Below are 57,418 nucleotides of genomic sequence, written 5' to 3'. Positions count from 1 at the left end.
GGCGAGGGCATCCGGGCCGTGGGGGTGGACCGCGTCATGGCGGAGGCCGACGTCGCCCGGGGCACCTTCTACCGGCATTTCGCCGGCAAGGACGACCTGGTGCGCGCCTACCTCGAGGCGACGGATCAGGAGATCCGGGACCGGATCACCGCGGCGCAGGCAGGCATCGGTTCGCCTTCCGACTTCCTCTCCGCCGTGGCGCACGGCATAGGTGAGGAAGTGTGCGGCGCCGGGTTCCGGGGCTGTCCGTTCATCAATGCCACGGCTGAGTACCCGGACCCCGAAAGCCCCGCCCACCAGGCGGTGCTGCGACACCGCGCCTGGTTCCTCCAGGTACTGCAGGACGCCTTCCAGCGGCTCGGTGCAGCCGATCCCGCACGTTCGGCCGACGCCATGATGGCCATGCGGGACGGTGCGATGGTGGCCGGCTACCTAGGCGACGCCCGGGCCGCGGGCGCCGTCCTGGAGCACGGGGTCGCCGTGCTCATGGCCGCGGCCTGAGTCCGGCTCCTGCGCACGGCCCCCGGCCCCCTCCCGTAAGTGCCGGGAGGAGGCCGCGGGCGGGGGTGGGTCAGCGCGCGGTCGCGGCCTTCTCGACGAGACGCGTCACGGCCTTGGGATCGGTCAGGTGGACCGCGTGCGGGCCGTCTACCTCGATGGTGCGGGCGTGCGCGCGCGACGCCATGAAGCGCTCGGCGGCGGGGGGTATCGTCCGGTCGCCGCGGGCGACGAGGTACCAGGAGGGGATGGTCCTCCAGGCCGGAGTCACGGCCGAGGGCTCGCTGACGGCCTGCGCGGTGACGGGGCGCTGCGTCGCGGCGAGCGCGGCGGCCTTGCTCTTGCTGACGCGGTTGCTGAGGAAGACGTCGCGGAACTTGTCGGGCTTGATGTAGAGGTCGACGCCGGTGCCGCCGTCGGCCTGGGTGAAGGGGACCGCGTTCAGCGCCGTGGGCAGGGGGGCGTCGGGGTCGTCGCTGAGGTGGCTTCCGGGGAACTTGCCCACCAGGTTCGTGATGCTCTCACCCTTGTCGGGGGCGAAGGCGGCGACGTAGACGAGTGCCTTGACGTTGGGGTTGCCGGTGGCGGCATTGGTGATGACCGCGCCGCCGTAGGAGTGGCCCACCAGGACGACCGGGCCGTTGATCGTCTTGAGGTAGTCCGCCAGGTAGGCGGCGTCGCTGCCCAGACCGCGCAGCGGCGTGGCGGGGGCGGTGACCGGGTAGCCGTCGGCCTGCAGGCGCTTGACGACGCCGCTCCAGCCGGCGGAGTCCGCCCAGGCACCGTGGACGAGGACGACGGTCGGCTTGGGCTTCGGCTTGCCTGCCGGCTCGGCGTGATGGTCCGAGGTGGCCGAGGCGGTCGTGGCCAGTCCGGCGGCCAGGGCGAGGCCGACCGCGCTGACGACGGCGAGACGGACGGGGCGAACGGGACGACGGTGGGACATCGCTACTCCTTCAGTGGTGCGGGCGAGGGACGTGAATAGATAGAACGTTCTATCCACACAACCTAGTGTGCGACTTCCTCCGCGGGCAATCAGGAGACGAGAGTGGTGGGTCACATCACGGAGCGTGCGCGGGCCGCTCGGGAGGCCGAGAACGCCGCGACTGCCGAACCGACCCTGAACACGGAGCAGTTCGCCACCCTCGATGCCCTCACCGTCACAGGGGAACGGGAGACGGCCTCCGCGATGGCCGCGACCAACTGGTTCACGGCATCACGCCGCCGGCGCGGCACATCACAGGGCCAGGAACCGAACTGTTGCGGACCGACGTCCCTCGCACCATGACTTCTGACGAGCAGCAAGGGCACGCGAGCCACCACGGGCGCACCTCGCCGTCGGCCGTGACGGTGGATCCGCCGAAGGTCAACGACTACACCAGCTTCGCCGAGGCGTACACGAGTGAGAACGAGACCAACCTGATCAATGCCTACTACGAGCGTCCCGCGATGCTGGCCCTCGCCGGGGAGGTGGCCGGCCGGCGGATCCTCGACGCCGGCTGCGGCGCCGGGGCCCTGTCCGCGGCGCTGCGTGACCGTGGCGCCCTCGTGAGCGGCTTCGATGCGAGTTCCGGGATGCTGGAGCTGGCCCGGCGCCGGCTCGGCGAGGCGGCGGACCTGCAGGTGGCCGACCTGGGCCGCCCCCTTCCCTACGCCGACGACACGTTCAACGATGTCGTCGCGTCCCTGGTGCTGCACTACCTGGAGGACTGGGGGCCGGCGCTGGCCGAACTGCGCCGCGTACTCAAGCCCGGCGGCCGGCTGATCGCGTCCGTCGACCATCCCTTCGCCATCGCCACCATGCACCGCGAGGCCGGCCGCGCAGCCGAGCACGGCTATTTCGACACCACCGCCTGGACCGACGAGTGGACCTTGGGCGGCCGGACCGCCCTGATGAGGCTTTGGCACAGGCCGCTGCATGCGATGACCGATGCGTTCACCGCGGCAGGCTTCCGGATCACGGCCATCAGCGAGCCGGATCCCGACCCCGCCGCCCGTGAGCTGTTCCCCGAGGCCATCGCGGCCCAACCGCGCTTCCTCTGCTTCCTGTTCTTCGTCCTGCAAGCGGACTAGGCGTTTCCCTCGGATTGTCTGATCGTTGGTGGATGTCTGTCGTTGACTGATGCCCAGTTGGGGCAGATCGAGCCGCTGCCGCCGGACCGGGCATCGAGGCGGGAGCGCGGTGACGTGATCACTGGCAGGTGATCGACGTGATCCCGTTCAAGTACCACCCCGGACATGATCCTGGCCGACAAGGCGTATTCGTCTCGGGCGACCCGCAGTCACCACCGATGGTGTGGGATGCGTCCCTGATCCCGCGGCCGGCCGACCAGGCCGCGAACCGCAAGCGGCTCGGCGCGGCAAGGTAGATGGTGGCGGTCTTGTCGTAGCGGGTGGCCAGGTCCCGAGGATTCACGGCCCGACGTCACAGGGCGGCCGGCTGTCCGGTCTCACCGTATGCAGGCCGACCCGGGGCCGGAAGTCCGTGCCGGCACCCGGGCCGCCTGCACCCCGGCACGGGGAACCCGCGCTCCGGGCTCCGCGCGAGGCAGAGGCCACGAGCCCGGCAGAACGACCGACGCCCGCCCCACGGCGGTGGGGCGGGCGTCCGGTCCTGGGGTCCGCGCGGGGGGACCGTCGACCACCGGCGAACGCTCGGTCGGCCCGGTCGGTCGAATCCTGACGCCGGATCTTCGCACGTCAGCGCCACGCCGTCACTTCTCCGCACGCTGGTGGCCGGACCGAACGGCGCGGGGCCCCGGGGAACGCCCCCGGGGTCCCGCTGCGTACTGCGGCCCTTTCAGCGGGTCAGGCAGGCGTGAGGCCCGGGTTGCCGGCCTCGGTGACGAAGGAGGCGGCCGTGGTGATGGGGGCGCCGGGTGTGGTCACCGCGGACACGGTCTTGAAGTCGGCGCGCGCCGCGTCCTTGCCGAGGGTGACCACGGCGTAGCCGCGGCGGCCGTTGTAGAACTTCAGGTGCGGGTTGGCCTGCAGGTAGGTGGCCCAGTTGGACGGCTTGTCGGAGCCGTCCTTGCCGCTGGTCATCGAGCTGGTGACGATCTCGGTGCCGAGGGTCTTCGAGGCCGGGTCGTCGAAGTCCTTCTTGATGTCGAAGCCGTAGTGGACGTGGACGTCACCGGTGAGGACGACGAGGTTGTCCCGGCCGGCGGACTCCCAGCCGTCGAGGAGACGCTGCCGGGAGGCGGGGTAGCCGTCCCAGGAGTCCATGGAGACCTTGAAGTCCGGTGTCGTGCGGTCCTTGCGCTGGGCGAAGGTGACCTGCTGGGGGACGACGTTCCAGGTCGCCTTCGAGGTGCGCCAGCCGTCGACGAGCCAGCGCTCCTGGGTGGTGCCGGTCATCGTGCGGGCCGGGTCCTGCGACTCCGGTCCCGGGACCTGCCAGCCGTCGCCGTACGCCTGGTCGGAGCGGTACTGGCGGGTGTCGAGGATGTCGAACTGGGCGAGCCGCCCGAACTGCAGGCGCCGGTAGAGCTGGGCGTCGGGGCCGTGCGGGAGCTGGCGGCGCCGCAGCGGCTGGTTCTCCCAGTACGCGCGGTAGGCGGAGGCCCGCCGCAGCAGGAACTCCTCCGGGGGCACGTCGTTCTCGGGGGTGCCGTCCGCGTAGTTGTTCTCGGTCTCGTGGTCGTCCCAGGTGACGACGAAGGCGTGGGCCGCGTGGGCCGCCATCAGGTCGGGGTCGGACTTGTAGAGGGCGTACCGGAGCCGGTAGTCGTCCAGCGTGAGGGTCTCGCGGTTGAAGATCCCGGGCAGGACGCGGTCGGTGTAGGCGCGGGCGCCCCCGGTCGCGGTGACCGCGTACTCGTAGAGGTAGTCGCCGAGGTGGAAGACCGCGTCGAGGTCCTCGTCGGCCAGGTGGCGGTAGGCGGTGAAGTAGCCGTCGTGGTACGCCTGGCAGGACACCGCAGCGAGGCGCAGCTCGGTGAGCCGGGCGCCCTTCGACGGGGCGGTGCGGGTACGGCCCACCGGGCTGACCCACTGGCCCACGCGGAACCGGTAGTAGAGGACGCGGTCGGCGTCCAGGCCGCCCACCTCGACGTGCACGGCGTGGTTGTACTCCGGGTGCGCGTCGACGGTGCCGCGCTTGGTGACGCGGGTGAAGCGCTCGTCGTGGGCGAGTTCCCAGCGGACCTTGAAGCGCTTCTGGGGCAGGCCGCTGCCGGTCTCGTAGGGGCGGGGGGCGAGCCGGGTCCACAGCAGCACCGAATCGGGCATCGGGTCGCCCGAGGCCACGCCCAGCGTGAAGGGATTCTCGGTGATCTGCACGGCGCTCGCCTCGGCTGCCGCGGCGGTGCCGCCGAGCGGGATGTTCGCGGCGAAGGCCAGCGTCGCCGCCGCCCCGGTGACGGTCAGGAAGCGGCGTCTGTCCAAGCGGCGTACGGCGTCACGCAGTTCGGCGGAGTGTCCGGACGGAGAAGGTGATGCGGAAGGCTGCATGTGGGTGCGCAATCCCTGGCGTGCGGAGTTCGGCCGTGAGGCCCGGTTGGTGGTGCCAGGGCATTGCAGTTGTGCAGGACGGCGTGCAGTTGCCGGATGGTTGGCGCGTACATGGCCGGAGGGTGACCGTTGGTCCTCCCCGTCACCCCGGAGCCCGCCCTTCACGGTTCCCGCACGGAACGGCCATTCCCGGAGGGTTGCCCGACGCGGCGCACCCCCCCGGACCCCCGGGATCGGGGCGGCGTCGGAGCCCTCAGGGGTGGCCGCGTTCACCGGGAGCCTTCGTCCACCGGGAACGTCACAACGGCGGAAGGCGGGGGCGCGGGCCAGCCACTTGGCGGGGGAAATCCCGACACCCGCCGGATGGCGTGCGACCGGTGACCTCACAAGTCTGGGGCGCATGACCCACCCAGCACTCGTCGCGGCCGAGGACTCGCCGCCGCTCGACAAGAAGGTCCCGGCGGCCCCCTCCCCGTTCCGCCCCGCGGGGGCTGGGCGGTTGATCGGCGTCGACCTCGCGCGAGGTCTGGCCATCCTGGGGATGTTCGCCGCGCACGTGGGTCCGGACCCCTCGGTGGGCGGCCCGCTCGGCTGGGCGATGGAGCTGGCCCGGGGCCGGTCCTCGGCGCTGTTCGCCCTCCTGGCCGGGTTCGCCCTGGTCCTGCTCACGGGCCGGCCGGAGCCGCGTACCGGCCGCGCGGGACGGCAGGCCATCGGCCGCGTGCTGATCCGGGCCGGCCTGCTGATCGTCCTCGGGTACCTGCTGACGGACCTGGGCACGTCCATCGACGTGATCCTGTCCTACTACGGGCTCGCCTTCCTCCTCGTCCTGCCCCTGTACCGGTTGCGGGCCCGCACGCTGGCGCTGATCGCGGCGGTCACCGCGCTCGTACTGCCACAGGTCCTGTACGTACTGCGGGTCGCCATCGACAACGGCGGCTGGAGCGACACGGTGATCGCACACGATCCGCTGGCCCGGCTGACCGGCTCGGACGGATTCCTGGAGCTGCTGGTCACCGGCGACTACCCGGTGCTGACGTGGGTGTCCTTCCTCATCGCCGGAATGGCCGTGGCCCGGCTCGACCTGCGGCGGCCCGGCGTGCACGCGAAGGTCGCCGTGTGCGGGGCGGCACTGGCCGTGCTCGGCTACGGCGGCTCCTGGCTGGCCCTGCACCTGGCTCCGGGCGCGCGGGCCGCGATCAGTGCGGCCACGGACGGCGCTCCCACGGCCTCGGCCTGGTGGTCGGACGCGCTGTCCCAGGCGTACGGGGACCAGGTCGTCGACACGCCGTCCTGGTTGCTGGTGGCCGCGCCGCACAGCCAGACGACGTTCTCGATCCTCGGCAACACCGGGGTCGCGCTCCTGGTGCTGGCCACCTGCCTGGCGGTGGTCGAACGGTCGGCACGCGTGCGGTGGGCGGCCACGCCCGTGATCGCCGTGGGTTCGATCTCGCTGACCGCGTACGTCGGCCACATCGTCGCCATCAAGGCCCTGGGCGTCGACGACCTGCCGGACTCCGCCGCCCTACCGGTCCTGCTCTCCTTCGCCGCGGCCGCGATGGTCCTGGCCTTGGCCTGGACCCGGATCTTCCGGCGAGGGCCTCTGGAGGTCCTCGTGCACGCGGCCACCACCCCGGCCCGGCTGATCACCTGAGCGTCAGCGGGGCCACGACGGGTGTGCGGGGGCGGTCCGGCGCCGTCCTCGCACACCGCCGCCGGGGTCAGGGGGTGCCGAGCGTCTGCCGCGGGCGGGCGACCTCGCCATGCTGAGCAGCGACGGCGGCGAGCGTGTCCCGGTTGCCCGGCCCCGCCTCAGGACCGCCTGGCGGCGGGGTGCGCCGGGCACCCGGCAGCTGGTGGACGGCGGCGGCCTTCCGGGCGGGGTTACCGCCCCACTCCTCACGGGAGGGGACTTCCTCGCCCTTCATGAGGAAGGAGTCGGCGGCCAGCACGGCCCCGTCGCCCACGGTGGTGCCGTAGTGGACGAATGCCCCGACCCCGAGGGTCACACCGGCGCCCAGCCTGGCGTGGTCGGACTTGAAGGCGCCGTCCTCCTGGGAGTGGCACTGGATGACCGTGCCGGTGTTGAGGGTGCAGTGGTCGCCGATGGTGACCAGGCCCCGTTCGATCAGGGAGCAGCCGTCGTCGAAGACCCTCCGGCCGATCCTGACGCCGAGGAGCCGCCAGACGAGGTTCTTGAACGGGGTGCCGTTGAAGAGCTGCATGTACCGGTGGGTGGTCAGCTTCCAGAAGCGCTCGTGGCGCCAGAAGGACGGCTCGTAGATCGAGCAGTACAGGGGCTTCAGCGGCCGTACGCGGGTGACGACCCGCTCGACCAGCGCGTAGTAGGCGACGGTGAACATCAGGGTGATCAGGCCGGCCAGGGCGACCGGCGCCACGCCGTGGACGTGGTACAGGTCGACGGCGGTCATCGCCACCAGGGCGGCGACGTGGAAGTGGAACCACTGCATCAGCACGTACAGGAGCGCGGTGAGGGCATTGTGCCTGTTCTTGCCTGCCAGGCGGCGCCGCCGCTCCTCACCGGTGGCGAGGTGGTCGAGCCGCTGGTCACGTTGCACGGTGCGCGGGATCTCGAAGCTCGGCGAGCCGAGCAGGCCGACGCCTTCCCGCGTGGGGCCGTCGATGGGGACCATGACCTTCGTGGCGAGCAGGCAGTTGTCACCGGCGCGCCCGTGCGCGGGGTAGACGATGTTGTTGCCGAGGAAGCTGCCCGCGCCGATCGCCGCCGGGGAGAGGCGGAAGGACGTGCTGGAGAAGTCGGCGTTGATGACGGACAGGCCGTCCGCGACCATCGTGCCGTTGCCCACCTCGCACAGGTAGGGCGTGTCGTGCTTGACCAGCGAGCCGAAGTTCGAACCCGTCTGCTCGACCCGGCGCAGGCCGTACCCGAGGCAGCGCAGGTAGTGGACGATGGCGGAGCTGTCACCGAAGAGCAGCACGAAGAACCTGATGTTGGTCATCCGCGCGAGGGCCCGCTGGACACCGTGGTGGAAGCCGTACAGGGGGTAGGTCCTTCCCGGTTCGATCGTCCGGCGGAGCAGGCGAGGCAGGGCGTTCACCGCCACCAGGGAAGCCAGGAGACCGCCGAAGAAGGCCACGAGCGAGGCGGTCAGTGCGTCGATGTGGAACGCGGGACTGGAGAAGGCGTGCTCAGGGGCCGACACCACGTCCAGCTGCGGCAGGGCGGCGAACAGCGGGGCGAGACCGCCCACCGCCACCGGCAGGTACACCCCGAGCAACAGCACCAATTGTGCGGCTGTGTAGAGGGCCTTGCGCCAAGTGCCGCACGCGAGCGGCTGGACGACCCGGAAATCGGTGCCGCTCGGCTGGGCGGGGGAACCGTGCCAGGAAGCGCCGGCGGGAACGGCCTGGCCGCTGTGGAGCGCGGAGGCGTGGGCGAGCCGGGCACCGTCGCCCATCGAGGTGTCGATGTCCAGGACGGCCTGCTCGCCGACCGTCACGTTCCGGCCGAGCGTCACCGGACCGGTCTCGATCATTCCGGCACGGGCGCGGTAGCAGGAGAAGAGCGCGTCCTTGCGGATGACGGTCCCCTGCCCGACGGTGAGCAGGTCCGTGCACACCGGCACATGGTGCGAGAGGACCACGCTGTCGCGTCCGACACGCGCTCCCAGCGCCCTCAGGTAGAGCACGTACAGCGGGGTGCCGGCGAACAGGCGCATGGGGCTGGTGCGGATCAGGGCCTTCACGCACCAGAACCGCAGGTAGGTGAGGCTCCACACCGGGAAGCGCCGTGGCCTGAAGCGCCCCATCAGGATCCACTTGGCGGCGACGGGCAGGGCGCAGAGACCGGCGAACCCCGCGCCGGCGGACAGCGCGGACCGCAGGTACACACCGGCGAATCCCGAGCCGTCCCGGATCCACTCGTACCCGCGGGTGACCGCGAGGGCGGATACGAAGGACATGCCGAGGAACACGAGCAGCTGGAGCGCCCCGCAGAGCACGTACCGCGCGGTGCCCGTCGCGGCGGGTGCTGCCGCCGCACCGGGTACCTCGGCGCCTGGTCCGGCCGGAGGCTCTTCGGGCCTTTCCACCCGCGGCTCCAGGGCGGCGGCGAGGCCGCGGATGGTGGGATTCCGGTAGACGTCCTTCATCGAGACGGTGGGTAGGTCGTCGCGCTTGCGTACGCGGGCGCAGAAATGAGCCATCAGCAGAGAATCCGCACCCAGGTCGGTGAAGAAATGACCGTCTGCCGGTACCTGCTCGGTTCGCAGGACACCCGCGAGAACTTCGGCAAGAAGTGTCTCGACGCGATTCTCCGCCCTGGATCCCGAAGCGCCGGCCACGCCCTGCGAGCCGGCCGAAGCCGCAGTGGACTGCTCAAAGCTGTTGCAGGTCACGGTCGTTCCTCCTGCCCGTCGGGACAGGAGGAGCTCGCGGATCGTGGCTCGTCATTCCAGTGCATGGTCGTTCACCCACAGTCGGTGCCGCGATATCGGGTCGATGGCAGAGGCGATGACGGAAGTCACCCCTTTTGCCTTCCGGAACGCCTCGCATTCCATTCGGCCCTACCGTTCGGATTCCGTCACGTCACTCCAGTTCGGGGCTTGACATGAAAAGAGGGACTGGATGTGCACGCACCGGTCGGCGGAGCGCCGCGAGCGCCACACCCGTCGTCGCGGAGACGGCCCGGTCAGTTCGCCTGGTCGATGACGTCGCGGAGGTACTGCACGGCGAGCTTCTCGGCGTGAGGGTGACGTTCGATCGCCACTCCGGCCTCCCCGAGCCACCGTGCGTAGAGCGTGACGCCGGCGAGGAGGGCCCGGCCGGCGTCGTGCCGGTCGTCACCGCACAGGGTCGCCCGGAGGTCACGCGCCTCGTCCGGCGCGATGGATTCGAGGTGGCGCACACCGCGGGGGGCTGCACCCACCCGGAGGGCCGCCAGGGGGCCCAGTACGGCCTCGCGCAGGTAGCCGAGGAGGCCGATGACCTCGAACAGTTCACCGCGGCCGAGTTTCGTCGCGCCGTAGTGCACCCAGGTCCAGAACCGGTCCTCGATCCATTGGAGGTCGAACGACGGGGTGGCCGGCGGATGCTCCGCGAGTGAGGTGGCAAGGCGGCCGTCGCGGTCCCACAGGATGTCCGGGTCCTCGGTGCGGTCGGCGAAGTCGGAGCCCCGCACGAACTTGAAGTCGACGTGGAGGAGGGGCGGCCCGACGAGCGTGATGATCAGGCGGGGTTCGCCGACGTGCTCCCCGGTGAATCCGGCCACGAGGGCGGCCCAGCAACCGATCAGCGTGAGACGCTCCGCCATGACCGAGTCGAACGCCTCGTCGTCGATGACCACGATCAGGTCGACATCGGAGTAGATGTCGGGGTGTCCACCGGCGATCGACCCCGCGATGGCAACACCACTGACGCGGTCGTCCCGTTGGATCCGCGGAAGCACGTCGTCGAGGAACCGGCCGTGCAGGGAGGGGACGTCCATGGCAATCCTTCCGATCGGGGCAAAGTCTTGCAACGTAGCAGGCTGTTGGACCGGATCTCCAAGGGAATAACGGCACGGACACCCCGGTGGCGGATCTCCACTCCCCCACGCCGGCACGAGCACGATCGGGCACACTGTCACCACTGTTTCCGCCATCGCCCTCCCCCGCGGCAGGCGAGGGATACGGCGCGCGTTCACCCCGGCTGTCACCTGCATCAGCCGTTGCCCAGAGGCCACTTCCCCCGAATACGGTGCAGACGGATGCACTGAGCACCCACCGCGCGGAACGCATCGTTGCCCCGAGTTTCACAAGGTGGAGGCACCACTCTTCACAGTGAATTCATACATGCATATGATCACGTCGCCCAGGTGACGCCAACCCGCTGCGGTGTGACGCCCCTGGACGGCTGGGGGCGATCGTCCCCTGCCCGGACCCCAACCAGGGAAACCCTTGAAGCGACACCACAGACGCTGGAGCGTGCCGGTCATCGCCGGCGCTTCGGTACTCGCCCTCACGAGCCCGATCACGGCTCAGGCAGCCGCCCCTTCCGACGCTCCCACTCCATCACCCGCATCCGCATCCGCATCCGCATCCGCCGCGGACCATGTGCCCGCGGGCGACCACACCGTCACACTGATCACCGGCGACGTCGTGACCACCGGTCAGGCCGCCCGGGGCGGCGGACAGTCCGGGGGCACCGTCACCGTCCGCGGTGCCGACGGGCTGCCGGCGCGGACCCGCATCACGACGTCGGGCGACGACCTCTACGTCTACCCCGAGTCCGCCCTGCCCTTCCTGGCCCAGGGCACGCTGGACCGGCAGCTGTTCAACGTCACGGACCTGATCGCGGACGGATACGACGACGCGCACCGCGCCCGGCTGCCGCTGATCGTCTCCTACACGCAGCCCGGCGCCGCACGCCGCTCGTCCGCCGTCCCCGAGGGCGCGGCCCGGGTGCGGAACCTGGACAGCATCCAGGGCGCCGCGCTGACCGCGGACCGCTCCCGCGCGGACGACTTCTGGAAGTCCGTGGCCGGGGCGGCGGCGAACGACGGCGCCCGGGCCCAGAACGCCCAGCCGTCCTTCGGCGGCGGCATCTCGCACATCTGGCTCGACGCCCCCATCCACGCCGACCTCGCCGACAGCACCACGCAGATCGGCGCCCCGCAGGTCTGGCAGGGCGGTGACACCGGGCAGGGCGTGGACGTCGCCGTCCTCGACACCGGCGTCGACGCCGGCCACCCGGACCTGGCGGACCGCATCGCGACCCGCCAGAGCTTCGTACCGGACGAGAACACCGACGACCACGCCGGACACGGCACCCACGTCGCGTCCATCATCGCCGGAACCGGTGCGGCCTCCGGCGGCAAGGAGAAGGGCGTCGCCCCGGGCGCCCGCCTGAGCATCGGCAAGGTGCTGGACAACCACGGCAGCGGACAGATCTCCTACGCCCTGGCCGGCATGGAGTGGGCGGCCGTCGACCGGCGCGCCAAGATCATCAACATGAGCCTCGGCACCAGCCAGGTGTCCGACGGAACCGACCCGATGAGCCAGGCCATCGACCGGCTCAGCGCCCAGACCGGCGCGCTGTTCGTGGTCGCCGCAGGCAACTTCGGTGAGGATCCGAACACCATCGTCGCACCGGGGGCGGCCACCTCGGCGCTGACCGTGGGCGCGGTCGACTCCACCGACTCGCTCGCGTCGTTCTCCAGCAGGGGCCCCCGTATCGACGGCGCGCTGAAGCCGGAGATCACCGCCCCCGGCGTCGACATCCTGGCGGCCAACTCCCAGTTCGACGGGAACGACCAGGGCTCCTACCAGTCCATGAGCGGCACGTCGATGGCCACACCGCACGTCGCGGGCGCCGCCGCCCTGCTGGCCGCGGCCCATCCGGACCTCACCGGGAGCCAGTTGAAGGACCTGCTGGCCAGCAGTTCCCGGCAGACCCCGACGTACGACGCCTTCGAGGCCGGCAGCGGCCGGCTGGACGTCGCCGCGGCGGCGCGGGCCGGGGTCTTCGCCTCGGCGACCGCCTTCGCGGCCCAGTACAAGGGCGGCGCCCTCCAGCGCCCGGTGACGTACACCAACGTCACCGACGCGCCGGTCGCGCTCTCGCTGTCCGTCGACGCGGCGCACGCCCCGTCCGGGATGTTCCGCCTGTCGGCCTCCCAGGTGGTCGTCCCCGCGCACGGCTCCACCCAGGTCACGGTGACGATCGACGGCTCGGCGGGCACCGCCAAGGAGCACTACTCGGGCCAGGTGCTCGCGACGGACACGGCCGGCAGGGCCGTGGCGCACACCGCCGTCTCCCTCGGCTTCGCGACGATGCACAAGCTGACGCTGACGTTCAAGGACTCCGAGGGCAATCCCACCTCCGGCGACGTCATGCTGATCAAGGCAGGGAGCAAGGACCCCGTCCCGGTGGGTGTCGGCCCCTCGGGCACCGTGGAGATCTTCGTGCCCGACGACGTGTACTCGGCCCTGTCCTACCAGGAGGTCCAGGGCGTCCACGGTCCCCATTCCAGGGGCCTGGCGCTGCTCGGCGACCCCGACGTGCTGGTGGACCGGGACACCACCGTCACGTTCGACGCCTCCAAGGTCAAGCGCATCGACATGACCACCCCGCAGCGCAGCGACGTGACGTTCCAGAAGCTGGGCTACAACCGCGTCATGAACGGCGTGAGGTCGGGTCTGTCGGCCGAGAGCGTCTACTACGACAGCATCTGGGCGCAGCCGACCACCCACAAGGTCACCCACGGGGACTTCCAGCTGACCGCCCGTTGGCGCGCCGAGAAGCCGGCGCTGGCGGTCTCCACCCGCACGACCGAGTTCACCGGCATCCTGCGCCAGGAGGGCATCACGCCGCTGGCCAGGGGCACCTACAAGCTGCCGCTGGTCTTCGCCGGCCAGGGGTCGAGCGAGGACTACGCCCACCTCGACGCGCGCGGCAAGGCCGTGGTGGTCCGCCACAGCGACGACGTCAGCGACCTCGACCAGGCGGCCAACGCGATCGCCGCGGGCGCCGAGCTCATGCTGGTCGTGGAGAACGGCTACGGCCGCCCGGTGCGCTCCTACGCACCGCTCGGTCAGCGGCCCGTCGCACTCGACGTCGGCCTGCTCGGCACCGAGGAGGGCGAGAAGCTCATCCGGCAGGCCAAGGACGGCGGGGCCAGGATCACCGTCGACTCCGAGACCGCGAGCCCGTACGTCTACGACCTCGCGCACGCCTGGCAGAACGAGATCCCGTCGAAGATGACGGTCAAGGGCGACACGAAGAACCTCGCCCGGATCGACGTCACCTTCGCGAGCCCGAAGCCGGAGGTTCCCGGCGCCGAGTTCCGCTTCGAGTGGCTGGACGGCGTCGACTGGTCCTCCGGGCCCATCATGCCGGAGCCCGCGAACGGCCAGCGGACCGACTGGGTGTCCACCGACGGTGTCCGCTGGCACCAGGAGGCGTTCGCCGAGTCCATCGGGTTCGAGGAGGGAGCGAAGACCGCCTACCGGGCCGGCAGCAGGCAGTCCGAGGAGTGGTTCAAGCCGATCCAGCGCCCCTTCCTGAACGACGCCTTCTTCAACAACCTGCCGCCCACCCGCAACGGCAGCCTCCTGTACATCGACATCCCGGCCTGGGGCAGCGGCAACCACGTCGGGTGGAACCAGGACCCGGCCGTGACCCAGCAGCAGACGCTGTACCAGGGCAACACCCAGCTGGGCCAGGGGAACTTCACGAACGTCTGGGGAGACGCCCCCAGCCGCGGCAAGCTGCCGTACAAGCTGGTCGTCACCGGTGAGCGGGACGTGACCTACACCCCGTACTCCTCCCGTACGCGCACCGAGTGGGACTTCACGTCGGCGCAGCCGACCGATGCCGCCACCGTGGTGCTGCCGCTGGTGCAGCTCGACTACCGGATCGGCACCGACGCGGCAGGCCGCGCCGGGCGGCACGACACCCTGTCCGTCACCGCCGCCCACCTGCCGGGCGCCAGCCTCGCCGGCAAGCTCGGCGCGGTCGGCGTGGAGCTGTCCTACGACGACGGCCGGACCTGGCACAAGGCCGCCTGCGGCAGCGACGGGCGGCTCCGCCTGGACGCCCCGAACAGGGCGCCCTTCGTGTCGCTGCGGGCGAGCGCGAAGGACTCGGCGGGCAACTCGGTGCGCCAGACGGTGATCCGGGCCTTCGGCCTGCGCTGAGGTGCGGCCGTTCACCGCACCCGCCACGGGTGCGGCCGGTCCGTCCGCGGTGGTTCGACCACCGCGGACGGACCGCGCACACGCTCGCGGACGACACGACCTAGCGGACCGCCGCGGGTGGCTCGCCCGACAGCAGGGCCGTGCCGAGCGGGGTGAGGCTGTGGAGGACGGCGATGCCGATCCGGGTCGTGCGCACCAGCCCTGCGTCGCGCAGGACGCCGGCGTGCTGGCTGGCAGTCGCGAGCGAGACCCCGAGCCGCTCGGCGAGCGCGGTGGTCGTCGCCGGATCGCGCAGGGCCTGGAGAACGGCTGCCCGGGTCCGCCCCAGCAGCTGTCCGAGGGCGGCCCCGGGCGGGGCGCCCGGGTCGGTGGGGGGCTCCTGCAGGTGCATCGGGTAGGCCAGCACGGTCGGTTCGCCGGGCTGGTACCTGATCATGGGGCCGGTCGCGAACCAGGACGGCATGAGCAACAGGCCCCGGCCGCAGAGCGGGATGTCATACGTGTTCCGGGACGGCAGGTGGAGCACCGGCGGTTGCCAGCGCCAGGTGGGGCCGAGCGTGGTCAGCAGGGCGTCGACGCCGCCGCGTAGCAGCATCTCGGCCCGCAGGGCGCGGTCCCCCGCGCCGTCGGTGCGGACCCGCGGCCACAGCGGGGCGATCGAGGAGGCGAAGTAGCTCCGCAGGTCGGCCGTGAGGACGCGCCGTGCGGCGGCCGATCCGGCCGCGAGTTCGAGCGACCAGCGGCTGGGCGGCTCCTGCGCGCCGCCCCGGCCGCCAGGGGCCCGTGGGAGCCGCAGGTCCTCGGCGATGCGGGCGGCGGGGGTGCGCCCGGCCAGGTCGACGGCCGTGGCGAGGTCCCCCGCGGCGGGCTGGAGCAAGAAGTCGGGCACGTGGCCGTCTCGGGGCACCAGGTCGAGCAGGACCCCGGCGCGGTCGGCGAAGCTGCCGTTCACCTGGCGGCGCCACCGCCCGGCGGCAGGGTGCGCCCGGCCCGCTCCGGCGGTCGCGGTGCGCACGCCGCGCACGCTGAGGACCGCCTCCCACAGGGCGTTGGGCGCCGGGGCGAGCGTGATCCGGCACAGGTCGGCGGCGTCGAAGTGTAAGCGGATCACGCCGACCGATTATCGGCCAGTCGGAGCCTTTCGCCTAGACGTGAAAGGCGATGCGGCCGCCGTACTGCCCCGGGCAGGCTCTCGGACGTCCCCGCGTCGCGGGGGCGTCCACCACGCACCCGGAGGTAGCCACGATGCCCGGCTCCACCCGACTTCCGCGGCTCGGCGCCGCGGCCTTGCTGGCCGGCCTCGCGGCCCTGCCCGCCGCCCCTGCCACCGCGCACGAACTGCCGCGCACCTACGTCGTCTCCGAGGCTCGCGGGGTGCTGCCGGAGGGGATCGCGATCGACCGCGACGGCACGATGTACGTGTCCTCCGACGGCACCGGCGCGCTGTACCGGGGCGACGTACGCGCCGCGCACCTGCGGTCATTCCGCGCTGACGGCCTGGCGAACCGCCCGAGCACGCTGGGGGTGCACACCGACGGCCGGGGGCGGGTGTACTCCGTCGGGGGAGGCGAACTGACCGTCCACGACCATCGGGGCCGACTGCTCGCCACGCGCACCGCGCAGGGCGGTCCGCTCGGCGCGCCGGACCTGAACGACCTGGTGATCACCGACGACGCCGTATACGTCACGGACTGGGCCAACCCCGTGGTGTACCGGGCCGCCCTCCGCCATGGCAGGCTCGGGCCCCTGGAACCGTGGCTGGACATCCGCTCCGCCTTCCCGCAGTTCCCCGCGCGGTACTGGCTGCTCAACGGCATCGTCGCGGACCGGTCGGGCAGCACACTGCTGGTGGCGTCCAACGGGACCGAGGCGGTGTGGCGGGTGGACGTCGCCACCGGTGAGGTCGTCCAGCTCGATCTGGGCGGCGTGTCCTTCGGGGCCGATGGGATGCTGCTACGAGGGCGGACGCTCTACGCCGTGCTCAATTACGGCGCCCCGAACGGCGTCTACATCGCCGAACTTGACCAGGGTCTGCACGCAGGCACGGTGACGCACCGCATCACCGGCGAGCCTTTCGACCTGCCCACCACCCTGGCCCGCCACGGCTGCCGGCTCTACGTCGTCAACAGCCAGAACGACGACCCGCCGGGACAGCCCCCGTACACCGTGAGCGCGGTCGACGACCCGGTGTGCGCGGAGGCTGCCCCGTAGCCGCGCCTCGCGTGACGGTACGGGCCGGGTGCGGTCTTCCCTCAGCGGCGGAGGCGGCCCGTCCACCAAGGGATGGGCCGTCGATCAGATCTGCCGGACGCGGAGAAGAAGGAGTTCACCAGCAGGCCACGGGCCTGCGGCGTCTCGTGACAAGCCTGTCAGCCCCTGAACTCATGCAGTTGATCACTCGCTGCGGCACAGCCTGATGAGCGGCAGCGTCCCTGTACGGAGCGAGCGCTGCGCTCGGCATGAGTCAGGCCGTGCCGGACGCTCGGCGGTGCGATCGGCGCTGCACTGGGGCAGGCTGAATGCATGCGGTCACCGTCCTGCTCGTCTCCCGGGCCGGGAGCGGGCGGCCACAGCAGGCTCCTCCTGGCACTCACGCAGGCTGTGCCCTTCGTGATAGCGCTGGGCGTGCTGGGGATCGAACTGTCACCTGCGCATTTCCTGATGACCGGCCCCCTCCTCACCGCCGTGCCGGCGCTGGCAGCACTGACGATGGGCCCGAAGGGCACCCTGTCGGCGGCGGCTGCTGCCTTGGTCGTCAACGTGACCACGGCCACCTACAACCATGCGTGGGGAACCCATCTGGTCTTCGGCAACCTCGTGGGTCTGCTGGTGGTGTCGGTGGCCAGTGTGATGCTGAGCAAGGCGGTGCGTGCGCGTCGGCGCAGCGAGCTCGATCAGGTTCGCCGTATCGCCGTGGCGGCACAGGACGTCATCCTGCGGCCTGTTCCGGCGCGGCTGGGTCCGGTACGGACGGCCAGCTTGAGCCTCGCGGCGGGGACGGGCGCGCAGGTCGGCGGTGATCTGTACGAGGCGGTGCTGACACGCTACGGCGTCCGTCTGATCGTGGGAGACGTCCGCGGCAAGGGCCTGAATGCCATGCGGGCGGTCGCGGTGGCGCTGGGCGCCTTCCGGGAAGCCGTGCACTACGAGAACGACCTGGTGGACGTCATGGACCACTGTGGGGCCGCGCTGCTGCGGGAGGCGGACGTGCCGGGGGCGTTCGAGCCAGAAGTCGCCCTGGAGGGATTCACCACCGCCCTACTGGCCCAAATCCCGGGCACCCCGGGCGAACATGTGGTGGAGCTGATCAACCGTGGCCACCCGCCGCCGCTGCTGCTCCACCAGGGCACAGTGCAAGCCCTGACGCCGTCCTGCCCGCTGCCGCCCTTCGGTCTGGAAGACCTCTACACCGGACCTCCGCCCAAGGCGGAGAGCCATCCGTTCCTCCCCGGCGACCGGATGCTGCTCTACACCGACGGCGTCATCGAAGCCCGCAACCGCGACGACGAATTCTTCGCCCTGCCCGAGGCCATGGAAGCGCTACACGCCGCCACCCCGGAGGAGTTCCTGGCACGACTGCACCAGCGGCTGCTCCACCACACCGAGGGCCACTTGAGCGACGACGTGGCAGTGATCCTTGTCGACCTCCCCGGCGGCGACTCCGACGATCCGACCCACCGGGAAGGAACGAGCTGACCACTGAGGTCCGCCGCGTAAGGTGCCGGCGTTGGACGGCTCGCCGTGCTGCGGGCGATCTCAGGCCGGCCGACTACGCGCTCGGCTTGATGTAGTCGAGCTCGAACGCCGAGCGGTGTTCGGTGATGAACTCCTCGACCGTCGTGAGCGGCTGCCCGTTGATGCGCGGGGCCGTATCAGTGATGCCCGCCAGGCGGCCCTCCTGCTGGTCGAGGGTCACAGCCTCGAAGTGCTTGAGCTTCGCCATGTCCTGCCCGATACCGAGCATTTCCAGGAAGGTGGCCACGGTGACCTGCTCGAACGGAAGGTCCTTGCCCAGCACCCGGCCGACCTCGGCCGCGAGCTCTTCGTGGCTGTATTCCACAGGGCCGGTCAGGGCGTAGACCCGCCCACCGTGCCCTTCGGGCGAGGCGAAGATATTGGCAGCGGTCAGCGCGATGTCGCGGCCCGCGATCGGGGCGAAGCGGCTCTCCTTGTCGAACGGCATCGCGTAGCGGCCGTAGCGGATCAGCCCGGAGATGTAGAGCAGCCACTGCATGAAGAACGTGACCCTCAGGTGAGTGGTGGGGACTCCCGACCAGTCGAAGATCTGCTCGGAGAGCCAGTGGTTCTGCGTGGCCTTGCTGCGTGCGTGGGGGCGGGACTGGAAGTGCGACATGTTCACGATGAGCTCGAGGTCCTCCTCCTTGGCGGCCTGAGCGAACATCACCGCGGCCTCCACCAGTCCCTCACCGAGCGGGTAGTTGAAGTAGGCGCGCTGGACGCCTTCCATGGCCCTACGGACGTCGCGGAGGTCGAGCAGGTCTCCGAATACGACCTCGGCGCCCTTGTCGCGCAGCCGCTGTGCCCGCTCGTCGTCCGTGCGGACCATGGCGCGCACGTGGAAGCCCTCCGTGAGCAGGTAGTCGACCATCGGTCGGCCGGTCTCCCCGTTGGCTGTCGTGATCAAAATCGTGGTCATCGATTCTTCGCCTCTTCTTCGCCGGTGTTGCCGGTGCGGGCTCGGGATCCCCGGTGGCACGCGGGCAAGGCCGGTGTCCGGAGGTCCGTCACCTACCGAGGAGGAAACCCCCACGCTGGACAGCACTGCCTGCGGCCGGACCTACAACAATAGATTACAGACGGCATCTAAATGGGGCAAGGGCGACGAGCCGCTCCGCGAAATCACGCACCCCGCCCTCGGGCCGTGACGCCCTCTACTGCCGGTCGTTGAATCCTGGGAACGAGACACACCCCCAGCACGGGACCCCGGCCGCCATCTGCCGGGGTCCCGTGCCGTGCCGGAACGCGCCGGCGCAACGGAACCGTCACCGCGCGTGTCGTGTCTTCCCTCGTGGCCGTAGGCCGTCCGAGGGTTTCTTCCGCCCCTTGGGATGCCCGTTAATATGACCATCCAGTGGGGCCAGGCCGTGCCGCACACAAGCGAGCAGCCGCCCTTGCACATGAGGTGACCCGATGACGTCAGTGCCGGTCTACGCGATGTACGTAATCGTCGCGGCGTTGTACGTCCATGCCCTGGTCGACTGCATCAGGACCCCTGCCGCACGGATTCGAACCCTGCCCAAGGTGGGCTGGCTGGTCATCATGGTCCTGTTCCCCATCGTGGGCGCCATTGCCTGGCGAAACCTGGGCAAGCGGCCCGCTCCTGTCGAGGTCCGGCCCTCCACCGCCTGAGTCGACTGCTCGCGCTGATCACAGCCCTTCGCTGCCGGGGGGGATCAGCCTTCGAACTCGGAGGCGTCCAAGAGGTGCGGACCGTTGTTCCGGACGCTGTTGACCTTCAGTGACACGGGCCTGACCGACAGGTGGCCATCGGCGGGCGCGGTCAGCAGGGCGCGGAGTTCGTCGGGGTCCTGGTGCTCGGGGTCGAGCCAGGCGTCGTAGTCGGCGGCCGCGATGGTCAACGGCATCCGAGGGTGGACCCGGCCGGCGGCGTCGGTCGCCTCGGTGGTGATGATCGTGCACGTGGCCAGCCAGGCGCCCGGGTCGTCGTCACCGACGACCGCCTTGTTCCGCCACCACTCGTACAGGCCCGCGAAGGCCATGCCCTGGTCACTGCCCTCCGGGCTGACGAAGTAGGGCTGCTTGTGCGCCTTCTTGTCCTCGGTGGACGGGACGGGCACCCACTCGTAGTAGCCGTCGGCCGGCAGCAGGCAGCGGCGCTTGGTGAAGGCACGGCGGTAGGCGGGCTTCTCGTGGACCGTCTCCATCCGCGCGTTGATCATCTTGGAACCGATCGCCGGGTCCTTCGCCCAGGACGGGACCAGACCCCACCGCAGCGGCCGCAGCTGCCGCTCCAGCGCCCCGGTCTCCCGGTCGACGCCCTCGAAGACGCTCCACACCTGGTTGGTCGGGGCGACGTTCCAGTTCGGCGCCACGAGGGCTTCGGGGTTCCATTCGGTGACCCGGAACTGCTTCACCAGGTCCTCGGGGCGTCGGGTGGAGACATAGCGGCCGCACATGCCGACCAGCCTGCCACGTTTCCCTGGGATACCTGTGCGAACCCTGGATGTCGGGGCCCGGTTCAGGTGGCGGCTCCTGCACTGCCCTCCGCTTGGTCCGGTTGCGACGCCGGGACGGCGCGTGAAGGTCAGGAGACCTACGGGTGCGGGCTGTCCGTCGGCCTGTCGGGTGCCGTGCCGGCGGAATCGGTGCGTGAGAGTGCGGCAAGGAGCTGCAGTTTCTCGTCGCTGTCGCCGCCCTTGTCGGGGTAGTAGACGACGAGGATGACATCGCCGATCGCGAGTTTGTCGCGGTGGAGGCGTAGTTCACCGACGACGGGGTGGTTCACCGTGGTCGTGCCACCGTCCAGAGTGCGGACGTCGTGCCGGGCCCAGAGGGTGCGGAAGCGCCGGCTGGACAGTGCGAGCTCGCCGACGAGCTCGACGAACCGGGGGTCGTCGGTGTCGTCCCCGATGGTGGTGCGAAGGGCGGCGACGAAATCGGCGGTGGCTTTCGTCCAGTCCTGCTGGAAGGCTCGCTCCTCGGGATCGAGGAGAAGCGAACGAAGCCGGTTCTGGCCGGGCTGCAGGCGGGGGGAGAGCGCGACGGCCATGGGGTTGGAGGCCAGGACATCGAACGCGCGTCCTTCGACGAACGCGGGGATCTGCAGGTGGGCGAGCAGCTCGTGCACCCGCGCCGGCACGTGCTCGGGCCGGCTGCGGCGCGGCGCCCTGGGGCGTGCCGCCGCGAGGCCGAGCAGATACGTCCGCTCGATGTCGTCGAGCTGCAGGACGCGTGCCAGTGATGCGAGGACCTGCGGCGAAGGGTTCCTGTCGCGGCCCCGTTCCAGGCGCAGGTAGTAGTCCGGGCTGATTCCGGCGAGCAGGGCGACTTCCTCACGGCGCAGGCCCGGGACGCGGCGGTTGCCGCCGGGCGGGAGCCCCGCTTGTGCCGGGGAGACCAGCTCGCGCCGGGCACGAAGGTAGCTGCCGAGCCGGTTGCCGGATTCCTCGTCCTTCATATCGACACCGTAATGCGGTGGGCGTGCCTCAGAGGGGGCCCTGGCAGGACCAGGGAAGAAGGGGGCCCTGCCTCATTCAGCGGATGCCGTCGAGACTTCGGTTGCGCTGCTTCGAAAGAGACAGCGGACATCACTGTCTGCGCCGCGGCCTAGCGCCGTTGGCGCCCTGCACCGAAGGGAGGATCCCGTGGATCTCTCCAATCGCACCGTTCTCATCGTCGGCGGGACCTCGGGAATCGGCCGAGAGCTGGCCCGCCGGTTTGCGGCGGCGGGCAGCACGGTGGCCGTCGGCGGGCGCAGCCCGCAGGCGCTCTCCGACCTCGCCGCCCAAGGCTTCGCCACGTTCGACATCGACGTCACCGACAGTTTCTCCGTAACGGCTGCCCGTGACGCCGTGCTGGCCCGGTACCCCGAGCTGGACACCGTGGTGACGATGTCGGGCGTCATGCTCCTGGAGAATCTGCGCGACCCCGCGCACTTCGAGGCGACGGAGACGACGATCGACACCAACCTGCTCGGCACCATCAGGGTCATCGACGCCTTCACCCCGCACCTGGTCCGGCGGGGCGCCGGCACCTTCATCACGGTCACGTCCGGCATCGCCTTCCTGCCGTTCCCGCCCATGCCCAGCTACGCCGCGTCGAAGGCCGCGGTGCACGCCTACTCCGAGGCACTGCGCGCGCAGCTCGCCGGCACAGGTGTCGGCGTCGTGGAGCTCGTTCCCCCGGCCGTCGCCACTGCGGGCCAGGAGAAGGTGAACCCGCACGCGCTGCCGCTCGACGACTTCGCCACCGAGGTCATGCAGCTGCTCTCCGAGGACCCCACCCCCAACGAAGTCCTCGTGAACGGCGTCCTCATGCACCGCTGGGCCGAGCGCGACGGCACCTACGACGGCCTCGTCGCACAGCGCTCCCAGGCCCTGACCATGCTCCCCGGCCGCGAAGACTGACGCCCGCCCTTCCAGTGAACTGCCGCCTTCATGACGGTCGCGCGGACAGGGCGCCGCAGGATCAGGCCTCATCGAGGGCATCGTGCCCTCAGCGCTCAGGACGGCGCTCCTAGCCACCGAGGGTCTTGACCAAGGCGTCCAGGCCGTCACGGTAGATGCCCGTGAAGAGGTCGACGACCTCCTCGTCCGTGGCTCCGCTCGGAACGAAGCGGCCGGACCACTGGACTTCGGCGGCGTTCTCGTTGCCGCTGATCCCGTAGACCCGCAGGGTCGACAGGTAGTCGACGACCGGGAAGGGCGCCTGCAGGATGTGGTAGGTGTAGTACCGCTGCTCCTCGTCGAACGCCATCAGCCGCTCCACGATGGGGTCACCTTCGGGGTTCTTCAGGTGCCGCACTCGACCACCTTCCGAGAAGGTGCTTTCGGGGATGTACGGCAGCCAGTCGGGCAGCGATCCGAACCCGCCGATCACTTCCCAAACGCGTGCGGGAGAGGCCGGGACGACCCTGCTCACCGATGTGGATGCCATGTCGCTCCTCCAGGACTCGTTGGACGCCTGTTGACGGCGATGCGACCTACGCCCCGCCCGGCAGGGGCGCTATGGGGCTGACCAGGCCGGAGGCACGCAGATCGGCCCAGAACTCGGCGGGCACCTTCTCGTTGAGCGCGGCATGGTCTTCAACGGTGTGGGCGGGCTGGGCCGCGCCCGGGATCACTGCGTCGGCGACCGGGTGCGCCAGCGAGAAGTGCAGGGCGGCGGCCTTGATGGTCACGCCGTGCCTGTTGGTGAGTTCCTTCAGCCGCTCGACCTTTGCCACGATCTCGGGCGGGGCAGTGACGTACTCGAAGTGGGTGCCGTCGGCGAGGATGCCGGAGCTATAGGGACCTCCTACGACCATGCCGACGCCTTGCTCCTCTGCCATGGGCAGCAGTCGCTGCAGGGCGTGCGCATGGTCGAGCAGGGAGTAGCGACCGGCCAGCAGGAACCCATCCGGTTGTGGCTCTTCGAGCGGCTTGGCGACTGGACTTGTTGAGCCCCACCTTCTGCGTCCGACCGGGAGCCGACAGCAGACGGCGGTCGTACAGGGTGCGAAGGCGCCTCGTCCCTTCCACGGCTACCGCCGGCACCGCGTCGAACATGCCGCAACCCTCGGCACCGATGTGCGGACCGTCCGCCGCGACCACGGCTTCTTGGCTGCACCGCTCCACCCGACCGTGGTTCTCCGCGCGAAAGTGGCGGGTGCTCCGGCGGCGCACGCACCACCCCCGAGGGAAGCACGGCTCCCTCGGCGCACTTCGTCCCGGATCATCGTGAAAGCCCGGCTTTCGTATTGCTGCAGGACTGCATGAGAATGACACCCCGCGGCTTGTTGATGACAGATTTCGGGACCGCTTGTTCCGCTGCCCGGCGGGGGCTCGAGGTCGTTCCGTGGCATCGCCCCGCGTACCGCTTCCGGTTCAGCATGTGCCCCCGTAAGACACCCGCCGGGCACACCACGACCTCCGCCGGATCCCGGCACACACGCGCCCCGCGCTCACAAACCCGAGCGCGGGGCGTACCCGTGAGCACGCCAGCAAGGCGGGAACCCACACCGCACAGACCGAAAGTTCACCGGGACGCCGGTCACCCCGACGACCACGCCACGCCACGCCACGCCACGCCACGACGGCAACGCGCCCTCATCCGCCGCAAGACGGGCCTGCCGGCGGCCGCCGACGACACCTTGTCTGCCTCCTGACAGCTGTGGTTGAGTAACACGGGAAACAACTGAAACGATTCATTGCCGGCTTGCGTGCGCGCCGCATGCCGAAGCGTGTGTCATCGATGGGAGCAAGCGTGAGGAAGCGAAGAATCGCTGCCGGGCTGGTGCTGTCACTCGCGGCGGCGTGGGGGCTGGAAGCGGCGCCGGGCGCGGCGGGAGCGCCCGTCCCGGAGCTCCAACAGGGCCCGGCCGCAGGCGGGTCGGCGCTCGCGGTGAGCGGGCTCGAGGTCGAGCACCAGGTCCAGCCCCTGGGAGTCGACGTCCCCCGGCCGAGGCTGAGCTGGCACGTGGCACCGGGCCATGGCGCAGCCGGTCGCACCACCGCCGGGCAAGTGGCCTACGAGGTCGAGGTGTCCACGTCCCGCGGCGGCCGGGCGGATGTCTGGAACAGCGGACGCGTGCGCTCTTCCCGGTCCTTCGACGTCGCGTACGACGGCCCCGCTCTCGCGTCGCGTTCGGGCTACTACTGGCGTGTACGCGTCTGGGACGGGTCCGGAAAGGCGTCGCCGTGGAGTGGCGAGGCGCGATTCGAGACGGCCTTCGTCAACCCCGGTGACTTCCGCGGGAATTGGATCGGGGCCCACGACAAGGCGCCCTCACTGCGGCTCGACGACGCGAGCTGGATCTGGTACCCCGAGGGCGACCCGGCCGACTCGGCTCCCGCCGGGACGCGCTATGTGCGCCGGAGCTTCGACGTGCCCGCCGACGCGCAGATCACCTCGGCGGAGCTGCAGCTCACCGCAGACGACCGCTTCTCGCTGTACGTCAACGGCACCGAGGTGGCGAGCTCTCCACGCGTCGCGGACTCCTGGAGGACGGCGAGCGTGATCGACATCGCCCCCTACCTGCACGCGGGCAGCAATGTGCTGGCGGTCGAGGCGACGAACACCAATCAGGGACCGGCGGGCGTGCTCGGAAGCCTGCACTTGCAGGGGGCAGGCTCGCCCGCCGACATCGTCACCGACAGCGGCTGGAGGGCCTCGTCCTCCGCCGGCGACGGGTGGGAGCAGCCCGGGTACGACGACACGGCGTGGCCGAACGCGCGCGTGGCCGCACGTTACGGCTCGGGCCCCTGGGACCGGTCGGTGTCGGCGCCGCCGCCGCCCGAGACGCTGCTGCGCGACGAGTTCACGGCGAAGAAGCACGTGGCGTCGGCGCGCGCCCACATCGCGGGCCTGGGCTACAACAAGCTCTACCTGAACGGCCGGCGCATCGGCGACCGGGAACTCGAGCCCGGCTTCACGGTGTACGACAAGACGGTCCTGTACTCGACGTACGACGTCACCGACGCCCTGCGCACCGGTGGCAACGCCATCGGGGTCAGCCTCGGGCGCGGCTTCTACGCGATGACCGACCCGGACGAGTGGAAGGCGTCGTCCTGGTGGGGCGAGCCCAAGCTCAAGCTGGAGCTGGACATCACCTACACCGACGGTACGCACCAGCAGGTGGTCAGTGACGACTCGTGGAAGGTGTCCGACGGGCCGACGACCACCCAGTCGCTCTGGTTCGGGGAGGCCTACGACGCCCGCCTGGAGCAGTCCGGTTGGAACGGTGCCGGCTTCGACGACGGCACCTGGCGCCGTGCGCTGACGGTCGACGGCCCGAAGGGCACGCTCCGCTCGGAGAGCTTCCCGCCCGTCAAGGTGACCGACCACCTGAAGGCCGAGCACACCAGCACCCCGGCCGACGGCACGCACGTCTACGACTACGGCAGCCCCACCGCCGGCTGGGCGCGCATCGGGGTCCAGGGACCTGCTGGGGCCACGGTCACCGTCACCTACGGCGAGAAGTTGCGCGCCGACGGCACTGTCGACAACACCGGCGCCTTCGGACTGGGCCTGCAGAAATACTCGTACACCCTGAAGGGCGATGGGGTGGAGCACTACCAGCCGAGCTACAGCTACGCCGGTTTCCGCTACGCCCAGGTCGTCGTCCCCCAGGGGGTCGCCCTCCGGTCGGTCGACGGGATGAGGGTGCACACGGCGGTGGCGTCCACCGGCGACTTCACCAGCTCCAGTGACCTGCTGAACCGCTACCAGGACGCGCAGGCCGACACGATCCTCAACAACCTGCACTCGATCCCGACCGACACGCCCATGTACGAGAAGCGGCCCTACACGGCCGACGGGTTCCTGTACGCCGACTCGGCGATCGCGAACTTCGACATGCAGAACTTCTACGACAGCTGGCTGCGCTCACACCGCGACGACCAGAACGACGACGGGTCCATCGGACCCACGGTGCCCACCACCGAGTCGGGCAAGCAGGTCAAGGATCCGATCTGGTCCGCCAGTTTCATCCTCGGTGCCTGGGACCTGTACTGGTACTACGGCGACACCAAGGCGGTCGCCGACAACTACGACGGCATGAAGGCCTGGCTCGAGCACTACGAGCACGACATCGCCGGCACCGGCGGCATCTACACCGGCTTCAGCTACGGCGACTGGCTCTCCCCGGAGGGCGCCAACGCGCCGGAGGGCACCCGGCTGTCCGGAACCGCGTACATCTACCTCACCGCGACGCGGCTGGCGACGATGGCGAAGGCGCTGGGCCACGACGCGGACGCCCGTCACTTCCGCGCCTTCGCCACACAGGTCAAGGACACCTTCAACGCCACGTTCTACGACCAGGACAAGGAGGCCTACTACGACGACGAGGCCGCGGGCTACCGGCAGACGTCGAACCTGCTGCCGCTGAGCTTCGGCCTGGTGCCCGAGGAACACCGCCGAGCCGTGGTCGACAACCTCGTCGAGGACATCCACGCCCGCGGCGACCACCTGGATACCGGCGCGCTCGGCACCAAGGCGCTCCTTCCGGTCCTCACCGACGCCGGGCATGCCGACCTGGCCTACACGGTGGCGACCAACCCGACCTACCCCGGCTGGGGCTACTGGTTCGAGGGCCTGGGTGCCACGACCATGTGGGAGGAGTGGAACGCGAACTCGCGCTCGCACGACCACGCCTTCATGGGCACGGTGGACGACTGGCTCTACCAGGACGTCGCCGGCATCGAACCCGCCGCGCCCGGCTACACGAAGGTGACGATCAGCCCGCACGCCGTCGGCGACCTGACGCACGCCTCCGCCCACGTCGAGTCACCGCTCGGCCGGATTGCGTCGTCGTGGACCCGTTCGCACGGACGCTTCACCCTGCGCGTCGACGTCCCGGTGGGGGCGACCGCCGAGGTCCTCGTACCGGTGAGCGGCGGGCAGACGGTGCACGCACCCGCAGCCGCAGCGGCCGGCGAACGCAGCGGCGGCACCGCCCGCTTCACCGTCGGCCCGGGGACCCATCTGTTCCGCGTCACGGGGTAGGTGCGATGTCCCAGGTCGTCGGTGACACACGCCGGATGACGGAGAGGCGAGGACCGTCTCGGTTCGGTGGGCATTGCGACAATCCACCGCCGGCCGGTGAGGTCCTCGCCGCGCCCCGCGCTCACGAACCCGAGCGCGGGGCGCACCCGCGGGCACTCCAGCCCGGCGGGGACCCACGCGGCCGGACGCGGCGTCAGACGTTGGCGTAGCCGGGGATGCCGGCTTTGATGCGCTCGAGTTCGCGTACGTCGGAGATGCCCTGGAGGTCGTGGCGGGGGGTGTAGGGGGCTTCCAGGCGGCGGGCTTCCTCGTCGGTGATGTCGAGGTCGAGGGACGCGACGGCGTCGTCGATCTGCCGGATGGTGCGGGCGCCGACGACGGGGGCCGCGACGACGGGGTTGCGGCGCAGCCAGGCGAGGGCGATCTGTGCGCGGGTGCGGCCTCGGGCGGCGGCGATGGCGCCGACCTCGTCGATGATCTGCCGGTCGCTTTCGGTGTTGCCGTAGAGCGTGTCGGCGTAGGCGCCGTCGGTCGCGGCGCGGTCGCCGGTGGTGGCCTGGTCGAAGGGGCGGGCGAGGCGGCCGCGTGCCAGGGGGCTCCAGATCATGGTGGCGACGCCCTCGTCGGCACAGAGCGGGAGCATTTCGCGTTCCTCCTCGCGGGCGAGCAGGTTGTAGTGGTCCTGCAGGGTGACGAACCGGGCCCAGCCGTGACGTTCCTGGAGGTGGAGGGCCTTGGCGAACTGCCAGGCGTGCATGGAGGACGCGCCGAGGTACCGGGCCTTGCCGGACTTCACGACGTCGTGCAGCGCTTCCAGCGTCTCCTCCAGCGGCGTGTCGCTGTCGAGGCGGTGGATCATGAAGACGTCGACGTGGTCGGTGCCCAGGCGACGGAGGCTGTGCTCGACCTCGGTCATGATCGCCTTGCGGGACAGGCCGCCGCCGTTGGGGCTGCCGGGGCGCATGACGTGGCGGACCTTGGTGGTGATGACGACGTCGTCGCGGTCCGCATAGTCCTTCAGCGCGCGGCCGAGGATCTCCTCGCTGGAGCCGTAGGAGTACAGGTTGGCGGTGTCGAAGAAGTTGATGCCCGCTTCCAGGGCGTGCTTGATCAGGGGCCGGCTGGCCTCTTCGTCCAGGGACCAGACGGGGTGGCCGCGGTCGGGTTCGCCGTAGGTCATGGCGCCGATGGCCACCGGGGAGACGTCCAGGCCGGTGCGGCCGAGTTTGATGTAGCGCACGAGGGGACTCCTACAATGGAGGACGACATTAAGCGGAGATCTCTCCGCTTGACCTCGGCCACGTTAACGGAGAGCTCTCCGTTTCGCAACGGACGGCCGTCCGCACGCCTGGAGGACCCATGCCCGACGCCGCACGGCAGCGCTCCGACGCGCTGAAGAACCGGGAAGCCATCCTCCAGGTCGCCCACGACGCGCTCGCCGAATCCCCGGACGCCTCGCTCAACTCGATCGCCAAACGCGCGGGCGTCGGCCCCGGCACGCTCTACCGGCACTTCCCCACCCGGGAAGCGCTGATCCTGGAGGTCCACCGCCGCGACGTCGACCGCCTGGTGGACTCGGTGCCGGGCATTCTCGCCGCCCACGCCCCGCTGGACGCGCTGCAGCACTGGTTCACCACCCTCGCCGCCTACGTACGCATCAAGCACGGCCTCGGAGAAGCACTGCACTCCGCCGCCGCGCAAGAGGTCGTCAGCGCCTCGTGGCCCCCGGTCACCGCGGCCGTGGGCCGACTCCTCGACGCATGCGAACGCGCAGGCGAGGTACGCCCCGGCATCGACCCCGTCGACGTCATCATGCTCATGAGCTGCCTGTGGCGTACCCCCGACAACCCCGAAGGCGCCGCCCAGGCCAAGCGCCTGCTGGAACTGGCGATCGACGGCTTCCGGCCGTAGAGCGGTTCCGTTCACCAAGGGACTCGGTGGCGGGCGGGAGGCAAGGCGACCCCCCGGAGCCGCCCGCGACCGGTCCGTCAGGCGTGTCCAGGCCTCATGCCTGCATGCCGCCGTCGACCGGGAGCACGGTCCCGGTGACGTACGAGGCACGGTCGCTCAGGAGCCAGGCGGCGGCCTGGGCGATCTCGTCGGGGTCGGCCGCACGGCGCAGCGGGGTGCGCGCGTTCAGCTGGTCGACGACGCCGGGTGCGCGGTCGTTCCACTCACGGATCATCTCGGTCAGTGTGGTGCCGGGGGCGATGGCGTTGACGCGGATGCCCTCCGGGCCGTAGGTGACGGCTGCCGACTCGGTGAGGCTGTTGACCGCGCGCTTCATCGCACCGTAGGCAGGCAGTGTGGGGTTGCCCCTGAGGCTGCCGACGGACGAGTTGTTGACGATCGCCCCCGTGCCGGCGGTGGCCCGGATGGCGGCGACCTCGGCGGACATGGCCAGCCACGGACCCTTGAGGTTCACGGCGTAGACGTGGTCGAAATCCGCCTCGGGCACGTGGTCCAGCGGGGCCGGCGGCACGCTGGTCGCCGCGTTGTTGAAGGCGACGTCGAGCCGGCCGTACAGGTCCACGGCGCGGTCGACGGCGGCACGGACACTGGCCCCGTCGGCCAGGTCGCATACCGCGTACCCGGCGGTGCCGCCCGCCGCCCGGATTTCCTCGGTCACCGTCTTGAGCTGGTCCTCCGTGCGGGCCGCGAGCAGCACCCGGGCGCCCTCCCGGGCGAACAGCCGCGCTGCGGCGGCGCCGATACCGCGACCGGCACCGGTGATGAAGGCGACTTTGCCGGCCAGCAGGCCCATGGCGGCGGGGGCGGAGGTGTCGATGGTCTGTGCGTCGTCCATGGCATCGAGCCTGCGTCCGTCCGCGCAGCCCATCCAGGCACCGGCGGTACCTGGATCGGCTTTGGGGCACCGCGCACACTGGACGGCGTGGACAGACGGGAACTCGCAGGCTTCCTGCGCAGCAGGCGTGAGGGCATCACCCCCGCCGACGTGGGTCTGCCCGCCGGGCCGCGCCGCCGCACCCCGGGGCTGCGCCGCGAGGAGGTGGCGCAGCTGGCGTTCATCTCGACCGAGTACTACACCCGGCTGGAGCAGTCCCGCGGCCCGCGCCCGTCGCGCGAGGTGCTCGCCGGTCTGGCCCGGGCCCTGCGCCTGTCGGACGCCGAACGCGACCACCTGCACCACCTCGCCGGCGCCCCGCCCGGCCCGCCCGCCGGGCCCCCGCGTGAAGTGCGGCAGAGCATCCTCGACCTGCTGCGGCGGCTGCCGCACGCCGCGGCGATCGTGCTGTCCGCGACATACGAGGTGATCGCCTGGAACGACCTGGCGGCAGCTCTGCTGGAGGACTTCTCGGCTCTGTCCCGGCCCGAGCGCAACCTGGTCCGCCGTGCCTTTCTCGCACCGCGATCGCGGGAGCGGCTGGTGTACGACCCGTCCGAGGCGGCGGCGTTCGCCCACGCCGCGGCCCGGCACCTGCGTGCCACCGCCGCCCGCTACCCCGACGACCCCGAGGTGGCCGCCCTGGTGGAGGACCTCCTCGCCGGCAGCGCGGAGTTCGCCCGGATGTGGGCCGCCCACGACGTGCATGCCGAGCCCACCCTGCGCAAGACCGTCCACCACCCGCTGATCGGCCGCATCACCGTGAACTGCGACGTCCTCGACATCACCGACCGCGACCAGCAGGTCGTGATCTACACCGCGGACCCCGGCTCGCCCGCGGAGGAGGCGCTGCGGCTCCTGTCGGTGATCGGCACGCAGCGCATGGACGTGTCCGGCTGAGCCGGACCACGGTGGCAGTCCGGTCACGACATGTTCAGACTCCGCCGGGCCGTGCGAGTGACCGCGCGAGGCGCTGCGCCACGTCGTCCACGACGTCGGGCTCGGGTCCGGTCCAACTCTCGAATCGTCCGCCGATCGCTTCCTCGACCAGCGCCTCCCCCGTGGCCGCCGGCACGCCCCAGCGTGCGAGGAACCAGGCGAGCACCTGCTTGCAGTGCCCGTACCACGCATCCCCGGCGCGGGTGCGGTCCACGACACGCGTGACCAGGCGAACGGCAGCACGCTGCCATGCGTGTTGTCTGTCCTCGACCGAGACGGAGTCCAGTCGGTACCGGTCGAAACGCCCGGCCAGGTCCTCCAGCCAGGCGCGCCACTCACACAACGCCGTGGCGACTCTGGTCAGAGTCTCGTCCGGGCTGGTGATCGAGTCCCGTGGACAGCACCAACTGCCGACTGGGCCACCACCGATGTCCCCCTCGTCGTGCCCCCCCAGCGCCAGCCGAGCGCCCAGCGACCGAAGCGCTCGACGAGGGCGCGGGTCATGGCATCCGCCCAAACCTGCCCTTCGCCGTCGGACCAGCCGATCACAGCCGGGTCCGCAGCGGACCCCGCAGGTCGGACGGGCACCTGCCGGGCAGGCCCAAGGGCGGCAACCACCTCGGGGGTCGACGGAGCGTCGAAAGGGTGGAGGCGGGGGTCGACCTCCGCCCAGGTAAGGTCGTAGGGAGCGAGGTCATACGGCACTGGCTAACCCTGTCACAGCAGGCCACCGACCGCTCAAGGTGACCTCACACCGAGCGGCCTCCTGCGATTGAGGGACAACCCTTAGCTGAGGGCGATACCACCGTTGACCTTGATGCGTTCGCCGGTGATGAAGCCGGCGTCCGGTGTTGCGAGGAAGGCCACGGCGGCGGCGACGTCTTCCGGTCGGCCCATGCGTCCCAGTGGCACTTCGGCGGCGTATGCGGCCAGGGAGTCGGGGTCCGCTCCGGCGTGCCGTTCGACCGGGATCCAGCCTGGGGCGACGGTGTTCACGGTGATCCCGAACGGGCCGAGGGCTTGGGCCCAGGACTTGGTCAGGCTGTGCTGGGCGGCCTTGGCGGCAACGTAGGCCGACATCTCGGGCACCGCGCGCTCCAGCACGTCCGAGCCGATCTGGATGATCCGGCCGCCACCGTGCTCGCGCATGGTCGGCAGTACCGCCTGCATCAGCAGTGCGGGGCTCTTGACGAAGAACACGAGCTGGGCGAGATGGTCTTGCCAGGTCACCGTCGCCGGATCCACGTCGGGCTGCGGGCCGGTTGCGTTGACGACGAGAGTGGCAACCGGGCCGAGGCGGGCCGTCACGTCCGCCACGAGCCTGGTGACGGCGGCCTCGTCGGTCACGTCTGCGGCGAAGGCCTCGGCGGTGCCGCCCGCGGCGCGTACGTCCGTCACCACCCGGCGAGCGGCCTCGGCCCCCGACCGGTACACAACGGCCACCGGGTGCCCGTCGGACGCGAGACGTCGGGCGATCACTGCGCCGAGGCCACGCGAGGCCCCGGTGACCAGCGCGGTACCGGTGATCGCTGCACCTTCAGACATGAATGCAGCGTACATGGAGATATGTACGTGACTGGCTCGCGCGGGCACGATGTGACGCGGCAGACAGTTAAGCATCACAACAGTGTCATAAAGGCGCCACATCAAGAGAGCGGCCCTCCCCCGAGATAACGCCAACAGCACGCCCAGATAGCCGTCTACCTGGCGCTTCGCCTACCCTTCCCCACGCAAACACGCCGTCCACCTTGATGATCAGACAGTGTGATACGTTCATCCAGCATTGAGTTCAGGGGGCGGTCCGACCTGGATCCCGCGGCAAGCAGGACCACACCGCTCAGCGCGCGTCCCACTGGGCCTGCCATGAGCCGTGGTGATGCGACATTGGAGGCCACTCATACGTGCGGGTGATGACGCAGACTCCCTTGAGCAGGCGACGAAGGACTTCATGGCCGCGCGTCCCCGGCTCTTCGGTATCGCCTACCGCGTGCTGGGCAGTGCCGCGGAGGCCGAGGACATCGTCCAGGAGACGTGGCTGCGGTGGCAGACCGTCGACCGTGGCGACGTCCAGGATCCGGCCGCGTTCCTTGCGACGATCACCAGCCGTCTCGCCATCAATTGCGCCAAGTCGGCCAGGATGCGGCGCGAGTCGTACGTCGGGCCCTGGCTTCCGGAGCCGGTATACACCGGAGTGGATCCGCACTTGGGAGCGGAACGGGCCGAGGCACTCGACATGGCGGTTCTCTTCCTGCTGGAGAAGCTGAACCCAGTGGAGCGGGCCGCCTACGTGCTGAGGGAGGCATTCGACTATCCGTACCAGCAGGTCGCGGACATCCTGGAGACGAGTGAGGCCAATACGCGCCAGTTGGTGAGCCGTGCCCGGAAGCATCTGGCGGCGGAACGCAGGGAGCCGGTCAGTTCCACCGCGCACCGGCGCCTGCTGAAGGCGTTCGTCGCGGCGGCGCGAACCGGCGATCTGGCGGCACTTGAGGAACTTCTCGCCGCCGACGTCGTCAGTTACGCCGACAGCGCGGGCACGCGCGGAGCGTCCAGGATCCCGATCGTCGGCCGGGCAGACGTCTCCAGGACTCTTGTCGCCTACTCCCCGCGCTTCTGGCCCGAGACGGAGATCCGCTGGGTGGAGGCCAACGGCAGGCCGGCTGCCCTCGTCTCGACCCGTGGTGACGCGGTGGCGCTCGTGACTGCCGATGTGTCGGAGCGGGGCATCGAGCGCATCATGTGGGTGGTGAGCCCCGCCAAACTGGCCCCCTACGTGGCATCACTGGCCCCCGGCCACCCGTAGGCCAGCATGGTGTTCACCGTCTCCGTGCCGCTCTTCGCGAACGCGGGAGGGGCGTCGGCCACGCCCGGACCACCGCCCTCGCCGGAACCCCGTCGTGCTGCTCAGCGGACGCTGAGCGAACCCCCTCACGGAGAATGTTCGATGACCCACGTGGCACCGTCCCCCACGTTGTTGTTCGCCCGGACGCGAACGGCCGCGAGGGACGAACGGATCTTCCTTGCCAAGCTGGCCGCGCTGACCGCGCTCGGCGCCACCCTCGCACTGCGGTCAGAACCGCCGGCCGCGGTCATCGGCGTGGTGCTCCTGGCCGCCATGTACACCCACGCGGTCGGGCTGCAGCACCAGGCCCTGCACCACTCGGCCTTCCGGCGGGCATGGCCGCACCGGCTCGTCGGAGTGCCGCTCGGCATACCGATGCTCGTGGTCTACAGCCACTACCGGGTCCGGCACCTGCAGCACCACCGCTACCTCGGTACGCCGCAGGACACCGAGTTCTTCGGCTTCGACACCCGTGAACCCCTGACGAAGGGGATGCTCCTGCGCGGACTGTTCGACTACCGGCGGCTCGCGGTGGTCGTCCGCGACGTCGCCCGCGCGGCAACCGGTCGCTGGCAGTACGAACTCGGCGGCATCAGCCGGAAGATGAACCGCCGGATGATCACCGAGCACCTCGTCCTCGGCGGCGTCATCGCCTCGGTGGTCGTCCTCACCGCCGCCGGCTACCACGAGGAGGTGCTGCTCCTGTGGCTGCTGCCCCTGCTGCTCTCCGTGCCGATGCACTTCCTCGTGGAGCTGCCGGAACACATCCTCTGCGACACCGACACCGCAGATGTCCTTCGTAACACCCCTTCCATCCGGGGGAGTTGGTTCAGCACCTGGTTCACCAACGGCAACAACCTGCACATCGAGCACCACGCGGCGATGAGCGTCCCGATCAACCAGCTGCCCACCCGCCATGCGGAAACCGTCCGGTATGCCGTGCACGTGGAACGGACCTACCCCGACTTCTACCGCGCCCTGTGGCAGACGGTGCGGCGCTGAACCGGAGGCAGCCACTGCGTTCAGTGCGGTGGCGGTTCCGGGTCCAGGGCATTGCCGACGGTGCAGCCGCCCTCTCCGGGCATCCGCTGGATCCGGGGCGGCACCCACACCTCGGTGGCCCCGGGGCCCACGCGGGCAAGAAGGCAGTCCTGCGCGTCGAAGCCGTTGCCCTTCACCGACAGGAGAACGCCGACCAGGCCGCCGTCCGCCTTCACTTCGGTACGGATCGCCGGATCCAGGTCCAGGGCGGCGAGCGTACGGCGCACCTCGGCCTCGTCCACCCGGCCGCCCTCCGGCACCCGGGGGAGTTCCGCGCGGAGCTCCTCGTACGGCAACCGGGGCGGTTCGGGGGGTGGGGCGAAGGTCAGCGGAGGCCCATCCGGGCACTCCACGTCACGCGGATCCTCACGCCACTCCGACCTGGGCGACACGCGCACCGCAAAACAGCGCCGCACGACGACCTCCTCGGCGTCGAGCCATCCGTCGTACGCCGAGCCGGACGTGCGGACGACCACGTCGACACCGTCCCCGTCGTGTGTCGAGGTACCCGTCACCCGCAGTACCTCCACGCCGTCGATGCCGGAAGCGGCGCGCCCGACCTCCTCCGCCGTGCGCGGACGCTGGCCGTAGAGCCGCTCACCCGCGGTCCTGGCCACCTCCCGTGCGGCGTCCGTCGCCTCGTCCTCGGAGGACTGCACCACCCCGCAGCCGACGGCGAACAGCAGCAGTGGGGTGAGCAGCAGTAGTCGGCGCATGCGTCCACCCTTCCGGCGCCGCACGCGGCGGGTAACCGTTCGCGTACTCAGACCGGCGTGGGTGATCGTACTCAGCCGGTGCGGCGATCAGAGACGGGCGCACCCCGTGAGGTTCCGGCGGCGGGCGTGAGGATGCTCAGTCGATACAGAATTCGTTGCCCTCGATGTCCAGCATGGGGATGCACGACTCGTTTTCCTCATCGGCGTACAGCGTTTGCACATGGGTGGCGCCGAGCGCGAGGAGTCGTGCGCACTCAGCTTCGAGCGTGGCGAGGCGCTCGTCCCCCACGAGCCCGGTGCCGACCCGGACGTCGAGATGCACGCGGTTCTTGACGATCTTGCCTTCGGGGACGCGCTGGAAGTACAGGCGCGGGCCCACGCCTGAGGGATCACTGCACGCGAACCATGAACCCCGCTCCGCAGGAGGCAGGGTGCCGTTGAATTCCTCCCAGGTGGCGAACCCCTCCGGGGGCGGCGGTACGACGTACCCCAACACCTCGCACCAGAAACGAGCGAGGCGCTCAGGTTCTGCGCAGTCAAAGGTGACTTGGAACTTCTTGATCGCTGACATCGGCGCACCATAGCAGGCGGACCAGGGTGGGATGCCCGCACCCGGACCGCCGACCGACGGCAGTCGCCCTCAACAAGTGCTTCTACCTGGCATACGACAGAACAGCGGCAACGGCCGCTGGTTCTTCTAGATGAGGTGCGGGGCGGTGCGCGATGAGCCGTGGGGCAGAGTAGGGGCATGTCTACGTACGAGACGATGGCGTTCCACCTTGAGACCGAGCGGCTGATACTGCGGCCGTGGGCCGAGTCGGACGCCGCTGAATTCAGCGCCCTCCTCTCCGAACGCGGCAACGGCACGCCCACGGTCGAGCGCATCCGGACGGCCATCGCGGAACTGCTCGCCGCAACGGAGAGCACGGGGATCGCCCTGCTGCCCATCCAGCGTCGGGATGAAGGCGACTTCATCGGCTATTGCGGGTTGATCATCGGCCGCTCCACCCTGGACGAACCCGAAATCGCGTATGAGTTGTTCCAGCGCGCGCATGGGCATGGTTACGCCACCGAGGCGGCCCGTGCGGTGCTCGAGGCCGCAATTGCGACCGGGCGGAAACGGCTCTGGTCGACCGTCGGCACGTGGAACACACCGTCGCTCCGTGTCCTGGAGAAGCTCGGGTTCGAGCGGGATCACGTTTCCACGGAGGACAACGGCGAAGTGGTCTGGCTGACACGCTCGTTGCCGTAACCCGCGGTGGTAGCCGGCCCCGAGGCCGCACCCAGGTCCGCGCCGGCCTTCACCGGCAAGATCATGATCTGCAGCCGACGCACCAGGGCGGGCATCGAAAGTTGATCTTCCGCGTGAACGGAGTCCGTTGCGGGGGTGGCGCCCGGCGGGCGCCTTGCCAACACTGGTGACGTACAGGCGACGGGGGGCACAGTCATGGGGACGCGCACAGAACCGGCGCAGGCACCGCTACCGGAGCGGCGACCGGAGCTGGACGCGATCCGGCTGCTGGTCGTGATCGGGCTGGTCTTCTTCCACTCGGCGCTCGTATTCGCTGCCGACGACGACTTCTACGTCAAGAACGCCGAGACCACCGAAGCCGTCATGATCATCGCCGGGTTCGGGGTCGTCTGGGCCATGCCACTGCTGTTCCTCATCTCCGGCCTGGGTGCCTGGCACTCGCTTCAGCGCCGCGGCGCGGGAGGCTTCGCCGGCGAGCGGCTGCTGCGGCTCGGCGTTCCGCTGGTCTTCGCGACCCTCGTGCTGAACCCGCTGCCGCAGTGGCTGCGGCTGCGCTCGGCCGACGCCGACTACCACGAGTCGTACCTCGGCTTCCTGCCCCGCTTCTTCGACGTGCACCTGGAGCCGGAGGAGTTCCCCTTCCTCGTCCAGGGCGAGCACTTCGAGACCGGCCATCTTTGGTTCGTCGTGCTCCTCCTGGCGTTCTCCCTCATGCTGCTGCCGTTCCACCGGTGGTTACCGCGCGAGCGCGTCCGCCGCATCGGCGACCGGGTGGCGGAGGCGACCCTGCGCCGGCGGGGCGTCGTGTTCCTGCCGGCCCTCGCCTTCGCGGCGATCTGTGCCTTCGCACGGCTGGAGGAGGACTTCGCGGGTTGGCACCGCTGGTCGTACCTGCTGTTCTTCGTCGCCGGCTTCGCGCTCGCCACCGACGACCGCTTCCGCACCGTGATGCGGCGCGACGCCGGGACGGCAGCCTGGCTCGGCGCCCTGCTGTTCGCGGCAGCCGGCCCCGGCTTTGCCCTGACCGAGGAGCCCTTCACGGAGATGACCGCCCTGGCCACCGTCTCACGGGCGCTGTTCGGTGCGGCCGGATGGTGCCTGGTGGTGGCCATCCCGGGCCTCCTCGACCGTCGGCGGCCGGAGCAACCGCGTGCGGCGCCGAACCCGACCCCGACGACGCGTCGGCGCCTCTACGGCTATCTCGCCGCAGCCGTGCTGCCGCTGTACGTCCTGCACCAGCCGATCGTGGTCGCCGTCGCATACTTCGTGGTTGGCTGGTCTGCGCCGATCCTGGTTGAGTACGCCGTGCTCGTGGTGATCGCCCTCATCCTCACCCTCACCGCGTACGAGCTGCTGGTCCGCCGCACACGGGCGACGCGCTTCCTGTTCGGGATACGACCCTAGGAGCGCAGCGAATGGCACGTCTGCGCAGGTAAGCGGGGTGCTTGCGGGAGGCGTACACTTTGGCGGCGCGCACCCGCCGCGGCCGGGTGGCAGCTCCTTCTGCAGGTCCCCCCCCTCTTCCGCGCTCCGTCGGCGTGCCGGTGGGTCGCAAACGCTGGGGCGACACTCATGGCGAGGACACCGTGCCCCGGGTCGACTTCATCCACAACGTTTGCGGCGAAGTCTTCGGCGCAGAGGTCGTGTGCCAGGCATGCGGCAAGCCGATCCGGTCGGGGAGTTCTCGGTCCACCACGCACCCGAGGGGTGCTGACGACTCGGGATGGACGCAAACCCTTCACCGACCGATCAGTGTCTGCCCGGCGTGCCCGGCCAGGCGGCCACCCCGGTCGTGCACTCGAAGGATGGGTGTGAACCTGGAATCGGGTACGGCTGCCGCGCAGTGGCACGGGCGGCGGATGGTGATCCACGGAGGTGCAGCACCATGTCGGACGAGACATCAGTGGACAGGACCGAAGAGCAGCCCCGCTCGGAGCTGTGGAAGTCGCAGCTGAAGACGCTGCAAGACGTCAAGCCGCCTTTCGTCCCCGAGGGCGCCACGTCGATGACCATCATCGTCTGGCGGGAACCCGGTGATCCCGGCGCGCCTCCGCACCGGCACTCGGGACCGGCCTTCGGCTACGTCACCGAGGGCGCGGTGCGTTTTGAGCTCGAGGGCGAGCCGGAGCGCGTGATCAAGGCCGGTGAGACGTTCTGGGAGCCGGGCGGGGACGTGATCCACTACCAGGATGGCAACGCCCTGGATGACCAGCGAACCGAATTCGTCGTGACCATGCTCTGCGCACCGGGCCAGCCGATGCTCACCGTGGTCGAAGAGGATGAGCTGGCCCAGCGCGCCCATCTGCGTGCTCCCCGCCCCACCGGTAGCGCTGCCTGAACATCCGGCAGGTGGGGCCGGCACCGCGGGGACCGGCTTGCCGCCCGGCGAGCCCGGCGCTCAGCCACGGGTCACACGGGGGCTTCATACCCCTGCCCATCACCGCTAGTCGGCATTTCTGCAGGTCAGAGCAGTATCGGCACTGAGCCTTCGCCCTCTTTGTATTGGCCTTTCAACTACGCGCGGAAATCTCCACCCACTCCCCCACGTCGCACACAAGGGCGGCCAGTTCGATGACCACGAAGAGCTTTGACCGCCTGGCACTCGGTAACCAGCCGAGAGGCTCGACATACCCGACGCGGCCATCGCCCTGCTGGACGGGCAGGGGGTCGTCGCCGCATGGACACAGGCCGCCGAACGCCTGGTCGGGTACGCAGCCTCGGACGTAGTGGGCCGGTCGGCCGCTCTGGTGCTACCGCTCTTCGGCGAGGGGCAGACCACGCCGGACTTCGTCAAGCACTGACGGGCCCAGAACGGCTGGTCGGGCACCACAGCCGTACGCCATCGAGACGGACGGGTGATCGAGGCGTGCCTGCGGATCACGATGGCGCGCGGGCGGGCCGGAGCGGCCCAGTGGCTCGTCTCGCTGACCGAGACCGGCACGTGGACCGGGAAAGCCATGAGTGGTCTGCTGCGGGGATCGCTCCTGGCTCGCACGCCCATCGGGGCGTCTCCCGCCGCGCACGGCAGTTGGTGGGCAGTCAGCTGGCCCGCGTGGGGCCTCGACGAGCTCGCGGACTCCACGAAGCTGCGGTCACCCACCGCCCGGACACCGCCACCCGTCACAGCGACGACCGTTGCCGTACTCAGTCGGCACTCTCCCCCAGGATTGGGCAGCAGGGACCGCCAGGCTCAGACCACGATCTTGCGCGGGTTGAAGTTGCCACCCGGGTCCACGGCGTCGAAGAGGCCCGACATGACCGCGACGCCCTGGGCCGAGATGTCCTCCTCCAGCCACGGCGCGTGCTCCAGGCCCACCCCGTGGTGGTGCGAGATCGTGCCGCCCGCGTCGACGAACGCCTGCTGGATCTCGCGCTTGACCGTGTCGTACTCGCCGAGCGGGTCGTCACCGAACACGAAGGCGAAGGTGAAGTACAGGCAGGCGCCTGAGTGGTACGAGTGCGACATGTGGCACATCGTCCAGCCCTTGCGGCCGATCTTCTCGTAGGCGCTGTCGGCCGCCTCGTAGACCGCCGCATGGATGCCACGGAGCTTCGACCACGGCCCGGCGGTCTCGCTCACATCGCCTGCGGCACCGTGGTCGAGCAGGAAGTCGCGGATGTAGGGCGTGTCGAACTTCTTCTGGTCGTAGAGTGCACCGGGTCCCTTGCCGACGCCGATGCCGTGGTGCTTGCGCACGATCCGGTCGACGATCGACTTCTGACGCTTCGCGTGCGCCGTGCCCCCTTCGAAGCCGATGAACGAGAGGCAGATCTCGTCGAGGTCCCAGCCACGCCGCTTGAGGTACGCCATGAGGCCGGCCTGCGCCGTCCTGGCGACACCCTTCGACTCCTTGGTCGTCGCGAGAGAGAAGCCCGTCTCGTGCGCGTCCGAGATACGGGTGACCGAGGGCGAGGCGTCGCTCCCGGCGATCTCCTGCATCGCGGCGAGGCCGTGGTCGAAGTTCTTGAAGAAGTAGGCGTAGATGCCACGCCTCTCGGGGAGCCGGTGCACCTGCACCGTGACCTCGGTGATGACGCCGAGCCGCCCCTCCGAGCCCACCACCATCTCCCGCACGCTCGGCCCGGTCGACGCACTCGGAACGGCACGGATCACGAGGACCCCGCCGGCCCGCACGACACGCAGTCCCTTGACGATGTCCGCGATGTCGCCGTACTTGTCCGACTGCATGCCCGACGAGCGCGTGGCGACCCACCCGCCGAGCGAGGAGTGGGTGAACGAGTCGGGGAAGTGCCCCATCGTCCAGCCGCGCCGGTTGAGTTGCGCCTCGAGGTCAGGACCCAGCGCGCCGGCCTGGATGCGTGCCAGGCCGGAGTCGGTGTCGATCTCCAGCACGCGGCCCAGGCGACCGAGGTCGAGCGAGACGACCACCCGCGACTCGTCCGCGTGCGGCTCGAGGCTGCCCGCGATGTTGCTGCCGCCCCCGAAGGGGATGATCACGGCGTCCGCCTCGACGGCCGCGTCGACGACGCTCTGCACCTCCGCCTCGTCGGCCGGGTAGACGACCACGTCGGGAGTGCGCGCGATCTCGCCGGCTCGGAGTCGGACCAGGTCACGCAGGCTCTTGCCGTACGTGTGGACGACCCGGGACAGGTCGTCGACGACGGCGTTCCCGGGCCCGACGATGCCGCTCAGAACCCTGCCGAACTCCTCCGGCACCGTCGAGGCCGGCACCTTCAACTGTGAGAAGTCGGGCTGTCCGGTGCGCTCGCCCGCCCGGAGGTCGAGACCGACCGCCTTGTGCACGAACGGGGCGAAACCAGGCTTGTCCTCGTGGTGGAAGCCGACGCCTTCCACGCCCCAGCCCCACCACTTCATGTGTTTCACCTCACCGGTGCGCATTGCGTCGGTGCGGGAGGTGGGTTCGGTCACGGACGGTCTCCTTCAGATAGGACGACGTGAGGTGGCGTGGGCGCCGAGGATCCGGTCGGAGTTCTCCTCGGCCAGGCTGACGATCGCGGAGCGGATGCGTTCGCTGAACTCGTCCACCGACTCTCCGGGAAGGGCAGTGAGCGGTTCGCCGAAGACCACCCCGACCGGCAGGCGGCCCGGTTTGGGCCAATTCGACCCGCGAGGATGCGCCGCGTACGCCCCGATGACCGCGACGGGGAGCACCGGCACCTCGGCCGACGAGGCGAGCGCCGCCGCCCCGGGCTTGAACGCCCCGAGCGATCCGTCGCGCGAGCGGGTGCCCTCGGGGAAGATCAGGAGCGGCACTCCCCGGTTCAGCAGGGCCCTGGCGCTCACTCTGCGCGCGCTCGCTCCGGTGCGGTCGACCGGGAAGGCGTTGAAGAAGAGGGCCGTGAGGCCGCGCCGCCGCCACACGTCGAAGAAGTAGTCGGCGGCGGCTCCCACCGCGAGGTAACGCGCCAAGCGGCGGGGCAGCGCACCCATGATGAGCGGCGTGTCGAGGTGGGACGTGTGGTTGGCGACGACCACATAGGCGTCCTCGACCTTTTCCAGGCACTCGCGCCCGAGTACCGTGACGCTGGTCACACTCCACACGACGGGCTTCAACAGCCCCCGCTGCGCGACGAATCGCGCCGCAGCGTGAGAGCGTGAGGTGAAACGGTCGCGCATCGTCGCGGGCATCCGCTTCCTTCCCGTGCGGGCTCGCCCGCACCATTTCTTTCAGTGCGTGCGAGAGTCGTTGCGGCTGGACGAGATCCGTCGCGAGATCCACCGCACCGTGTGGCGCGGAAGATGACGTGTGAACCAGATGAGCAGCCGGTACCGGAGGCTCGGCATGGAGATCACCCGTCCGCGCCGCACGTCGCGAAGGCTCGTCTCCACGAGTCGATCGGCGTCGAGCCAGAGGAAGTTCGGAATGCTCGACGACCGGATTCCGGCCCGGGCGTGGAATTCCGTGCGGACCCAACCGGGACACAGAGCCGTCACGGTGACGCCCGTTCCGTGCAGTTCGTTCGCCAGTCCCTCGGTGAGCGAGGTCACGAAGGCCTTGACGGCCGAATAGCTCCCCATCGTGACGAAGCCGGCCGTGCTCGACACGTTGACGATCGCACCCTGTCCGCGTCCGCGCATGGCCCGCCCGGCGGCACCGGCGAGCACCAGCACCGCGCGTCCCATGACCTCGATCGCCCGGTCGTGGGAAGCGGTGTCGGCCGAGGTGATCGATGCGTGCACGCCGAAACCGGCGTTGTTCACGAGCATGTCCACCGGACGGGCGGGGTCCTCCAGTCGCGCGACGACACCTTCGACGTCGGCGCGATCGGACAGGTCGGCGGGCAGCACCTCGACGGCACGGCCCCGGGAACCGAGCTCGACCGCCATGCGGCCAAGCCGCTCCCTGTCGCGCGCCACCAGGACGAGGTCCCAGCCGCGATCCGCCAGGGCGCGCGCGAACGCTGCTCCGATACCCGACGTCGCACCGGTGACAAGTGCGACTCCCGTACGGCTCAGCATAGTTTCATATGCCATCTGCTCGGCATCCGGACTCCCCGCTCGTAGCGTTCACATGGGGTGGCGAGCGGGTCCATGCCATCGGGCGCGGCAGCAGCCGATGGCTGACTCCTCGCGCCTGACGCACCCTTCGTTTCCCGGCTCATCACGTACGACCGGGCACGCATCAACCCTGTGACACGAACTTCCGCACGTGCTCATGCGGACGAGACGCAGAGTGAAAGGCCTCGACACCGGCAGAACGCCATCCGTCACGATCGAGCGGGTTTGCCCTCATTCATCCTCTGGCTCGCACCGTCCCCCACGAAGCGGAACCCGGCCGGCTGTCACACATGCGCGGGTTTCCCGGTCGGACGTCATAGCCCCCGACAGCCTTTCGCGCCTTCCGGGGCCGCTCCAGAGTTGCCCCTCCTCCGGCCCCAGAAAGCCCGCGCATGAACTCAAACGACGAGGCGACGACCGCGCCACCCGGGACAGCGGGCTTCGACGTGCGTGAATTCGCCCGCACGGCACACGGCAGCCACCGCGGAAGGCTCGACCTCGGGTCGCTCGCCGAAGAGCCGCTCGACGCCGAATCCATCCGGCTCGTTCGCGCGCTGCGCGACATGGAACGCGCAACGCTGCACCGCGTACGCGACCTCCTCGTGACGGCGACGCACAAGGACGCCCGGGTCACCGCGTTCCTCACCACGTGGATGTTCGAGCGATTCTGGATCGCCGACGCCCTCGACGCCGTCCAGGATGCCTCCCCGGCCGCCCGCGGCCTGCCTTCGACCGCCGGGCCGGCACGGTGGGTACTGGCGGAACGGCGCGAGCGCCGTGGCCCGATCCGTCGCTCCCTCATCGCCAACATCACCGGTACGCAGATCGTCGCCGAACACGTGACGACGAGCCTCGTGGACGAATGGATCACGCAGGCGGCCTACCGGCGTCTGGCCGACGTGTCCCCCGCCATGGCGTCGATCACCGACCCCATCGTGGAGATCAAGCAGCGTCACATCCACTTCCTCGCCGAGGAGGCGGAGCTGCGGCTCCGGCGCTCGGTCCGCGCCCAGCGCATCACCCGGCGCGCCCTCCGGCACTCCGCCTGGCCCCTCGGCTCGGTCGATCGCTCCCGGCACGAGCGCACCTTCTTCGAACGCCATGTCTTCGGCGACCAGAGCGGAAGGGCCGAGGCGGGCCGGATCCGCGCGATGGTCGCCGCGCTCCCCGGCATCGGTCCCGGTGTCGCATCCACCGTGGAATCGAGGCTCCTTCCGTGACGCCGCACACCGCGAAGACCGAACTCGGCAACGCGCACGTCCTGCTCACCGGCGCGACCGGCTTCGTCGGGCAAGCCGTCCTCGAGCGGCTGCTCACCGATCACCCCGCCACCCACATCTCGCTCCTCGTGCGCGGGAAGGGCACACAGACCGGGCAGGACCGGCTCCGGCGGCTGCTGCGCAAACCCGTGTTCGGGCGCTGGCGGGACGCCGTGGGGGCCGAAGAGGCCGAGCGCGTCGTCCGTGAGCGGATCACCGTGCTCGACGGCAGCATGACCAGCATTCCCGAGCTGCCTTCCGACCTCGACGTCGTGATCCACTCGGCGTCGACCGTCTCGTTCGACCCGCCCATCCACGAGGCGTTCGACACGAACGTCCACGGTGCCGTGAGCCTCTACCAGGCCCTTCTCGCCTCCCGATCGGACCCGCACGTCGTCCACGTGTCGACCTGCTACGTCGGGGGACTCCGCCGCGGTGTGGTGCCCGAGGCCAGGCTCGAGCACGACGTCGACTGGCGCGCCGAATGGCGCTCCGCGACACAGGCCCACGAGCGCGCCGAGCTCACCTCGCGGGAACCGGCGCGGCTCGAGCGGTTCATGTCCCGCGCCCGCGGCGACCACGGCAAGGAGGGCCCGATCGCGGCGGCCCGCGCGAGCGAGGACGCACGGCGCGAGTGGGTGCGTTCCCACCTCGTCGACGCCGGCCGGCGGCGCGCCCAGAGCCTGGGGTGGACCGACGTCTACACACTGACGAAGGCACTCGCGGAACGTGCCGCGGAAGACCTGTGGGGCGAGGCCGGACACCGGCTTTCGGTGGTCCGGCCCGCGATCATCGAGAGCGCCCTGGAGCATCCGTTCCCCGGCTGGATCGACGGCTTCAAGGTCGCCGATCCGCTGATCTTCGCCTACGGCCGCGGCCAGCTGCCGGACTTCCCGGGGCTGCCCGACTCGATCCTCGACGTCATCCCCGTCGACTTCGTCGTCAACGCCATCCTCGCCGCGGCGGCCAACCCGACCCCCGTCGACCAGCCGACGTACTTCCACATCGCCTCGGGCGCATCGAATCCGCTGCCCTTCCACCGCATGTACGAGAACGTACGCGACTACTACATGCAGCACCCGCTGCCCAAGGACGACGGTTTCGTCAAGGTGCCGACCTGGAAGTTCGCGGGCGAGCGCAGGTTCAACCGACGTCTTCTGCTGGCGAAGAAGAAGGCCGACCTCTGGGACGCCGCTCTGCGGCTGATGCCGAACGACGAGCGCAAGCGCGCCCTGGCGGCCGAGAGCGCCAAGCTGCGCGCCGGCATCGCCACCTTGAGCAACTTCACCGACCTCTACCGCGCCTACGTGCAAACCGAGATCATCTTCGACGACCGCAACGCCCGCGCGCTGAACAACGCCCTTCCGGGCGAGGTGCGCGAGGACCGTGGCTTCGATGTGGAGCGGATCGACTGGGAGGAGTACCTGCAGAAGGTGCACCTCCCCTCCCTGAGCGAGCTGACAGCGGCCCACCGCCGCCGGAAGGCCGCGGGCGCCCGGCCGGCGAACGCCCGCCCGAAACCCGCGCTGCCGGAGCGTACCGACGTGCTCGCCGTCTTCGACCTCGAACGGACCGTCGTCGACTCCAACATCGTCGAGCAGTACCTCTGGGTGCGTACCTCGGGCTTGCGCAAGGCGGCCTGGCCGAAGGAGGCCGCGGACCTGCTCGCCTCGCTGCCCGGCTACCTCCGCGCCGAGAAGCGCGACCGCGGCGAGTTCATCCGGGCGTTCCTGCGCCGCTACCGCGGCCTGCCCGTCGCCCGTCTCGAGGAGGTCGTGCGGCGCGGGTACGCCGACACGATGCTGCGGCACACGAGTGCGGACGCCCTGGCGCGCATCCGCGAGCACCGTGCGGCGGGTCACCGCACCGTCCTGGTCACCGGCTCCATCGGCCTCCTCGCCGCTCCGCTCGCCGGCCTGTTCGACGAGGTCGTCGGCAGCTCCATGCACGCGAAGGACGGTGTGCTCACCGGCTACCTCGCGAAGCCGCCGCTCGTCGACGAGGCAAGGGCCGCGTGGCTCCTGCGGTACGCCGAGGAGGGCGGCTACGACCTCGCGGCGTCCTACGGCTACGGCGACAGCCACTGCGACCTGGCGTGGCTGTCCTTGCTGGGCAAGCCTTCGGCGATCAACCCCGACGCCGAACTGACGCGCGAGTCGCACAAGAGGAACTGGGACATCCACCGCTGGAAGAGGGGCGGTTCGGGTGCGCGCAGCGAGGTCATCGCTGCACGGGTGACGGATACGGCGCGGACCGAAGAGGAGAGTGCCTGATGGCTTTCGACATAGACAAGTACGCCAAGAACTCCACCGGGGTGCAGTGGTCCGACCTCGACTTCGACGAGTTCGAGCGCAACCCGCTGCCCGAGGGGACGCTGCGGACGTTGCGCTACATGTGCGACATCGAGTACCACACGGTCTGCTACATGCGTGATCTGCTGACGACACCATCCCACAACGAGCCCGCGGTGGGCACTTTCATGACGATGTGGAACCGCGAGGAGTTCTGGCACGGCGAAGCGCTCGCGGCCGTGCTCGAGCGCCACGGCGTCCGCGTCGACTTCGACGAGCTCAAGGCGACCCGTCTGAAGCTCGGCTGGAAGGACCGCTTGGGGACGGTGAAGCAGACGGCGATGAGCCGCCTCATCGGACATGACTTCGTCGCGGTGCACATGGCGTGGGGTGCGGCGAACGAGTGGTCGGCGCACGCTGCCTACCACCGGCTCGCGGCGCTGGAGAGCCACCCGGTTCTGGTGCCACTGCTGAAGCGGATCGCGCAGCAGGAGACGAAGCACGTCGCGTTCTACGCGTCGCAGGCCCGTGACCGGCTCGCGGCGAGCAAGAAGGCCCGCGTGGTCGCCCGGTTCGCGCTCGAGAAGGCCTGGGGCCCGGTCGGCTCCGGCGTCATGCCCGAGAGCGAGGTCACGCACGTCATGACCCACCTCTTCGCAGGCGCCGAGGGCCGCAGGCTCGTCCGCGACGTCGACTCGCACATCGCGAAGCTGCCGGGCTTGGAAGGGCTGCGCATCGTCGAGGACTCCATGGACAAGCGCGGCATCGCCGCCTGAGTCGGCGGACGCCACGCCCCAGGCGAAGAGCAGGGCCGAATGCAGTGGCCTCGGGGTGGCCGGGTGGGTATCTTCCAGCAAGTGATCACTGTGTCGAACGATGAACTGATCGCTGCCGCGGAGGCCGTGCTCCATCCGCACAGGGTGGGTGACCGGCTGTTCGGCGACGTGGGTTCCACGCTGGTCACCGATGCCGGCAACCTGTATTCAGGCGTGTGCATCGACACCGGGTCGGGGACCGGGTTCTGCGCGGAGCACTCGGCCATCGCCGCCATGGTGACCGCTCGGGAGTACCGGATCGCGAAGGTGGTCGCCGTGTGGCGGAATGACGAGGGCGTCTTGCACGTCCTCCCGCCATGCGGCCGGTGCCGGGAGTTCATGCGCCAGATCGACCCGGCGAACCTGGATGCCGACGTAGTCCTGGGACGCCACAAGACGGCGAGGCTGCGCGAACTCCTGCCCGCCCATCAGTGGCCTGACCCGTTGGACTGATCTGTGACGGTGTCAATCCAGGCCTGCTGATACCCGGCCTGGAACCATGCGCTGCGTCAAGACGGCCCGTCCGGTTTCTGACCTGCGGCCGGTCGCGCCATGGACTGCGCAATCTGTACGGGGTTGCCGTCGGGGTCAGCCGTCCAGGCGATCAGCAGCCGATCCAGCCAGGCATGCGGGGGCGCCAGGGCGGGTGCTCCGTCCGCGACAAGAGCGTCGTAGGCCGCGGTCGTATCGTCCGTCCAGAGGACGACGGCCGCGCGCTGGCCGTGGACAAGCGGGTCAAGGCCGTGGTCATCGCGGGTGGAGGCAGCGGAGGCGATGCCGATCTTGTATCCGTCCAGGCTGAGATCGACGTGAATCGGCTCGCCCTCCATGGGCACACGGAACGTCTCGGTGAATCCCAGCCGGACGTAGAAGGCAACGGCCCGCGGGAGATCATCACTGAACAGAATCACTTGAGGCGTCCGGAAGGCCGACATGGGGCCACCGTACCGGCGGCGCCCCGCGGACGCACCAAGGGACGTCGGCGATGTCAGGATGCTCCGTGCGGTTCCATGGGCTCGGCCCGGCATCGGCCCAGCCCATGGAACCCGACCGGGGCGCGTCCCGCCCCCGGTCCACGGACGTTCTACGGGTCGAGACGGTCCGGTCATGGTCGTAGTCCGCGCACAGGATGCGGGCGCGCTGGACGACCCGGTGGTGGGAGCCGCCGTGACCAGGCTCCACGAGGAGCCCGCCAGACCATGGACCACCGCCGCCCTGGCCCGTGAGGTCGGGGTCTCGCGCGCCACTCTCGACCGCCGCTTCGCCGCCACCACCGGCGAGTCGCCCGGCGCATATCTCACCCGCTGGCGCATGGACCTCGCCGCCCGGCGCCTGCGCGACACCCACGACAGCCTCGACGCGATCGCCGCCTCGGTCGGCTACTCCTCCGGTTACGCCTTCAGCCGGGCCTTCCGCCGGGCGCGTTCGCAGCCGCCTGGCCAGTTCAGGGCGATCGCCCGCACCGACGGCAGCCCGGCCCCGACTAGCGGCGCCACTACAGCCCTCTGATCACCGCGTCCAACCGGACGCCTCCCGCACACGACCGGCAGACCACCGGGCTCCGAGCAGCGGGCAGGCCCGGGGACAGGTCAGCGGAGGCGGCGGATACGTATGGGGCCGCGGGCCTTGTCCGGCTCGACGGGACGGCCGGCCTGGGTAATCTCGACCTCGCCGGCTGCGGCCAGCCGCCGGGCCGCTCGCCGGGCCGGTTCCATGAGCGCGCGCCAGCCGTCGTCATCCCCTTCGTAAACCGCCCGCGCGGCGTCAGAAGGGCAGATCGTCGCGGTCGGCGCACGACGGTCCAGCAACTCCAGGATGGCCCACTCCAGGCGCTGGTCCGTCTGCCGTTCCCTGTGCGGCACTCAATCAGTGTCGCAAAGACGACGAGCGGTCGCTCCAGCGGCCGTCGCCCCGACGCGCATCGCCGACCGGATCCGCTCAGCTCTGCGGCTTCCTTGATCACGTCGGTGAACCTGGTCACCTGCCCGGACAGGTGGAGACGCAGGCTTACCTTGCCGGCGGCCCGCCGAAGGCGCGGATGTCCTCCGCCGCGCCGTCGCGGGCGGGAACGACCGGGCCGTCGGGGTGACGCCGTCCGGCGCCTTCTGCCACGCCACCGTCTCGCGCACCTCGAGCCAGCGCTGCAGGTGGTCCGGCGCGGGCCCGGCGGGGTCCACGCCGTCGTTCGGCCGCAGGGACAGCGCAATCCGTTCCGCGATGTCCTCGACGAGCACCATGTCAGGGCCGGTCCAGCTCTTGAACCGACCGCCGATGGCCTGGTCGACCAGCTCCTGCGCGGCATCGGTTGCGACTCCCCAGCGGCTGAGGAACCAGATGAGCACTTGCTCACAGTGCCCGTGCCAACCGCTGCCGCACCCGGTGCGGTCGGTCACCTGGAGGATCAGGTTGCGCGCGGCGCGCTCCCACAGGATCCGCTGGTCCTCGACGGCGGCCAGGTCCAACGGGTACGCCTCGAACCACCCGGCGAGGCTCTCCAGCCATCCGCGCCACTCGCACAGCGCCGCGACAACACGGGCGAGCGTCTCGTCCGGAGTGGTGATCGAGTGACGGGGGCAGCACCAGTTCCCGACCGGCCCGCCGTCGAAGTCGCCCTCGTCGTGCGCCCAGCGCCAGCCCACGGCCCAGCGGCCATAGCGCTCCACGAGGACATGCGACATGGCGTCGGCCCAGAGTTTGCCCTCGCCGCGGCTCCAGGCACTCACTGCCGGGTTGGCCGAAGCAACGTCAGGGCGGCGGGGCACACGCCCGGCCGGCCCGAGCGAAGGCACCACCTGCGCTGCCGACGCGCTGTCGAAGGGATGACGGGTGGGGTCCGCCTCGTCCCAGCTCAGAAAGCCAGGGGCCAGCACGGGAATCACCGCGCAAGCCTGCACGTCTACTGGCGCCCGTTCAAGGGGATTACCGCACGGCGCTGCCCATCGGCGCCCCTCTCCCCGACGCACTGGCTTGGCAGGGACGCAGATGCCCACCAGCCTGCCACTGCCGGCCTCCAGGAGGGGGAAGGCCGGATGAGCCGGGACGGCAGCCGGTACCCGGACGTTCAGGGCGGGCCGGACACCACGGAGCGGCGCGATCGGCGTCGGCAGACCCACTTCTCGGTGAATCCGCGCGGGCCCGCGGCCGGGGCGGTGAGATGAGACGCGGAGCGTCACACCCGGGTTCGGGTGACCTCGACCACGACGACCGTCGGCCGGTCGGGGATCACCGCACCCTCAGTCGGGTCGTGCGCGGTGTAGACGCCGTCCTGGGACTCGCCGTACTGCAGAACGTCGGTCTGCACATCGAGCACCGCGTTGTATCCCCACGGTCCGGTCAGCCGGACGACGGCACGGATCCTGGCCGGTGCGGAGCGTGTGTTGACAACCCTCACGCCGACCCGGAAGGCGTCGCCTGTCTCCTTCAGCACGGGCTCACGCACCATGACCCCGTCCTTGAAAGCGGCGGTCCCCGCGTCGCCTGTTCCGCCGCCCCGCGGCTCGGCTTCGGACCGCGACGGGCTCGGGTGAGCCGTCACCACGACGAGCGGGGCCGGTGACGTCGTGCGAGCCGCGGACGGCTTGCCCTCCGACGGGCCGCATCCGGCCGCGAGAGCGGTCGCGGCCACGACCGCCAGCGCCCGGCCGATGCAACGGCCGGCAGGGCGCAACACTGCAGCGTCGAAGTCCAATGTGGTCCCCTCGGTCACGGAAGCCGCCTTCGGCCTCTGGTCACCGGCCCGGTATGCGCGCTGAAGCCGCCCCAGCCGGGGCCATGACGGGGGTGTTGCCCTCAGGTGACGGGAGGCCTGCCCCCTTGATCATGCAGAAAGGAAGATTACGGGAACGCGCGTTCGCATCGGAAGGGTGTAACCGCATCCACCCGGGCATCGGCCGGTTCTCGCTGATCGGTGACCGAAAGGCGGCACACGTGCCTCCGTCACCTCAGCACCTGGCCGCACAGCCCACCGGGACGAAAACCCCCAGTGCGTGACTCGCCATGTTCACTCAACCCGCTGTCAGCCGACGCTCGCCATTGGGTGCGACATTGGCCCGTGTGACCGGCCCCGACCTGGCTACCCGCACCTGCCACGAGAGCCGGTACGATCGGGCACCGGCGAAACTCGGGGGAGGCCGCGTGTCGGGACAAGTCGCTGCACGCCGCAACACGTTGCTGGTGGCCGCCGCGACCGGTGTGGTCGCCGGACTGGGCCTCACCGGCGACATCATCTTCGACGTGTTCAAAGGCCATACCGCGTGGGCTGTCTGCGGCGGCGCGGCTGTGATCGCGGCCGGCCTGGGCGCGTACGGGACACTCAGAGCCCAGCATGCCGAGGAACCGGTGCCTGCCCCGGAGTCGGCGCCCCAGGCGCTGCCTCCCCGTGAACTTCCCACCCGGGAAACGCTGGCGGGCGACACCACTGCCCTGGACGGATTACTCGCCCACCTGCGAGACGTGCCCGCACCCGGCAACCGCACGCTCCCCTCAAGCGGCCTCCAGAGCCAGTCGAAGCTCATCGTCGTCCATGGTCAGCCCGGCGTGGGCAAGACGACCCTGGCGCTCAATGCCGCGCACGAGGTGAAGGACGCCTACCCGGACGGCCAGATCTACCTCGACCTCCACGGTGACAGGGCGACTCCGAGGAGCACCGCGGACGCCCTCGCCCACATGCTCCGCAGCCTGCACGTGGCGCGGGAGGACATGCCGGACTCCGCCGACGAGCGAGCGGCGATGTTCCGGACGCTCACCGCCGACCAGAGGCTGCTCGTCCTCCTGGACAACGCGCACGGTACGGATCAGATCGAGCCTCTGCTGCCCACGGGCGCCGGGTGCTCGGTCCTGATCACCTCCAGGCGGGTGCTCTCCCTCAACAGCACCACCCAGCGGGAGCCCGTCGCGGTGCATCTGCCGGACGACCAGAACGCACTTGCCGTGCTCTCCCACTACGCGGGGCAGGAACGCATCGCCGCCGAGCTGGCGGCGGCGATGGACATCGTCCGCTTCTGCGGCAACCTCCCTCTGGCCCTGCGGCTGGTCGGCTGCAAGCTGAAGCAGCGTTCCGGCTCCAGTCTCGCCCGCATGCGCATGCTCCTGGAGGACGAGAGGAGCCGCCTGGACCACCTGAAGTTCGAGAACCGCAGCCTGACCGCTTGCCTCATCTTCAGCTTCCAGGGCCTCACGCCGACCACTCGTGCCTCCTTCGCCATGCTCGCCTCCCTGCCTGCAGGTCGCTTGACGGACTGGCACTTCGCCCGGATCGAGGCGACCCGCGGGGCCGGCGTCACGGCGGGCGACGAACTGGTCGAGGTCGCGATGATGGAGACACGGGACGGGGAAGGCGGCGGCTCCGAAAGCAGCTACCGCATCCACGACCTGATCCGTGTCTTCGCTGCACGCCAGTACGAGGAACTGCCGCCGGAGGAACGGAACGCTTCGGAGGAACGCCTGGTCCGGGCCTACCGGGACGCCGTTGTCCACTGGGCGGCTCAGCGCGCCCCGGAATTGCGTTCCGAGATCGACCCCGATCGCGTGACGGACCTCCGTGACTCTCCGACGACGGCCGCCGAGTGGGTCGCCGGAGAGCAGGACCGTCTGTTCTGGGCGATCGAGCGTGCGCGGAACCTCGGGCTGAACACGGTGGCGGCGGAGATCGGGGAGGGGCTGTCCTACTTCCTCGACGACATCACTTTGGCCCCGAACTCCGCCGACTGGCTCTTCAATGCTCCTGGAGAAACCCGGTCGCGGGTGCTGGCCGGTCTCCGCAGGGCACGCGCCAGGGCCGCCCTGGCCGAGGGAAACCCGGACAGGGTGCTTTCGCTCCTGGGCCCGAACGGCGACGATGCAGCGGGGAGCTCAGCGGACGGGGTCTCAGAAGCGCGGGACGCGATGCTCGTTGCCCGGGCGCACTCCATGAAGGACGACTACCGCATCGCCCTCGACGGCATGACGATCGCGGTGGACCGGCTCCGCACGGCCGGCGACTCCTGGCACACCCTCGGTTCCCTCGAGTTGCTGGGCGAGCTCCAGCGCTGGCGTGGCAAACCGGAGCTGGCCGAGCAGAGCCAGCGGGAGGCTTTGCGCATCGCCGAAGAGGCGGGCGACCTAAGGGCTCAGGCACGTCTGCGGCGCACCTTGGCCGAGACACTGGGCTATCTGCGCCGCCCGGCGGAGGCCGCCCCGCTGCTCGATTCCGCCAGGGACGACTTCAGGCTCCTCGGTGACCGCCGCTGGGAGGGAGCCACCGAGTACGCCCTCGGCAAGATCTACCGGCTCCTCGGAGAGCGCCAGAAGGCGAGCGACTGCTACAGCAGGGCGGAGGGCATCTTCGGCCCGATGGGCGAGCGGCTGTGGGTGGGCCGGGTGAACAACGCCCGTATCCGCGTCCTCGCCGGCATGGGACAGCCCGATGAGGCCGCCGCCACCGCCCGCGAGGCGATCGCGTTGTTCGAGCAGCTCGGCAATGAGATGTGGGTGGCGCACACCCAGCGGGACGTCGGCTGGCTGCACCTGCGTGCCGGACGTCCCCAGGACGCCGAGGCGCCGCTCACTCACGCCGTGGACGCCTGCGCTGCAGCCGGCGATGCCTACGCGGGTGCCATGGCACGTCACTTACGGGGGGTGGCCTACCGTGAACTCGGCCGATACCCGGAAGCCCATGGCGACTTCGACGCCGCGCTGGAGGTCTACAGGTCCGGTTCGTACGAGTGGAACGAGGCCGCTGTCGCCCACGACGTGATCCGCACCCTTCGAGCCGAAGGCCGCACTCAGGAAGCCGACATGATGGAGCGGAACTCGTCAGCCGCCAACCCGGTCTTCGACCGGATGCACGGCCGGGACGGGGCGGTCGCGGTGCCGGACGAGGACTGAACCAGCCAGAGATGGACGTGCAGGGCACGCGACGCTCCGCTGCGCGTTAAGTATCAGCCGGCCTTGGGAGGTCGACGTCAGCGAGATCATCGTCCGGCCGACTGCCAGCGCTGCCTGAACAGCGCCGCTGGGCGGCCTGCCGCACAAGCAGTGGGTAGTTCGCTGGGCTCACGCCCCAGAGGTCGCGTGGTTCACATCCCGTCCCCGCTACCAACGTCCGTCCCCTGCCTGACTTCTTGTCGGGCAGGGGCCGGAGCAGTTTGTACGGCCCGCCGGCCCCTCGACCGGCCGGCGAACAACAGCAACGCGAGCGCCGTCCTGATCTCCACGGCGCTGCCTGACCGGCCGCATCTGCTGCTGCCGGCCCTCGCCTACGGCCTCTTGCAGAAGGCCGCCGCCAACCAGGTCATGCGCAAGGCCGGACAGCGGTAGAGGCCCTGGCCGTCGCTGAACGTGGTGGTCTTGACGGTGTTCTGCCTGCGTTTGCCGGAGACGGAGGCCCGGAGTCCATGACGGGCCTGCGGGCAGGTCACGGCCCGACCGGACGCTTGCGGCGCCAGCCACGGCCGTACGGCTACTCGGCCTGGATCGCGTCAGCGGGAACCTCGAAGACGAGCTCGCGCCCGTCGCGCTCGTTCCCCCGCTCGCCGACGCACGTGAAACCGAAGCCCGCGATGGTTGCCAGGGAGGCGTGGTTGTCGGATCTGACAGTGGCCCGCACGGTCCTGACACCGGGTTCGGCGGCGGCCCGGACGAGCAGCGCTGCCAGCATGGCGCGGGCATAGCCCTGGCGGCGGTACCCGGGCACGACGGTGTAGCCGACCTCGACCGTCCCGGCCTCGTCCGGCGGCCCGTGGAACCCGGCGTCGCCGACGACGGCCCCGTCCGGCTCGGACACCGCGGCCCGTACGATCCAGGGCGCGGCAGACGGGTCCGCGGCTAGCTGGCCGGCGCGATAGCCGAAGATCCCGCGGGCCCGGTCGGAGACGAAGTACTCGTCGAGGGCGACCCCGGCTTCGGCGCTGCCGCCTGCGAGGTCACCCTCGGACAGCGCCCGTAGCGCCTTTGCGCTGAGCTCGACGAAGCGGACGCGTTTGGGGGCGGAGTGAGGTTCACTGGTCATCGCGGAGATGCTCGCCCAGCGCCGTAAGGCTGTCCACCGCTTTACGGCTTCAGCAGTCACGTTGACCGTCCGCGACACCGCTCGACCGCGCACAAGCCGCCAGGCCGGCACACCCGAAGCCCCATTTCCCCCGCAGTCGTTGGGCCTGCCGCTCGTTCCCCAGGCTCTTGGGCTCACCTCGTTCGAGCCGCAGGGTCGGCTCACCGGGAGCAGGTGATCTCTAAGGCCGGCCTAAGGTTCCCTGAGAGTTTCCTTGAGTTCCTGATGGTCTTCTCGGCCGTGGGCGCCGGCAGCCGCCGGACCGCCCTGGGAGTTCGAAGGAGACCAGGTATGAGCAGTAGGGCGCGTTGGATCACCGTGGCGGGTGCGGCCGCCGCGGTGGCCTGCCTGACGGCGTCCGCGGTTGCGGCCCCGTCGCCCGGCCCGGCCAAGTCCGAGGCGGTCGTGGCCGCGACGGCGAAGGGCAAGCCGGACAAGGGCGGGAAGCCGGGGAAGCCGACGGAGGACCGGGCACGGACCGCGGAGGCCCTGGCGAAGGGCGTCGCCGCTCGGCTGGGGGTGAGCCTGGCGTCCGCGCAGGAGGCGGTCAAGGAACTGTTCGCGCTGTCCGACCGATCCGGCGGCGTCGACCCGGACGGCGCGCAGTTCGCGGCGATCGCGAAGAAGCTCGGGGTCAGTCCTGACCGCCTGGAGAGGGCCCTTGGTGAGACCAAGCGGGCCCTCGGCAAGCAGGTCGTGAACGACAAGCACGCGGGCAAAGGCAAGCCGGGCGACGGCAAGGTCGTCATCAAGCACCGGGGACCGGACGACGACGCCGATGTGAAGCTCTTCGCGAAGGGCGTCGCTGACCGGCTGGGGGTCGGCACCGTCGCGGCGGAGCGAGCGGTCGGGGAGCTGTTCGCGCTGGCCGACCGGCCGGGCGGCCTCGACCCGCACGGCCCGCAGTTCGCGGCGATCGCGAAGAAGCTCGGAGTCAGCGCCGACCGGTTCGAGGAGGCTCTGTCGGGCACCAAGCAGGACCTGGCGGCCGGTGAGCAGTCCAAGAAGGGCTGAGCGGGCTAGGACTTGTCCGGGCGATCATGTGCGGAGCCAGATGGCGAGTGCTGCTGCGGTGGCGGTGCCGAGGTAGACGTAGCCGCGCTTGTCGTATCTG

At 70.3% G+C, this 57,418-nt stretch carries 48 protein-coding genes and 1 pseudogene (1 of these 49 cut by a window edge); 25 read left to right on the top strand and 24 right to left on the bottom strand.

What is annotated here, in order from left to right:
• Positions 1-501, top strand: partial view of a TetR/AcrR family transcriptional regulator gene (locus tag ABZ312_RS20080; RefSeq protein WP_500357339.1) — the 3' portion only. Its footprint begins 87 nt before the window's first position; only the last 501 of its 588 coding nucleotides appear in the window; its start codon lies beyond the left edge, outside the window; its stop codon occupies positions 499-501.
• Between the two features lie 70 nt (positions 502-571).
• On the opposite strand, the gene ABZ312_RS20075 is transcribed toward ABZ312_RS20080, so the two are convergent.
• Entirely contained in the window at positions 572-1,444 is an 873-nt protein-coding gene (locus tag ABZ312_RS20075) for an alpha/beta fold hydrolase (RefSeq protein WP_500326057.1), read from the bottom strand.
• Positions 1,445-1,782: 338 nt separating this feature from the next.
• On the opposite strand from ABZ312_RS20075, the gene ABZ312_RS20070 reads away from it, so the two are divergent.
• Complete coding sequence (locus ABZ312_RS20070; RefSeq protein WP_500438368.1) at positions 1,783-2,571, top strand: class I SAM-dependent methyltransferase; 789 nt, start codon at positions 1,783-1,785, stop codon at positions 2,569-2,571.
• 128 nt (positions 2,572-2,699) lie between these two features.
• Positions 2,700-2,867, top strand: a complete 168-nt coding sequence (locus tag ABZ312_RS20065; protein ID WP_500438365.1) for a hypothetical protein — start codon at positions 2,700-2,702, stop codon at positions 2,865-2,867.
• Between the two features lie 439 nt (positions 2,868-3,306).
• Here the strand turns inward: ABZ312_RS20065 and ABZ312_RS20060 are convergent, their stop codons facing one another.
• Entirely contained in the window at positions 3,307-4,953 is a 1,647-nt protein-coding gene (locus ABZ312_RS20060) for an alkaline phosphatase D family protein (protein WP_500438363.1), read from the bottom strand.
• Between the two features lie 400 nt (positions 4,954-5,353).
• On the opposite strand from ABZ312_RS20060, the gene ABZ312_RS20055 reads away from it, so the two are divergent.
• The gene (locus tag ABZ312_RS20055; RefSeq protein ID WP_500326065.1) at positions 5,354-6,607 is read left to right on the top strand and encodes a DUF418 domain-containing protein; all 1,254 of its coding nucleotides are present in this window, start codon (positions 5,354-5,356) and stop codon (positions 6,605-6,607) included.
• Between the two features lie 67 nt (positions 6,608-6,674).
• Here the strand turns inward: ABZ312_RS20055 and ABZ312_RS20050 are convergent, their stop codons facing one another.
• Together ABZ312_RS20050 and ABZ312_RS20045 are read right to left on the bottom strand one after the other, a co-directional pair.
• On the bottom strand, positions 6,675-9,278 hold the full coding sequence (locus ABZ312_RS20050; RefSeq protein WP_500438408.1) for a Pls/PosA family non-ribosomal peptide synthetase: 2,604 nt from the start codon (positions 9,276-9,278) through the stop codon (positions 6,675-6,677).
• Positions 9,279-9,625: 347 nt separating this feature from the next.
• On the bottom strand, positions 9,626-10,420 hold the full coding sequence (locus ABZ312_RS20045; protein ID WP_500326069.1) for a nucleotidyltransferase domain-containing protein: 795 nt from the start codon (positions 10,418-10,420) through the stop codon (positions 9,626-9,628).
• A 652-nt stretch (positions 10,421-11,072) separates the two neighbouring features.
• Here ABZ312_RS20045 and ABZ312_RS20040 point away from each other — a divergent pair.
• Positions 11,073-14,612, top strand: coding sequence for a S8 family serine peptidase (locus tag ABZ312_RS20040; protein ID WP_500326071.1), 3,540 nt, complete (start codon positions 11,073-11,075; stop codon positions 14,610-14,612).
• A 100-nt stretch (positions 14,613-14,712) separates the two neighbouring features.
• Here ABZ312_RS20040 and ABZ312_RS20035 read toward each other — a convergent pair whose 3' ends face one another.
• On the bottom strand, positions 14,713-15,723 hold the full coding sequence (locus tag ABZ312_RS20035) for a winged helix-turn-helix domain-containing protein (RefSeq protein WP_500357346.1): 1,011 nt from the start codon (positions 15,721-15,723) through the stop codon (positions 14,713-14,715).
• Between the two features lie 134 nt (positions 15,724-15,857).
• Here ABZ312_RS20035 and ABZ312_RS20030 point away from each other — a divergent pair, with 134 nt between their 5' ends.
• Positions 15,858-16,823: an SMP-30/gluconolactonase/LRE family protein gene (locus tag ABZ312_RS20030; protein WP_500326075.1), complete on the top strand. Its 966-nt coding sequence runs from the start codon at positions 15,858-15,860 to the stop codon at positions 16,821-16,823.
• Between the two features lie 414 nt (positions 16,824-17,237).
• Positions 17,238-18,308 carry a PP2C family protein-serine/threonine phosphatase gene (locus ABZ312_RS20025; protein ID WP_500438361.1) on the top strand — a complete coding sequence of 357 codons (1,071 nt, stop codon included), beginning with the start codon at positions 17,238-17,240 and terminating at the stop codon, positions 18,306-18,308.
• A gap of 73 nt (positions 18,309-18,381) precedes the next feature.
• Here the strand turns inward: ABZ312_RS20025 and ABZ312_RS20020 are convergent, their stop codons facing one another.
• On the bottom strand, positions 18,382-19,269 hold the full coding sequence (locus ABZ312_RS20020) for an NmrA family NAD(P)-binding protein (RefSeq protein ID WP_500438359.1): 888 nt from the start codon (positions 19,267-19,269) through the stop codon (positions 18,382-18,384).
• 494 nt (positions 19,270-19,763) lie between these two features.
• On the opposite strand from ABZ312_RS20020, the gene ABZ312_RS20015 reads away from it, so the two are divergent.
• A complete protein-coding gene (locus ABZ312_RS20015) occupies positions 19,764-19,982 on the top strand; it encodes a PLD nuclease N-terminal domain-containing protein (protein WP_500326081.1) in 219 nt (72 codons plus the stop codon).
• A gap of 44 nt (positions 19,983-20,026) precedes the next feature.
• Here the strand turns inward: ABZ312_RS20015 and ABZ312_RS20010 are convergent, their stop codons facing one another.
• A complete protein-coding gene (locus ABZ312_RS20010; protein WP_500326083.1) occupies positions 20,027-20,770 on the bottom strand; it encodes an SOS response-associated peptidase in 744 nt (247 codons plus the stop codon).
• A 137-nt stretch (positions 20,771-20,907) separates the two neighbouring features.
• Positions 20,908-21,771, bottom strand: a complete 864-nt coding sequence (locus ABZ312_RS20005; protein WP_500326085.1) for a helix-turn-helix domain-containing protein — start codon at positions 21,769-21,771, stop codon at positions 20,908-20,910.
• 187 nt (positions 21,772-21,958) lie between these two features.
• Between ABZ312_RS20005 and ABZ312_RS20000 the strand changes: the two genes are divergently transcribed.
• Positions 21,959-22,720, top strand: a complete 762-nt coding sequence (locus ABZ312_RS20000; protein WP_500438357.1) for an SDR family oxidoreductase — start codon at positions 21,959-21,961, stop codon at positions 22,718-22,720.
• A 109-nt stretch (positions 22,721-22,829) separates the two neighbouring features.
• On the opposite strand, the gene ABZ312_RS19995 is transcribed toward ABZ312_RS20000, so the two are convergent.
• Together ABZ312_RS19995 and ABZ312_RS19990 are read right to left on the bottom strand one after the other, a co-directional pair.
• Positions 22,830-23,249 carry an SRPBCC family protein gene (locus ABZ312_RS19995; protein ID WP_500438355.1) on the bottom strand — a complete coding sequence of 140 codons (420 nt, stop codon included), beginning with the start codon at positions 23,247-23,249 and terminating at the stop codon, positions 22,830-22,832.
• A gap of 46 nt (positions 23,250-23,295) precedes the next feature.
• Positions 23,296-23,730 (bottom strand): annotated as a pseudogene (locus ABZ312_RS19990) (aldo/keto reductase); the annotation flags it as partial.
• Between the two features lie 827 nt (positions 23,731-24,557).
• On the opposite strand from ABZ312_RS19990, the gene ABZ312_RS19985 reads away from it, so the two are divergent.
• Positions 24,558-27,797 carry a family 78 glycoside hydrolase catalytic domain gene (locus ABZ312_RS19985; protein ID WP_500438353.1) on the top strand — a complete coding sequence of 1,080 codons (3,240 nt, stop codon included), beginning with the start codon at positions 24,558-24,560 and terminating at the stop codon, positions 27,795-27,797.
• Between the two features lie 193 nt (positions 27,798-27,990).
• Here the strand turns inward: ABZ312_RS19985 and ABZ312_RS19980 are convergent, their stop codons facing one another.
• Positions 27,991-29,037: an aldo/keto reductase gene (locus ABZ312_RS19980; protein WP_500438352.1), complete on the bottom strand. Its 1,047-nt coding sequence runs from the start codon at positions 29,035-29,037 to the stop codon at positions 27,991-27,993.
• Between the two features lie 119 nt (positions 29,038-29,156).
• Here ABZ312_RS19980 and ABZ312_RS19975 point away from each other — a divergent pair, with 119 nt between their 5' ends.
• Positions 29,157-29,708 carry a TetR/AcrR family transcriptional regulator gene (locus ABZ312_RS19975; protein WP_500358434.1) on the top strand — a complete coding sequence of 184 codons (552 nt, stop codon included), beginning with the start codon at positions 29,157-29,159 and terminating at the stop codon, positions 29,706-29,708.
• Positions 29,709-29,802: 94 nt separating this feature from the next.
• On the opposite strand, the gene ABZ312_RS19970 is transcribed toward ABZ312_RS19975, so the two are convergent.
• Complete coding sequence (locus tag ABZ312_RS19970) at positions 29,803-30,603, bottom strand: SDR family NAD(P)-dependent oxidoreductase (RefSeq protein ID WP_500438351.1); 801 nt, start codon at positions 30,601-30,603, stop codon at positions 29,803-29,805.
• An 87-nt stretch (positions 30,604-30,690) separates the two neighbouring features.
• Here ABZ312_RS19970 and ABZ312_RS19965 point away from each other — a divergent pair, with 87 nt between their 5' ends.
• Positions 30,691-31,542 (top strand): helix-turn-helix transcriptional regulator, encoded by an 852-nt coding sequence (locus ABZ312_RS19965; RefSeq protein WP_500438350.1) that lies wholly within the window; start codon positions 30,691-30,693, stop codon positions 31,540-31,542.
• A 34-nt stretch (positions 31,543-31,576) separates the two neighbouring features.
• Here the strand turns inward: ABZ312_RS19965 and ABZ312_RS19960 are convergent, their stop codons facing one another.
• Complete coding sequence (locus ABZ312_RS19960) at positions 31,577-31,924, bottom strand: hypothetical protein (protein ID WP_500438349.1); 348 nt, start codon at positions 31,922-31,924, stop codon at positions 31,577-31,579.
• Positions 31,925-32,367: 443 nt separating this feature from the next.
• On the bottom strand, positions 32,368-33,126 hold the full coding sequence (locus tag ABZ312_RS19955; protein WP_500326100.1) for an SDR family NAD(P)-dependent oxidoreductase: 759 nt from the start codon (positions 33,124-33,126) through the stop codon (positions 32,368-32,370).
• 331 nt (positions 33,127-33,457) lie between these two features.
• Here ABZ312_RS19955 and ABZ312_RS19950 point away from each other — a divergent pair, with 331 nt between their 5' ends.
• Both ABZ312_RS19950 and ABZ312_RS19945 read left to right on the top strand, forming a co-directional pair.
• The gene (locus ABZ312_RS19950) at positions 33,458-34,384 is read left to right on the top strand and encodes an RNA polymerase sigma-70 factor (RefSeq protein WP_500358428.1); all 927 of its coding nucleotides are present in this window, start codon (positions 33,458-33,460) and stop codon (positions 34,382-34,384) included.
• A gap of 141 nt (positions 34,385-34,525) precedes the next feature.
• Positions 34,526-35,425, top strand: coding sequence for a fatty acid desaturase family protein (locus tag ABZ312_RS19945; RefSeq protein ID WP_500438347.1), 900 nt, complete (start codon positions 34,526-34,528; stop codon positions 35,423-35,425).
• 20 nt (positions 35,426-35,445) lie between these two features.
• On the opposite strand, the gene ABZ312_RS19940 is transcribed toward ABZ312_RS19945, so the two are convergent.
• On the bottom strand, positions 35,446-36,180 hold the full coding sequence (locus tag ABZ312_RS19940; protein ID WP_500326101.1) for a translation initiation factor IF-2: 735 nt from the start codon (positions 36,178-36,180) through the stop codon (positions 35,446-35,448).
• Between the two features lie 136 nt (positions 36,181-36,316).
• A complete protein-coding gene (locus ABZ312_RS19935; protein ID WP_500438346.1) occupies positions 36,317-36,751 on the bottom strand; it encodes a VOC family protein in 435 nt (144 codons plus the stop codon).
• A 177-nt stretch (positions 36,752-36,928) separates the two neighbouring features.
• Between ABZ312_RS19935 and ABZ312_RS19930 the strand changes: the two genes are divergently transcribed.
• From ABZ312_RS19930 to ABZ312_RS19915, 4 genes are all read left to right on the top strand, one after another.
• Entirely contained in the window at positions 36,929-37,432 is a 504-nt protein-coding gene (locus ABZ312_RS19930) for a GNAT family N-acetyltransferase (RefSeq protein WP_500438344.1), read from the top strand.
• Between the two features lie 195 nt (positions 37,433-37,627).
• On the top strand, positions 37,628-38,836 hold the full coding sequence (locus tag ABZ312_RS19925) for an acyltransferase family protein (protein WP_500438342.1): 1,209 nt from the start codon (positions 37,628-37,630) through the stop codon (positions 38,834-38,836).
• 481 nt (positions 38,837-39,317) lie between these two features.
• On the top strand, positions 39,318-39,770 hold the full coding sequence (locus ABZ312_RS19920) for a cupin domain-containing protein (RefSeq protein WP_500326108.1): 453 nt from the start codon (positions 39,318-39,320) through the stop codon (positions 39,768-39,770).
• A gap of 289 nt (positions 39,771-40,059) precedes the next feature.
• Entirely contained in the window at positions 40,060-40,233 is a 174-nt protein-coding gene (locus tag ABZ312_RS19915; RefSeq protein ID WP_500358439.1) for a PAS domain S-box protein, read from the top strand.
• 389 nt (positions 40,234-40,622) lie between these two features.
• Here the strand turns inward: ABZ312_RS19915 and ABZ312_RS19910 are convergent, their stop codons facing one another.
• From ABZ312_RS19910 to ABZ312_RS19900, 3 genes are all read right to left on the bottom strand, one after another.
• Entirely contained in the window at positions 40,623-42,323 is a 1,701-nt protein-coding gene (locus tag ABZ312_RS19910; RefSeq protein WP_500358422.1) for an FAD-binding oxidoreductase, read from the bottom strand.
• Positions 42,324-42,335: 12 nt separating this feature from the next.
• Positions 42,336-42,947 (bottom strand): lysophospholipid acyltransferase family protein, encoded by a 612-nt coding sequence (locus ABZ312_RS19905; protein ID WP_500326112.1) that lies wholly within the window; start codon positions 42,945-42,947, stop codon positions 42,336-42,338.
• A gap of 135 nt (positions 42,948-43,082) precedes the next feature.
• Complete coding sequence (locus ABZ312_RS19900) at positions 43,083-43,874, bottom strand: SDR family NAD(P)-dependent oxidoreductase (RefSeq protein WP_500326114.1); 792 nt, start codon at positions 43,872-43,874, stop codon at positions 43,083-43,085.
• Between the two features lie 431 nt (positions 43,875-44,305).
• Here ABZ312_RS19900 and ABZ312_RS19895 point away from each other — a divergent pair, with 431 nt between their 5' ends.
• From ABZ312_RS19895 to ABZ312_RS19880, 4 genes are all read left to right on the top strand, one after another.
• A complete protein-coding gene (locus ABZ312_RS19895; protein ID WP_500438340.1) occupies positions 44,306-45,133 on the top strand; it encodes a hypothetical protein in 828 nt (275 codons plus the stop codon).
• The gene (locus tag ABZ312_RS19890; protein ID WP_500438338.1) at positions 45,130-47,445 is read left to right on the top strand and encodes an SDR family oxidoreductase; all 2,316 of its coding nucleotides are present in this window, start codon (positions 45,130-45,132) and stop codon (positions 47,443-47,445) included. The genes ABZ312_RS19895 and ABZ312_RS19890 overlap by 4 nt, the downstream gene beginning before the upstream one ends.
• Positions 47,445-48,239, top strand: coding sequence for a ferritin-like domain-containing protein (locus ABZ312_RS19885; protein ID WP_499509997.1), 795 nt, complete (start codon positions 47,445-47,447; stop codon positions 48,237-48,239). Before ABZ312_RS19890 ends, ABZ312_RS19885 begins: the two co-directional genes overlap by 1 nt.
• Positions 48,240-48,302: 63 nt before the next feature.
• Complete coding sequence (locus ABZ312_RS19880) at positions 48,303-48,731, top strand: cytidine deaminase family protein (RefSeq protein ID WP_500326121.1); 429 nt, start codon at positions 48,303-48,305, stop codon at positions 48,729-48,731.
• Between the two features lie 56 nt (positions 48,732-48,787).
• Here ABZ312_RS19880 and ABZ312_RS19875 read toward each other — a convergent pair whose 3' ends face one another.
• A complete protein-coding gene (locus ABZ312_RS19875; protein WP_500326123.1) occupies positions 48,788-49,213 on the bottom strand; it encodes a VOC family protein in 426 nt (141 codons plus the stop codon).
• 172 nt (positions 49,214-49,385) lie between these two features.
• Between ABZ312_RS19875 and ABZ312_RS19870 the strand changes: the two genes are divergently transcribed.
• Positions 49,386-49,787: a helix-turn-helix transcriptional regulator gene (locus ABZ312_RS19870; protein ID WP_500438337.1), complete on the top strand. Its 402-nt coding sequence runs from the start codon at positions 49,386-49,388 to the stop codon at positions 49,785-49,787.
• An 80-nt stretch (positions 49,788-49,867) separates the two neighbouring features.
• Here ABZ312_RS19870 and ABZ312_RS19865 read toward each other — a convergent pair whose 3' ends face one another.
• The 3 genes from ABZ312_RS19865 to ABZ312_RS19855 form a co-directional block, all read right to left on the bottom strand.
• Positions 49,868-50,140 carry a DUF3253 domain-containing protein gene (locus tag ABZ312_RS19865; protein WP_500326126.1) on the bottom strand — a complete coding sequence of 91 codons (273 nt, stop codon included), beginning with the start codon at positions 50,138-50,140 and terminating at the stop codon, positions 49,868-49,870.
• Positions 50,141-51,157 (bottom strand): hypothetical protein, encoded by a 1,017-nt coding sequence (locus ABZ312_RS19860; protein ID WP_500438335.1) that lies wholly within the window; start codon positions 51,155-51,157, stop codon positions 50,141-50,143.
• Between the two features lie 290 nt (positions 51,158-51,447).
• Positions 51,448-51,720: a hypothetical protein gene (locus ABZ312_RS19855; protein ID WP_500326128.1), complete on the bottom strand. Its 273-nt coding sequence runs from the start codon at positions 51,718-51,720 to the stop codon at positions 51,448-51,450.
• 692 nt (positions 51,721-52,412) lie between these two features.
• Here ABZ312_RS19855 and ABZ312_RS19850 point away from each other — a divergent pair.
• A complete protein-coding gene (locus ABZ312_RS19850; protein ID WP_500326129.1) occupies positions 52,413-55,142 on the top strand; it encodes a tetratricopeptide repeat protein in 2,730 nt (909 codons plus the stop codon).
• A gap of 574 nt (positions 55,143-55,716) precedes the next feature.
• Here the strand turns inward: ABZ312_RS19850 and ABZ312_RS19845 are convergent.
• Positions 55,717-56,265, bottom strand: a complete 549-nt coding sequence (locus ABZ312_RS19845) for a GNAT family N-acetyltransferase (RefSeq protein ID WP_500326130.1) — start codon at positions 56,263-56,265, stop codon at positions 55,717-55,719.
• 330 nt (positions 56,266-56,595) lie between these two features.
• Here ABZ312_RS19845 and ABZ312_RS19840 point away from each other — a divergent pair, with 330 nt between their 5' ends.
• Entirely contained in the window at positions 56,596-57,318 is a 723-nt protein-coding gene (locus tag ABZ312_RS19840; protein ID WP_500438333.1) for a hypothetical protein, read from the top strand.
• The last annotated feature ends 100 nt before the right edge of the window (positions 57,319-57,418 follow it).

It is taken from the genome of Streptomyces sp. NPDC006207, from assembly GCF_040613835.1.
Classification (GTDB): Bacteria; Actinomycetota; Actinomycetes; order Streptomycetales; family Streptomycetaceae; genus Actinacidiphila.
Note: the sequence above shows the minus strand (reverse complement) of the source record. Positions and strands in the feature narration are given on the sequence as shown.

Coding starts and splice junctions, on each gene's coding strand:
- ABZ312_RS20045 (WP_500326069.1), bottom strand. CDS start 10,420: ATGGACGTCCCCTCCCTGCACGGCCGGTTCCTCGACGACGTGCTTCCG.
- ABZ312_RS19995 (WP_500438355.1), bottom strand. CDS start 23,249: ATGGCATCCACATCGGTGAGCAGGGTCGTCCCGGCCTCTCCCGCACGC.
- ABZ312_RS20015 (WP_500326081.1), top strand. CDS start 19,764: ATGACGTCAGTGCCGGTCTACGCGATGTACGTAATCGTCGCGGCGTTG.
- ABZ312_RS20060 (WP_500438363.1), bottom strand. CDS start 4,953: ATGCAGCCTTCCGCATCACCTTCTCCGTCCGGACACTCCGCCGAACTG.
- ABZ312_RS19950 (WP_500358428.1), top strand. CDS start 33,458: ATGCGACATTGGAGGCCACTCATACGTGCGGGTGATGACGCAGACTCC.
- ABZ312_RS19855 (WP_500326128.1), bottom strand. CDS start 51,720: ATGGTGCGTGAGCCCGTGCTGAAGGAGACAGGCGACGCCTTCCGGGTC.
- ABZ312_RS19930 (WP_500438344.1), top strand. CDS start 36,929: ATGTCTACGTACGAGACGATGGCGTTCCACCTTGAGACCGAGCGGCTG.
- ABZ312_RS20075 (WP_500326057.1), bottom strand. CDS start 1,444: ATGTCCCACCGTCGTCCCGTTCGCCCCGTCCGTCTCGCCGTCGTCAGC.
- ABZ312_RS19925 (WP_500438342.1), top strand. CDS start 37,628: ATGGGGACGCGCACAGAACCGGCGCAGGCACCGCTACCGGAGCGGCGA.
- ABZ312_RS19900 (WP_500326114.1), bottom strand. CDS start 43,874: ATGCTGAGCCGTACGGGAGTCGCACTTGTCACCGGTGCGACGTCGGGT.
- ABZ312_RS20010 (WP_500326083.1), bottom strand. CDS start 20,770: ATGTGCGGCCGCTATGTCTCCACCCGACGCCCCGAGGACCTGGTGAAG.
- ABZ312_RS19955 (WP_500326100.1), bottom strand. CDS start 33,126: ATGTCTGAAGGTGCAGCGATCACCGGTACCGCGCTGGTCACCGGGGCC.
- ABZ312_RS19895 (WP_500438340.1), top strand. CDS start 44,306: ATGAACTCAAACGACGAGGCGACGACCGCGCCACCCGGGACAGCGGGC.
- ABZ312_RS19920 (WP_500326108.1), top strand. CDS start 39,318: ATGTCGGACGAGACATCAGTGGACAGGACCGAAGAGCAGCCCCGCTCG.
- ABZ312_RS19935 (WP_500438346.1), bottom strand. CDS start 36,751: ATGTCAGCGATCAAGAAGTTCCAAGTCACCTTTGACTGCGCAGAACCT.
- ABZ312_RS20005 (WP_500326085.1), bottom strand. CDS start 21,771: ATGAAGGACGAGGAATCCGGCAACCGGCTCGGCAGCTACCTTCGTGCC.
- ABZ312_RS19875 (WP_500326123.1), bottom strand. CDS start 49,213: ATGTCGGCCTTCCGGACGCCTCAAGTGATTCTGTTCAGTGATGATCTC.
- ABZ312_RS20020 (WP_500438359.1), bottom strand. CDS start 19,269: ATGACCACGATTTTGATCACGACAGCCAACGGGGAGACCGGCCGACCG.
- ABZ312_RS19945 (WP_500438347.1), top strand. CDS start 34,526: ATGACCCACGTGGCACCGTCCCCCACGTTGTTGTTCGCCCGGACGCGA.
- ABZ312_RS19845 (WP_500326130.1), bottom strand. CDS start 56,265: ATGACCAGTGAACCTCACTCCGCCCCCAAACGCGTCCGCTTCGTCGAG.
- ABZ312_RS19940 (WP_500326101.1), bottom strand. CDS start 36,180: ATGCGCCGACTACTGCTGCTCACCCCACTGCTGCTGTTCGCCGTCGGC.
- ABZ312_RS20030 (WP_500326075.1), top strand. CDS start 15,858: ATGCCCGGCTCCACCCGACTTCCGCGGCTCGGCGCCGCGGCCTTGCTG.
- ABZ312_RS19975 (WP_500358434.1), top strand. CDS start 29,157: ATGCCCGACGCCGCACGGCAGCGCTCCGACGCGCTGAAGAACCGGGAA.
- ABZ312_RS20070 (WP_500438368.1), top strand. CDS start 1,783: ATGACTTCTGACGAGCAGCAAGGGCACGCGAGCCACCACGGGCGCACC.
- ABZ312_RS19885 (WP_499509997.1), top strand. CDS start 47,445: ATGGCTTTCGACATAGACAAGTACGCCAAGAACTCCACCGGGGTGCAG.
- ABZ312_RS19840 (WP_500438333.1), top strand. CDS start 56,596: ATGAGCAGTAGGGCGCGTTGGATCACCGTGGCGGGTGCGGCCGCCGCG.
- ABZ312_RS19870 (WP_500438337.1), top strand. CDS start 49,386: ATGGTCGTAGTCCGCGCACAGGATGCGGGCGCGCTGGACGACCCGGTG.
- ABZ312_RS19970 (WP_500438351.1), bottom strand. CDS start 30,603: ATGGACGACGCACAGACCATCGACACCTCCGCCCCCGCCGCCATGGGC.
- ABZ312_RS20055 (WP_500326065.1), top strand. CDS start 5,354: ATGACCCACCCAGCACTCGTCGCGGCCGAGGACTCGCCGCCGCTCGAC.